Below are 56088 nucleotides of genomic sequence, written 5' to 3' on the forward strand. Positions count from 1 at the left end.
CGCCCCGCCCAAGCCCAGCGCAGCGGCCCCGCGGGGAACTGCGCGACCAGCCCCCACCGGCCCGCACCCGCCCGACAACCGAACCCGGCACCCCCCGTACCCTCGCGACCAGAACCCCGTCCCCCAGGGAGCCCCGTGACCCCCCACCCCCTGCTCACCGAGCTCACTCTCAGGGCAAGAACCGAGGCTCACTCACGTAGCTCCTCCGCGTGCCCCTGCGGCGCAGCCACCCTCGCCGATCGCCCCGACGCCACCGTGGTCCGGCATGCCGACACTGTCGCGAAGGCCCACGCCCCCGGCACCACCACTGCCGACCTGGCCCCCCGCCTCGCCGCGGCCGACCGCCTCCCCGGCATCCTCCTGAACCCACTGAACAGGACGCCCGTAGAGCTGCACGGCAGGCTCGTCACCTTCTGGCCGTACGGTGACCCCGTGGACCCGGAGCACCCCGACGCCGCCCCCTGGGAACCCGCCGCCACCCTCCTCGCCCACCTCCACCGCACCCCCGCCCCACCGGACATGCCCCCCATGCGAGGCCCGGTCAAAGCCGCACTCGCCGTCGCCCGTCTCCTCAAGGCAACCCGGCAGCAACAGCAATCCGCCGCCGCCTCCGTCCTGCGCGCCTGGCTCACCCTCCCGCCCTGGGCCCGCGCCGAGACCCCCATGTCCGACACCACGACCCTCTGTCACGGCGACCTCCACCTCGGCCAACTGGTCCGTTACCCCGCCCCGGACGGCCCGTGGCGGCTCATCGACGTCGACGACCTCGGCGTGGGGGAGCCCGCCTGGGACCTCGCTCGCCCCGCCGCCTGGTACGCCTGCGGTCTGCTGCCGCCCGAGGACTGGTCCCGCTTTCTCGGTGCGTACCGCGCGGCCGACGGCCCCGCGGTCCCCGCCGACGGCGACCCCTGGCCGGCGCTGGACGTCCCCGCCCGCGCCCTCACCGTGCAGACCGCCGCCCGGGCGATCGCCAAGGCGATCGAGGCGGGCCGGGCGCTGGACGACGTGGAGCGGGCCGTCGTCGACGCCTGTGACCGAATGGGTTCCACCCCGCCGGAGTTGGCGGACGGTTTCGCGAAGTAGGGTGCAACCGACCAGAGCCGGACAGAGTCTGTCCTGGCGTAACGCTAAGCAGGACCGACCGGCGAGGAGTTGAGCCGACGATGCAGTGTCCGAAGTGTCATGCACCGATGCACACGTACAACCGCAACGGTGTCCAGATCGAGCAGTGCAGCGGCTGCCGCGGGATCTTTCTCGACTACGGCGAGCTGGAGGCGCTGACCCGGCTGGAAGGCCAGTACGGTGGCGGCCCCGTTGTTCCCCCGCCCCCGGCCGCGCCGCAGTACCCAGCCGCGCCCGGCGCACCGGCCTGGGGCGCACCGCAGCACGGCGGCGGCCACTACGGCGGCCACGGTGGTCATCACGGCGGGCACCACCGCAACCGCGGCTTCGGCCACATGCTGTTCTCCAGCTGACCGAGCAACGAGGAAGCCCCCGGCCGCAGGGCCGGGGGCTTCGGTGTGTGCGCGATACTGGGATTGAACCAGTGACCTCTTCCGTGTCAGGGAAGCGCTCTCCCGCTGAGCTAATCGCGCGGGACGTCACGATCAAGATCGTGCCTTACTGCGTGCGCGATACTGGGATTGAACCAGTGACCTCTTCCGTGTCAGGGAAGCGCTCTCCCGCTGAGCTAATCGCGCGGAGGATCATGAGATCCAGTGGACGATACTGGGATTGAACCAGTGACCTCTTCCGTGTCAGGGAAGCGCTCTCCCGCTGAGCTAATCGTCCTTGGAGGTGGAGACGGGATTTGAACCCGTGTAGACGGCTTTGCAGGCCGTTGCCTCGCCTCTCGGCCACTCCACCAGGAGTGAGGGGTTCGGGAAGATCCCCTTGTTCCTTCGAGCGGACGACGAGGCTCGAACTCGCGACCTCAACCTTGGCAAGGTTGCGCTCTACCAACTGAGCTACGTCCGCTTGTCGTTTCGTTCCGCTCTCGCGGCCCGGCGACGAGTTGAACTCTAGCGGATTCCGGGGCCAGTACAAAAACGCGTTTGCGCAGCGTGCTGCGGTGCGCATGTCTACGTACGTGGTCAGGGCGGCCGAAAGGACATGGCCAGGTCACCCGCGGGACACCCGCCATAGACTCGACACCGTGCCCGACCTCCCTCCTCTCGCCCGTTTCGGCGACCGCGTCGCCACCGGTCTCCTCGACGTCACCAGTGACCCCGCGGCGCTGGACTCCGCCGGCTTCTGGGCCGTCGCCGCGGACTTCGAGGGCGGTCTGACCTGCGCCCGGTTCGCCGACGTACGCCATGAGGCGGTGCCCGCGCCGATGCCGGGGGCATGGCGGGGTCCGGCCGCCGGTGACTGGACGTCCTCGCTCGATCGCGTCGCGTACATGGAGGGCGTACGGCGGATCCGGGCGCACATCGCCACCGGCGAGGTCTACCAGGCCAACCTCTGCCGTGTCCTGAGCGCCCCCCTCGCTCCCGGCGCCGACGTGGACGCGCTGACCGCCCTGCTGGCGCGCGGCAACCCGGCGCCGTACGCAGGAACGATTCGGCTGCCCGCGCACGGGGTGGAGATCGCCACCGCGTCGCCCGAGCTGTTCCTGCGCAGGGACGGGCGCGTCGTGGAGTCGGGGCCGATCAAGGGGACCGGGCGGACCGAGGACGACCTGCTGGCCAAGGACTACGCCGAGAACGTGATGATCGTGGACCTGGTCCGCAACGACCTGGGGCGGGTGTGCGCCACGGGCAGCGTCACCGTTCCCGACCTGTGTGCCGTCGAGAAGCATCCGGGGCTGGTCCACCTCGTGTCGACCGTGCGGGGCGAGTTGCGGGACGGGGCCGGCTGGGCCGAACTGCTCGGCGCCGCCTTTCCGCCGGGCTCGGTCACCGGCGCGCCCAAGTCCAGCGCCCTGCGGATCATCGACGCGCTGGAGACCGCGCCCCGGGGGCCGTACTGCGGAGGCGTCGGCTGGGTCGACACCGACCGGGGCACCGGGGAGCTGGCCGTCGGCATCCGCACCTTCTGGACCGACCGCGCCGGGGGAGTGCTGCGCTTCGGCACCGGTGCCGGGATCACCTGGGGGTCCGACCCCGAGGGGGAGTGGCGGGAGACCGAGCTGAAGGCGGCCCGGCTGCTCGCGGTAGCGTCGGGGACGTACGAGGTGAGTGGAGGGACCCTTACGTGAAGATCTGGCTCGACGGCGGGCTGCAGGACATCGAGACCGCCCGCGTCTCCGTCTTCGACCACGGACTGACCGTGGGCGACGGCATCTTCGAGACCGTGAAGGCGGTGGACGGCCGCCCCTTCGCCCTCACCCGGCATCTCGACCGGCTGACGTTGTCCGCCCGGGGCCTCGGGCTGCCCGACCCCGATCACGACGAGGTCCGCCGCGCCTGCGCCGCCGTACTGGAGGCGAACCCGATGCCGCTCGGGCGGCTGCGGATCACCTACACCGGTGGCCATGGCCCGCTGGGCTCCGACCGGGGCGAGCACGGGCCGACCCTGGTGGTCGCCCTCGGCGAGTCCGCTCCGCGCCCCGACTCCACGGCCGTGATCACGGTGCCGTGGACGCGGAACGAGCGCGGCGCCCTCACCGGCCTCAAGACCACCTCGTACGCCGAGAACGTCGTCGCGCTCGCCCGCGCGCGTGAGAACGGCGCCTCGGAGGCGCTGTTCGCCAACACGGTCGGGCAGTTGTGCGAGGGCACCGGGTCGAACGTGTTCGTCGTGCTCGACGGCGAGATCCACACTCCGCCGCTCGCCTCCGGCTGCCTCGCGGGCATCACGCGAGCGTTGACCGTCGAATGGACCGGGGCCAAGGAGACCGACCTGCCGCTGGACGTCCTGGAGCGGGCGGACGAGATCTTCCTCACTTCGACCCTGCGGGACGTCCAGGCCGTCCATCGCGTCGACGCGCGCGAACTGCCGGGCGCGCCCGGCCCGGTGACCGCCAAGGCCATGCGGATCTTCGAGGAGCGGGCCGGGGACGACCTCGATCCGTAAAGGCCGTCGATATTGAGCTGCTCCGGCGCACGGCAGCGGGTAGAACTCCGGTGATGACCACCACCCTGCGGCCGACCGAGCCGCTCCAGCGCGGCGCCGACGGGGCGCTGTCCCGCCACTACACCGTGTGCGTGAACAGCCGTCCCGTCGGGGCGATACACCTCGCGACCCACCCGTCCTTCGGCACGGCCGTCGCCCAGATCCGGGACCTGCGGATCGACGAGCCCGACCGCAGGCGTGGCCGGGGCACGGTCGCCGCGCTCGCCGCCGAGGAGGTGGCGCGGGGCTGGGGCTGCGGGCAGCTGGAGATCAGGGTCCCCGCCGACGCCGGGCCCGCGCTGCGGCTCGCCACCATGCTCGGCTACGTCCACCGCAACCGCGGCATGGAGAAGCACCTCGGCGCCGACGCGCCCCACCTGCCCCCGGGCAGCCGGGGCAGACCCATGACGGAGGCCGAGTTCTGGCCGTGGGCGGAGCGAGGCATCACCGAGTACGCCGGTGACTGGTCCTCCCGAGGAGTACCCGAGGCCGAGGCCACGGCGAGGTCGCGCAAGGATCACCAACAGCTCGTGCAGCGAGGCTTGGCGACGCCGGAGGCGCTGTTCAGCGTCCTGGAGCACGACGGAGTCCGGGTCGGCGTCCTGTGGGTGGAGTTCATCGACGACGACACGGCGTTCGTCTACGACGTCGAGACCGAGGAGGCCTACCGCGGCCGTGGCCACGGCCGTTCGCTGATGCTGCTGGCCGAGGCCCAGACGATCGCCTCCGGCAGACGGGTCCTGGGCCTCAACGTCTTCGCGGGAAACACGCCGGCGGAGCGGCTGTACGAGTCGATGGGGTACGCGACGGTGGGTTACTCGATGTACAAGAGCCTGCTCTGAGGCCGGCTCACTCCTGCCCGGCGAGCAGCCGGTCCGCGATCTGTTCGATCCGCTCGCGCAGCCCGTCCTGGCTCTTGCCGCCGTCGAGGCGCTCGCCGTCGATGACGTACGTCGGTGTCCCGGTCACGCCGATCGCCTTGCCCTCGGCCTGGTCGGCGTCCACGATCAGGATGTGCCGGCCGTCGATCAGCGCGGTGTCGAACTCCTCGGCGTCGAGCCCCAGTTCACGGGCCACCTCGACCAGGAAGGATTCCCCGCCGCGGTCCAGCTCCGCCACCCGCCCGAGCACGGCCTCGACGAACTCCCAGCCCCTGCCCTGCTCCAGCGCCTCCTCGGCGGCCTGCGCGGCGGCGAAGGAGTGCTTGTGCTTCTCCAGCGGGAAGTGCCGCAGCCGCAGTTCCAGACGGTCGCCGTAACGGGCGCGCAGGGCCCGGACATCGTCCAGCGCGTCACGGCAGTCCGGGCACTGCAGCTCGCACCACACATCGAGGACGGGCGCGGCGGGACGGACGGGGGAGGGGTCGCTCATGGGCCCAGTCTCCCAGCTCCGGCTCACTGTGCCGAATCGCCTCCGGCCTCCACGAAGGCGCCCTCTGCCCGCCGGTACGACCCCGACCGGCACCTGCGGAGGAGCTGACCCGGAGATGTCCCTGATGTCCTGCCGGGGCATGGCCCGGTGGGGGTCGGGAGGTGCAGGATGGATAGGGACGAAGCGGCACGTTGCCGATCGAGCCCTGCCTGGAGGACCGGATGATTGCCGAGACCGTCTGTTCCGCCGTCGCCGCGGCCGGCCTGGGCATCGCGGCGGTCACCGCGTACCGCAAGCGGTTCCTCGCGGCGACCCGTATCGCCGCCTACTCCCTCGTCCCGCTCGGCCTGGTGATGACCGGCGTCGTCGACTGGCTCGCGGACACCGCCTTCAGCCCGACGGCCTGGGCGGGCTTCGGCGTGCTCGGCCTGTCGTGGGTGCTGTTCTCGACCACGCGCGCGGTGGAGCGCCGCCGCGGGGGCACCCGCAAGGAGCGCAGGGCGGCCCGTGGCGCCCAGCAGGAGGCGGTGGCTCCCACGGCCTCGGCGCCCTCCCTCGGCCCGGCCGTACGCACCCCGGCGGCCCGCCCCGCGGGCAAGCCCAGGGGCACCGAATCGGCGGGGGACGACTTCAGCGACATCGAGGCCATCCTCAAGAAGCACGGCATATGACGGTCGCGCGCTGAACTGAAACGTTCGCAGTGCGGCACATGCAGGTCCGCAAGCGATCACGATCCGAAACGGACATCACGGAATCCGGCGAACTACCGCTCATTCCGGGCGTGTTGATCGCGTCCGGGGTGCCGGCTGCGCCATCATCGCCGCGAGATGCTGGACACGAAACAGAGCGATACCGCGCCGCCGCAGGACGAGCCGCGTGGATGCCTCTTCGCCCTTTCCCAGCCACCGCTGATGATCTTCCTTGCGGTGATCGGGTCTCTCCTGCTCATGGCTGCGCTGCACGACCTGCTGCTGCTCTGAGCCGTAACCCGTGGTCCCCGGCGTCACCCGTCGGGGACCACGTCGACAATCAGCGTGCGGGTGTCGGTCCGACGCCTGGCTCTCCGTCCGGCTGCCCGGGTCTCAGCCCACCCCGGCTCTCACTCCGCCCGGACCTCAGCCCGCGGCCTCCTTGCGCCGGGCCCGGTAGGCCGCCACATGCAGGCGGTTTCCGCAGGTCCGGCTGTCGCAGTAGCGCCGGGAGCGGTTGCGGGACAGGTCGACGAAGGCCCGCCGGCAGTCGGGTGCCTCGCAGCGCCGCAGCCGCTCCTGCTCCCCGGCCACCACGAAGAACGCCAGCGCCATCCCGCAGTCGGCCGCCAGGTGGTCGGCGACGGAGGCGCCCGGCGCGAAGTAGTGCACATGCCAGTCGTAGCCGTCGTGATCCGTGAGCTGTGGAGTCGTGCCCGCGGCGGCGACCAGCTCGTTGATCAGGGCGGCGGCGGCCCGGGCGTCCGGGGCCGCGAAGACCGAGGCGAACCGGCCCCGGATCTTGCGCACGGCCGAGAGGTCGAACTCCGAGAGCACCCCGACGCCACTGATCTCGTGGTTTCGTACGAAATCCGCGAGCGCCGCGACATCCGGCAGCGCGTCCGGCGACGCGTCGTCCTCCGGTGCGGTGTTCACCAGATCGACCACGGTGTCGAGGGCGCACCGGGTGTCGTGGGTGATCAGCACGATTTGCTCCCTGGCCTGGGGGTCGGGCGGACGCCCGCCGATGCTGGCCGATGGTAATGGCTCGGCGGGTCGCGGTGCCCGGACGCACGACAGGTGCCGTGGGGGGGGGGGCGGGCCCCCCCCCCCCCCCCGGCCCCGGGGCGGCGCCCCCCCCCCCCCCCACGGCACCTGTCGTTCCCTATGCGGTTGTACCAGCCCGAGCCGTCTCCCCGAGTGGACGGCGCCGGGCGGCTCTGTGCGGTCTCGCCTCCTAGCTTTCCGCCAGGATGTGCGAGAGCTCCTGATCCAGATCGAAGTGGCGGTGCTCCGTGCCCGGGGGCACGGCGGCGTCCGTCCGCTTCAGGAACGACTCCAGGGCCCGCGCCGGGGCCTCGAGCAGTGCCTCGCCCTCCGGGGAGCTCAGGGCGATGCACACGACGCCCTGACCGTGACTGCGCGACGGCCAGACTCGGACGTCGCCGGTTCCGGTGGGCCGGTGGAGGCCCTCCGCGAGAAGGTCGCGGGCGAACACCCACTCGACGGTCTCCTCGGCTCCGGTGTGGAAGGTGGCGTGCACGGCGTAGGGGTCGGCCGTGTCGTACCGCAGGCCTGCGGGGACAGGCAGGGAGGACTCGCTCGACACAACGAGGCGCAGGTGCAGCTCGCAGCTGACCGTGGTGTTCATAAGCGCCAGGGCCTTTCGCTCAGTGTGCGCTCGGGGATTCGCACGTCGGCGAAATCGACATGCCACCTACGGTGCCGTTGTAAACCCCTCTGAGTGTTTTGCGTGCCTTTACGTAACTCTTCCGGCCGAGGGCCCCTTGCGGAGGTACGACCATTCCGGTGACTGGTTTCTCTCCGGTAGGGTTCGGCTGTATGAATACGGGGAGTGACGGGCCGCGCGAGGTCGCCGTGGCGTCTGACGGGCAGGCCGGCAAGGAGTCGGACGAGGTGAAGGGCGAGCAGGGGCTCGGTTCCAGGGCGCCGGAATTCATCAGGTCGCGGCGGGTCCTGCACCTGAGCTGGCAGGTCCTGGTCTTCGTCATCGGCCTCGCGGTCGTGGTGGCCGGCATCATCATGCTGCCGTTGCCCGGGCCGGGCTGGGTCGTGATCTTCGGCGGTATGGCGATCTGGGCGACCGAGTTCGTCTGGGCCCAGCTCGTGCTCCGCTGGACCAAACGCAAGGTGACCGAGGCGGCCCAGCGGGCCCTCGATCCCAAGGTGCGACGGCGCAACATCATCCTGACCTCGATCGGCCTCGTGGTCATCGGCGCGATCCTCGGGGTCTATGTCTGGAAGTTCGGCTTCGAGATGCCCTGGAACATCAAGGACCAGTGAGCCCGCGGGGGGCGCCGGGACTGTCACCGCTGGTCACAGGCACCCCCTGACATGGGGTAATCTTCTTCCTGCGTCCGGGCGATTAGCTCAGTGGGAGAGCGCTTCGTTCACACCGAAGAGGTCACTGGTTCGAACCCAGTATCGCCCACCCGGACCGACGGCCCGTCTGCGAGATCGCGGACGGGCCGTCGGCGTATGCACGCACGGAGCGACGACGAGGACCGGCCGCCGACTCCGTCACGCCTGACGGTCCGTGGTGCGGCCCATTCACCGCCTGTCCTTTTTCGGTCGCCCGTCGATCGCGTACGGCGGCCTGTGTCACGTTCGACCGGTCGATCCCGCGGCTCTCACCTGGGGGATCGTCACTTCCCGCGGGCCATCCGGTGGTTGGAGGCGCTCCGACCTCTCACCACGCTCTCAAGAAATTCCTGTCCGAATCATTGACGCACTCCCGGGCCCTCCGTAACTTGTGCCAGCAAGCGCTTACTTGAAACGATTCATGCAGGCGGCGACGCTGCGGGGAGGGACCCGACTGTGGGAACCAACAGGAATGTTGAGAGGCGAACGATCCTGAAGGCGGCCGGGGCTACAGCGGCGACGCTGGGGCTGGCCGCGACGACGGGTTGCGGGGGTGACAGTGACAGTTCCGCCGACGGGACGGTGACACTGCGTTACGCGTGGTGGGGCGGCGAGCCGCGCGCCATCGCCATCAAGAAGACGATCGCGCTCTTCGAGAAGAAGTATCCGAAGATCAAGATCAAGCCTGAATTCACCGACTATCAGGCGTTCTGGGAGAAGTTCCAGACCCAGGCCTCGGGCGGGAATCCGCCGGACGTTTTCCAGAATGCGGTCGGTTTCCTGCGCAAGTACGACAAGCGCGGTGTTCTGCTGGATCTCAAGTCGCAGGCGGACGCCGGGAATCTGAGCCTGGACAACTTCCGCAACGGCGTTCTGGCGAACGGTCAGGTCGACGGCAAGCAGCTCGGCATTCCCGTCGGCGCCAACACCATGGCGCTCGTCATCGACCTCAAGGCCTTCAAGAAGGCGGGCGTCGAGGCGAAGTTCGGCTGGACCTGGGACGAGTACTTCGCCGCGCTCCAGACGATCCAGGACAAGCTGAAGATCGCCGGTGACACCGGCTACCACGGCATCATGTACCTGTACGACCTGTATCTGCGTCAGAACGGCAAGGCCTTCTTCACCGACTCCGCTCTCGGTTTCACCGAGGACGATCTGACGCAGTGGTGGACGGACGCGTACAAGCGAGTGAAGTCCGGGCTCGTCGCCGACCCCAAGAAGATCGAGCAGGTCCAGCCCAAGTCCGGCCTTTCGGCGGGGCTCGCCGCGTCCGAGTTCACCTGGGACAACTTCTCCATCCGCTACGAGGGTGAGGGCGAGTCGGACTACGGGCTCGCGCCGATCCCCACCACGGACGGCAAGCACACCGGCCAGTACCTCGGCTCGCTGATGCTCAGCGGCTTCTCCGGGACCAAGCACCCGAAGGAGGTCGCCCAGTTCATCTCCTTCATGGTCCACGACCCCGAGGTCGGCAAGATCATGGGCTATGACCGCGGCATCCTCGCCACGACCGAGCAGTACGACGCGTTCAAGCCGACCGATGCCCAGAACAAGGGTGTCGCGGCCTACGAGGAAGAGGTCGCCAAGGCCGGTGTGCTCGGGAAGATCACCCCGCACCCGTCGGGCGCCGACGTCGTCGAGGCGGCGTTCCTGCGGATCGGCGCCGAGGTCTCCCAGGGCAAGACCAAGCCGGCCGACGCCGCCAAGGCGCTGTTCAGCGAGGCCAAGGCCGCGTTCGCGGGCTGAGGGGACGTACCACCATGACGCTCGTCAAGGAAGCGCCCGTGCGCCCGGCGAAGAAGCGGTCCGCCGCTCCTGTCGCCGGGCGGCGCGGGCGGCGCCGCGAGAACCTCGCCGGCTACCTCTTCATGTCGCCGTGGATCGCCGGGTTCCTGGTGCTCACGGCGGGGCCGATGATCGCGTCGCTGTACTACGCGTTCACCCGGTACAACCTGTTCACGCCCCCCGAGTGGGTGGGCTTCGACAACTTCACGACGATGTTCCAGGACCCGCGCTGGCAGAAGTCGGTGGAGGTCACGCTCAAGTACGTCGTCGTGGCCACCCCGTTGAAACTGCTGCTCGCGCTCGGTGTCGCGCTGCTGCTGGCGCAGAAGCGGCGCGGGCAGGGTCTGTACCGTGCCGCGTTCTACATGCCCTCCCTCATCGGTGCCAGCGTCTCCGTCGGCTTCGTGTGGCGGGCGCTGTTCTCGGACGACGCGATCGTGGACCGTACCCAGAAGATCTTCGGCGTCGACGTGGGCGGCTGGATCGGCAACCCCGACTACGTCCTGTACTCCCTGGTCGCCCTGAGCATCTGGCAGTTCGGCGCGCCGATGGTCATCTTCCTGGCCGGACTCAAACAGGTCCCGCAGGAGCTGTACGAGGCCGCGGAGATGGACGGAGCCGGCCCCCTCCGCAGGTTCTGGAACATCACGCTGCCGATGATCTCGCCGGTGCTGTTCTTCAACGTGCTGCTGGAGTCCATCCACGCGTTCCAGGTGTTCGGCTCCGCGTACGTGGTCTCCAACACCCAGTGCGGGCCCGCCGACGCCACCCTCGTCTACACCTGTTACCTCTACCAGAAGGGCTTCAAGGAGGCCCAGATGGGCTTCGCCTCCGCGATGGCCTGGTCGCTGGTGGTCGCGGTGGCGCTGGTCACGGCGGTCCTGTTCTGGTCGCAGAAGAAGTGGGTGCACTACGAGGAGGCCGCCAAGTGACCACTGTCAGCACCCCTGTGGTGCGCACCGCGAACGAGCGGCGCCGCACCGGATCGATCGCCTGGCACGTGGGCGCGCTCGCCGTCCTCGCGGTCGTCCTGTATCCGGTGATCTGGGTCTTCGGGGCCTCGTTCAAGCCGAGCAAGGACATCATCGCCAGCGTCGACCTGCTGCCGGCCAAGCCGGTCTGGGCGAACTTCTCGGGACTCGCCGACGGCATCTCCGGCATCTCCATCAGCAGCTTCTTCGTGAACTCACTGATGTACGCGGGCCTCGCCGTGGCCGGTGTGGTGATCTCCAGCTCGCTGACCGCCTATGCCTTCGCCAAGATCCGGTTCGCCGGGCGGAATCTGCTGTTCACGCTGATGATCGGCACGCTGCTGCTGCCGTATCACGTCCTGCTGATCCCGCAGTACGTGATGTTCCGCAAGCTGGAGCTCGTCGACACGCTGGTGCCGCTCGTGGCCGGCAAGTTCCTGGCGACGGAGGCGTTCTTCGTCTTCCTGATGGTGCAGTTCATGCGCGGGCTGCCGCGGGAGCTGGACGAGGCCGCCAAGCTCGACGGCTGCGGGCACCTGAGGACGTACTGGTCGATCGTGCTGCCGCTGTGCCGGCCCGCCCTCATCACCAGCGCGATCTTCACCTTCATCAACGCCTGGAACGACTTCATGGGGCCGTTGATCTACCTCAACACCCCCGAGAAGTACACCGTCTCGCTCGGCCTGATGATGTTCCGCGACCAGGAGGGCATCTCCAACTACGGCAGCATGATCGCGATGTCGCTGGTGGCGCTGGTGCCGGTCATCGCCTTCTTCATGGCCTTCCAGCGCTACCTCATCGACGGCATGGCGACGTCCGGACTGAAGTGAGGCGGTCAGCATGGCGCAAGCGCGTGTGAAGGCCCGGCGCAGGGCGCCGGTGTTCGGCGGTGAGCGCTTCGCCCTCTTCGCCGAGACACTGCTCACCGGCGTATGGATCGCGGTGGCCTGTCTCGGACTCGTCACCTATCCGGCGGCCTTCGCCGCCGGGGCACGGCATCTGCGCCGCCGCATGTCCCATGAGGGCGGCGGCCGGCGGGAGTTCGTCGCGGACTTCCGCACGGCCGCGCGGCGCGGGTGGCTCGTCGGGGTCGCCGGGTGGGTCGCGGCGGCCGCGGTCTGGGTGGACGTACAGGCCGCCCGGGCCGGGATCCCCGGAGGGCCGCTGGTCGGGGCCGTCGGACTGTTCGCCCTGATCGCCCTCGCCGTGGCCGGGCTGCGGGCGGCGGCGGTCTGGGCTCCGGGTGCCTCCTGGCGCGCGCTGCTCGCGGATGCCGTACGCCGGACCCTGCGGGACCCCGCCGGATCCTTCCTGATCGTCGCGGGACTGGCCGTCGTGGCCCTGTCGGCGGGGTTCATCGCGCCGCTGGCGGTCCCGGTCCTCGGAGCCGTCGCGGCGGCCGCCGTCGCCGTGGAGGAGCGCTACCGGCGCCGCTGACGGGCGGTGCCCTCGTCCCCAGGTCGGCGCCCCGGCGCCGCACCTCTCCCTGTCATGCCCCTGACCAGCCTGTTCCATGGAAAGGAATGGCCATGTCCCCCATCCCCCGCAGGTCCATCCTCAAAGCCGCCGCCGTCGCCGGTGCCGCCGCGCAGTTCAGCTGGGCGCTAGGGGCCAAGGACGCACAGGCCGCGCCGAGAGCCGCCGAGGCCGACGACTCTCCCGTGACCCTGGACTGGCTGGAGGACGGCGGTCTCGGTGCCGCGCCCGGCTCCACCGTCGGTGTGCCCTGGCCCAAGGGCGTCTACCAGGAGGGCCAGAAGTTCGCGGTCCAGGACGCCGACGGCAAGGCCGTGCCGGTCCAGTCCTGGCCGATCGCCTACTGGCCCGACGGCTCGCTCAAGTGGACCGCCCACGCGGTCAGTTCGGGCAACGGCAAGCTGTCGCTGAGCGCCGGCGACGCCGCCGTGCCCGACAAGAACGTCACCGTCGACCAGAGCGGCGGCACGATCACGGTCTCCACCGGCGTCATCACCGCGAAGATCGGCAAGTCGGGCGCCACCCTCATCAAGTCGGTCACCCGCGGGTCCACCGAGATCGCCAGGAACGGGCGGCTCGTGCTGATCCGCCAGCCCGAGATCGAGGACGAGGACCAGGGCACCGTCAAGACCGAGCGCTTCGAGGGCGCCATCTCCGAGGTCACCGTCGAGCAGTCGGGGCCGGTCCGCGCGGTCGTCAAGATCGACGGCAAGCACCGCAAGGGCAACCGGAGCTGGCTGCCGTTCTCGATCCGCCTCTACTTCTACGCGGGCGCCGACTCCTTCCGCATGGTGCACACGATCACCTACGACGGCACCCAGGAGCCCGGCAAGGCGAGCGGCGACTTCATCCGCGGCCTCGGTGTCCGCTTCAGCGTGCCGATGCGCGACCAGTCCTACGACCGTCACATCCGCATCGGCGGCGAGGGCACCGGTCTGCTGCGCGAGGCCGTCAAGGGCATCACCGGACTGCGCCGCGACCCCGGTATCGCCGTGCAGGAGGCCCAGTACGCGGGCAAGAAGCTGCCCGATCCGTCCACCTGGGACCAGCGGGTCACCACCCGGCTCCAGTACATCCCCGAGTGGGGCGACTACACGCTCTCCCAGCTCTCCGCCGACGGCTTCACCGTGCGCAAGCGCACCAAGAAGGGGCACGGCTGGATCGGCGCCGGCGGCGGCAGGCGGGCCTCCGGTTTCGGGTACGTCGGCGGCGCGAGCGGCGGATTCTCCTTCGGACTGCGGGACTTCTGGGAACGGCACCCCTCCCAGCTCGACATCCGCGACGCCCAGACCGACGAGGCCGAGGTCACCCTCTGGCTCTGGTCGCCCGAGGCGCAGCCCATGGACCTGCGCTTCTACCACGACGGCATGGGCCAGGACACCTTCGCCGAACAGCTCGAAGGCCTCAACATCACCTACGAGGACTACGAGCCCGAGTTCGGCACCCCCTACGGCATCGCCCGCACCTCTGAACTGCTGTTCTGGGCGAACGAGTCCACGCCGACACCGGAGGCCCTCGCCGAACAGGTCGAGGCCGTACGGGTGTTGCCGCAGCTCGCCGCCCCGCCCAAGCAGCTCATCAAGGCGAAGGTCTTCGGCCCGGGCCTCTACTCCGAGCCCGACCGCTCGACCCCCGCCAAGGCGAAGATCGAGGACCACCTCGACTTCCTCTTCACCTACTACAAGGACCAGGTGGAGCAGCGCCGTTGGTACGGCTTCTGGGACCACGGCGACATCATGCACACCTATGACACCGTCCGGCACCAGTGGCGGTACGACATCGGCGGCTACGCCTGGGACAACTCCGAGCTCTCGCCGGACATCTGGCTGTGGATGGCGTACCTCCGCAGCGGCCGCGCGGACATCTTCCGGTTCGCCGAGTCCATGACCCGGCACACCGGCGAGGTGGACGTCTACCACCTGGGCAAGTGGGCGGGCCTCGGCACCCGGCACGGTGTGCAGCATTACGCCGACAGCGCCAAGCAGCAGCGCATCGCCAACACGACGTACCGCCGCTACTACTACTTCCTCACCGCCGACGAGCGCGTGGGCGATCTCATGCACGCCAATGTCGACTCGGACGAGACGTTCCTGGTCCTGGACCCGCTGCGCAAGGTCCGCACCGACCCGTACACGCCCGACCGGCACGCCCTGTCGATCGGCTTCGGCACGGACTGGAGCGGGCTGGTCTCGGCCTGGCTGACCGAGTGGGAGCGCAAGGGCCCCAAGTGGGAGAAGGCCAAGGCGCGCGTGCTGTCGACGATGGAGGGCATCGCCGCCCAGCCCAACGGGTTCGTGCAGGGCAGTGGGCTGTACGACCTCGACACGGGCAAGTTCGCGGTGGCCTCGGCGCCGGTGGTGGGCGTATCCCACCTGTCCGCCGTCTTCGGCCTCAACGAGCTGTGCGCCGAGCTCATCGACCTCGTCGACATGCCGAAGTTCAACGAGGCGTACTTCGACTACTGCCGGTACTTCAACGCGACCAAGGCCGAGCAGGCGGCCCGGTACGGGTCCAACTTCGGGACGCTGCTGCTGTTCCAGGGGCACTCGCGGCTCGACGCGTACGCGGCCGTGAAGACCGGGGACGCGAAGCTGGCCGCTCGGGCCTGGGACAAGTTCTACAACTCCGACGGGTACAAGGAGTCCGCGCCCTGGAAGACGGAGAAGCTGAGCGGGCCGGTCGCGTTGGTGGCGGGCAGTGAGGCGGCCTGGGTGTCGTCGAACGACACCGCGCTGTACGGGCTGGCGGCTATCGAGAACCTGGCGCTTCTCGGGGACAGGATGCCGTGACGGTTCGTGGGGAACTGCGCGGCCGTTGTAGCCGGTCGCGCAGTTCCCCACGCCCCTGTGTCAGTTCATCCTGCCCAGGTTTTCCCGTATCCGTCGGACATCCCTGAGGCGTTGCTCGTACGTCGCTCCCAGCGCGAGCAGCAGCAGGCCCGCCAGTGCCGGCGGAACCCAGCGGGGGAGGGCGTCCGTCACCTGGACGAGGTACGGGGCCAGTTCGTGCAGGGCGTCCAGGAGCAGGACCGCGCCGCCCAGCAGGAGCGGGGACTGGAGGTGGTGGCGGGCGCCCGCGAGGGTGACCACCAGCGCTGCCAGGCCGAGGAGCAGGGGGCGCGTCCAGTGGGGGTCGCCCCAGGCCGCGAAGAGGCTCGGCACGAGAGTGGCGGCCAGACCGGGGGCGTACGTCGTCCAGGACGAGGCCTGCGGGTCGCGGCGGTGACGCAGGGCGCCGACCAACAGCGCCGGGATCGTGACCGGGAGGGTGTAGGCCTCCGGTGGGGCCACGTCCCAGGCCGCCAGGCGCACCCATGTGGCCAGGACGAACAGGGCGGCGGCCGCGTAGCCGACGGGGCGGCGGTCCGCGCGGACCGCCGTACCCGCCGCGATCACCCCGCACAGCGCCAGGACCGTGGCGAGCAGGGGGAGGTCTGCCGCGGCCAGCGCGATGGCGAGCACGGCGGCCGCCGCTCCGGCCGCCTCGACCGGCACGGTGGCCTTCGAGTCGCCGAGCCGATGGGCGAGGAGAGCCGCGGCCGCGGGGATCGCCAGGACCAGCAGGGCGATGTGCGCGGGGGACCAGTGCGCGGCGGCGCCGGTCGCCACGGCGAGTGCGGCACCGTGGACGAGGGCGGCCGGGGCCGTGAAGGGGGCGAGGCGCCAGGAGGCCGCCGCGAACAGCGCGACCAGGCCGCCGAGGACGACGAGGGTCGCCGTCTGGGAGGCGAGCGCCAGGAAGGCGAGGCTCGCGGAGGTGATCAGGGCGAGGAGGAGGGCCGGGAGGCGCTGCCGTAGGAACAGCGCTGCCGTCAGGGCCGCCGCGGTTACGGCGCCCTGGACCGACAGGCCCGCGGAGTAGGGGAGTTCCAGCACGGCCGGAAGAGTGAGGACGGCGGCCCAGGCCAGGCCCAGTGCCCCTGCCAGGGCCCGTGGACGCCGGGCCGCGTCCCGTGCGGCCAGGACCAGCACGGCCGCTACGGCGGCCAGGACGACCGGTGCCGCCTCCGCGTGCGGCGGCCAGGTCACGTCGACGGTCACCGCGGTGCGGGCGTCCGACGGGGCGCCGGTCCACGCCCGCGAGGCCCAGGCGAGCGGGCCCAGCACGACGACACCGACGACGGGCAGGGCCCACAGCAGGGACAGCGCCTGTACGGCCCCGGAGGCCCAGGCCAGACCCCGCCGTACCGCCTGAGGCAGCCGGTCGAGGCGGAGCGCCGCCAACAGGGCGACGCCGAACGCCAGATGGGCCGGAACCGTCCACAGCTCGGGGAGCACCGACCGTGCCGCTCCGCCGAGGGAGGCCACCGCGAGCAGCCCGGAGGCGACGGCGAGACCGGCGGACCGGCCGTCGGCGGGCGTGGCACGGCCGGTGCCGTCGCTCTGCCACGCGGCGGTCAGCGCGATCGCGCTCGCGAGGAGAAGGAGCGCCGCCGCACGGGCGGCGGCGCTCGGACCGGAGGCTGTCCAGGTCAGCCAGCCGGCCGCCAGTACGCCCCAGGCGCCCACGCCGTACGCGCCGATCGCGGCGACCACACGCAGGGTCCTGGACGTCATCCGGAGTGCCACGGCCGTGTCGAACCCGGCCGTCACCAGGAGCGCGGCCGTGAGGCCGTACGAGCCCGCGTCGGCCGCGATCGCCCAGAAGAACAGCGGGAGTTGGGCGGCGACCAGGGCGGCCGGGTGGGGCAGGCGCAGCTCGGACGTGCGCGGCAGGAGGCCGTACGCCGTCCAGAGCCCCGCCAGCAGGGCCGAGGCGACCGCCGTGTACGGCGCCCCCGGGGTCCCGAGGAACACCGCACCGTGCAGCGCGACCGCGTCCAGGACCGTCAGAGCCAGCCCCAGGCCCGCCACCGACTCCGCCGTCGAGCGCAGCCCGCGCTTCAGCAGCGGCAGCGGCGCCGTGAGCGCGGCCACCGTGACCGCGCCGAGCACCAGCGACCGGCCGGTGATCCCGAGGTGACCCCAGCTGACCAGCGTGAACACCATCGCCGCGACGGTGAGCAGGACACCGCCGAGCACCAGGAGCACGTTCTGCACGCTCGGTGCGCTCGCCTCGGGGCGAGGGGAGGCGGCGGGCGTCGGCCCTGTCGGCTGCGGCGCCTGCCACTTCGGCTGGAGCGCGGCGACCAGCCAGGCCCGGCGGGCCAGCAACTGGCTGCGACGGGTGTCCAGTTGCCACAGCTCGGCATCGATGAGCCGCAGCTCCTCGGCCGGGGGCGGAATGTGCGTCATGCCTCGAAGTGTGGGCTGGGTCACGCCGCGGGACATGAGTACGGGTACTCAAAAGCTACTCGGATCCGATGCCAGACTCTTCTTATGGACTGGACCCGATACCGCTTCCGCAGTCTGTGGTCCCTGCCCGCGAAACCCGCCGACGTCTACGACGCGCTGGAACGCGCCGAGGAGTATCCCCGTTGGTGGCCCCAGGTGCGCGAGGTGCGACGGCTCGACGACACCAGCGGCGTGATCACCATCCGCGCCACACTGCCGTACGACCTGGTCTTCACCGCGCGGGAGGTGCGGCGCGACCCGGAGGCCGGGGTGCTGGAGATCGCCATGGAGGGAGACCTCGACGGCTGGGCGCGCTGGACGGTCACCGCGGACGGCGACGGCAGCCTCGCCCGCTACGAGCAGTTCACCGAGGTGAACAAACCACTGCTGCGGCGCTTCGCCGTACCCGGGCGGCCGGTCTTCCTGGCCAACCACCGGCTGATGATGCGCGCCGGGCGGCGGGGGCTCGTCGCCCACCTGGAAGCGGTTTGAAGGAAACCCGCGGGGACCTGTATTGTTCAGTGCGTTCCCGGGCGATTAGCTCAGTGGGAGAGCGCTTCGTTCACACCGAAGAGGTCACTGGTTCGAACCCAGTATCGCCCACCGGGAAAAGCCGGTCCGTCTCAGACGGGCCGGCTTTCTTCATGCTCGCCATGCTCGCTCACGCCGCCGCGGGCAGATCCGGGCGCAGCGGCCACGCCGGGTCCACCGACTCCTCCGAGCCGCTGCGCGCGAACCACGCCTGGAGGCCCCGGGCCTGGGCCGCGTGCCACACCGCCTGGAGGTTGTGCAGCTCCGGCGGTGCCAGCCGCTCAAGGCGGGTGGCGAAACGGCGCCCGACCGCCCGTACGACCTCCAGCGCGGCCTGTGCGTCCGCAGCCGCGTCGTGCGCGCCGTCGAGGTCGACGCCGTAGTGCTCGCACAGGTCGGTGAGGGTGCGGCGGCCCTTGCGGTAGCGGTCCAGGTGCTTGTCGAGGACCCGCGGATCCAGCACCAGCAGCGGTGCGGAATCCAGCCAGCGGTCCAGCGACGAGGCGCGGTGGCGGCGCAACTCCCGGTCCAGGATGGTCAGATCGAACGGCGCGTTCATCACCACCAGCGGACGGCCCGCCGCCGCCTGCTCCGCCAGCGCCTCGGCTATCTCCAGCATCACCGGCGCCGGCCAGCGGCCGTTGAGCTGGAGATGCTCGTCCGTCAGCCCGTGCACCGCCGTCGCCCCGGCGGGCACCGGCACACCCGGGTTGACCAGCCAACGGCTCACCCGTGGCCGGGTGCCCGCCGCGTCCTGGACGACGACGGCGGCCGACACGATCCGGTCGGTCTCGACGTCCACGCCCGTGGTCTCGGTGTCGAAAGCGGCCAGGGGCCCTTCGTACCAGCACGTCATACCTACACAACCCCTCGTTCACCCACGGCAGCTGACGCACCGTCTTCTGCCTGTTTGGTGATACCCGGGCTGTTTGCGCCGTACGCCGGAAGGACACAACAGGAGTGCGGGTCTTTGCAGTTCAGCGACCCGGAGCGGGATTCATGTGGCCCTTGTGAGGGCATGGCACTTGGCTTGGAAGGCTGTTGGTCATGGCGATAGCGCAGCCCGAGCGGGGCGGGCTGCTGCCCGAACGCACGGGCCCCCTTCGCGGCACGCTCGCCACCACCGCCTGCATGGAGACACTGCAGGTGGGCTATCTGCACGCCGTCGCGGCGGCGGCCGGCTGCTCGTTGTCGCAGCCCTTTCCGGACAACGGCATCGACTGGCACGTCAGTCACGGCTCGCCCGGACACACCGTCGACGACGAGGTCACCATCAAGGTGCAGCTCAAGTGCACCTACCAGGTGGCCCCCAGTCCGCCGGGCCGCTTCTTCTCCTTCACGCTCGACAACGACCACCTGCGCAAACTCGCCCGCACCCCGGTGTCCGTGCACAAGATCCTGGTGGTCATGCTCGTGCCGAGAGCCCAGGACGACTGGCTGCGCGCCAGCCACGACCGCCTGGACCTGCGGCACTGCTGCTACTGGGTCAACCTGGCCGGCCACCCCATCACCGGCCGGACCCGGACCACCGTGCGGATCCCCACCAACCGCATCTTCGACGACCGGGCGCTGTGCGAGATCATGACGCGGGTCGGGACGGGAGGCAGACCATGACCCACCGCCCGCTTCAGGAGCCACTGCGCGCGGTCCGCCCCCACCCGGAGGCCCACTGGGACCGCTCGCCGACCCCCGCCGAGGTCGACCCCGCCGTCCTGAGCGCCCTGCTGCACCGGCACGGCTGGCAGCGGCGTGGCGGCGCCCCCGGCCGCTACGGCCGCTGGACCCCGCCGGGGCCGGGCGGCGGCGGAACCAGCCTGCTCGTGCCCGAGAGCCGAGCCTTCCCCGACAGTGAGGACCTCCTCGGCGAGGCCCTCGTCGCCCTGGCCCGCAGCGGTACGCCCTCCGCGCGCGAGGTGCTGGTGGGCCTGGCCGTGCCCAGCGACGAGATCCGCTGGTGGCGGGACGTCCCGACCGGCCCCGCCGACGCCACGCCCTGGACCGTCGAGGAGCAACTGCGCTCCGCCGCCCGCCAGACCCTCCTCGCCGGGGCGCTCGCCACCCGCGCGCGGGCCGGCTACTACGGCGCCCGCCACCGTCGTACGGCGGCCGCGTCCCTGGACAACGTCCTGGTCGGCTCCGCCGCCGGGGGCCGCCGGCTCACCGCCTTCGTGCCCGTCGGCACCGGCCGCCCGCTCGCCGTCCGCCTCCACCAGGCCCTCTACGCCACGCGCGAGGCCATCGACTACCGGCGGGCCACCGGCGGCATGGACGCGTTCGACGGGGCCGTGGAGGCGGGCGTTAGCCGTGAGCTCACCGAGGCGCTGATCGCCCTCGTACGCGGCACGGAGGGCGCGCGCGTCGCCGTCGAGTGGGCACCCGCGGCCGGGGTCCCCGAAGGGTGCGCGGCGTCCTCCGAGACCGTCGAGTTCTCACCCGGCGACCTGCCCGTGCTGCGCGAGGCCGGCGCCCGCTACCTGCGCGAGGAGCCCTCCGTCGCGGTGCGGATCACCGGCACGGTGGTGCGGATGCGCAGGTCGGGGCCGCGCGGCGACGGGTCGGTACGGCTGCGGGTGATCGCAGGCGCCGAGATACCGCACGTCCGGCTGACCCTGGACGAGGAGGCGTACCGGATCGCCGGGCACGCCCACCTCGTCGGGCTTCCGGTGCGGGTCCACGGCAGGCTGGAGAGCCGCGGCGGCTTCCGCAGGCTCACCGGGGCCACGGGCATGGTGCCCGTGCAGGTGGACGAGGCCGAGCGGGACCGGCTGATGAAGTCCCTCCAGGAGAATCTCGACTTCTTCGAGGAGGCCTGCGAGGGGTCGTACGAGGAATCCCGCGAGGAGTCCTACGAGGAGTCCTGCGAAGGGGACTGATTTCGCGGAGGTGGGTGCCGGGTCGGTACGATCCCCTATTGCGCGCGCTCCCGGTATGGCGCCGCATCCACCTTCAGTCAGGAGAGACCGGTGTCAGACGTCCGTGTGATCATCCAACGCGATTCCGAGCGGGAAGAGCGCGTGGTGACGACGGGCACTACGGCCGCCGAGCTCTTCGCCGGCGAGCGCTCGATCGTCGCCGCGCGCGTGGGGGGCGAGCTCAAGGACCTCGCTTACCAGCTGAGCGACGGCGAGACCGTCGAAGCCGTCGAGATCTCCTCCGAGGACGGTCTCAACATCCTGCGCCACTCCACCGCGCACGTGATGGCCCAGGCCGTCCAGGAGCTGTTCCCCGAGGCCAAGCTGGGTATCGGCCCGCCGGTCAAGGACGGCTTCTACTACGACTTCGACGTCGAGAAGCCGTTCACGCCCGAGGATCTCAAGGCCATCGAGAAGAAGATGCAGGAGATCCAGAAGCGGGGGCAGAAGTTCTCCCGCCGTGTGGTGACCGACGAGGCGGCCCGTGAGGAACTCTCGGACGAGCCGTACAAGCTCGAACTGATCGGCCTCAAGGGCTCGGCCTCCTCCGACGACGGCGCCGACGTCGAGGTCGGCTCAGGTGAGCTGACGATCTACGACAACCTGGACGCCAAGACCGGCGAACTGTGCTGGAAGGACCTGTGCCGCGGTCCCCACCTGCCGTCGACCCGGAACATCCCGGCGTTCAAGCTGATGCGCAACGCGGCCGCCTACTGGCGCGGCAGCGAGAAGAACCCGATGCTCCAGCGCATCTACGGCACCGCGTGGCCCACCAAGGACGAGCTGAAGGCGCACCTGGACTTCCTCGCCGAGGCCGAGAAGCGCGACCACCGCAAGCTGGGCTCCGAGCTCGACCTGTTCTCCATCCCGGAGCAGATCGGCTCCGGCCTCGCCGTCTTCCACCCCAAGGGCGGCATCATCCGCCGGGTCATGGAGGACTACTCGCGCCGCCGCCACGAGGAGGAGGGCTACGAGTTCGTCTACACCCCGCACGCGACGAAGGGGAAGCTCTTCGAGCAGTCCGGGCACCTGGACTGGTACGCCGACGGCATGTACCCGCCCATGCAGCTCGACGAGGGCGTGGACTACTACCTCAAGCCCATGAACTGCCCGATGCACAACCTGATCTTCGACGCGCGCGGCCGCTCCTACCGCGAACTGCCGCTGCGCCTGTTCGAGTTCGGGACCGTGTACCGGTACGAGAAGTCGGGCGTGGTGCACGGCCTCACGCGTGCGCGTGGCTTCACGCAGGACGACGCGCACATCTACTGCACCCGTGAGCAGATGTCGGAGGAGCTCGACAAGACGCTCACCTTCGTCCTCGGGCTGCTGCGCGACTACGGTCTGACCGACTTCTACCTGGAGCTGTCCACCAAGGACCCGGAGAAGTTCGTCGGCTCCGACGAGGTCTGGGAGGAGGCGACCGAGACGCTGCGCCAGGTCGCCGAGAAGCAGGGCCTGCCCCTCGTGCCCGACCCGGGCGGCGCCGCCTTCTACGGCCCGAAGATCTCCGTCCAGACCAAGGACGCGATCGGCCGCACCTGGCAGATGTCGACGATCCAGCTCGACTTCAACCTGCCGGAGCGCTTCGAGCTGGAGTACACCTCGCCCGACGGCTCCAAGCAGCGTCCGGTCATGATCCACCGCGCGCTGTTCGGCTCCATCGAGCGGTTCTTCGCGGTGCTCCTGGAGCACTACGCGGGCGCGTTCCCGGCGTGGCTGGCCCCGGTCCAGGCGGTCGGCATCCCGATCGGTGACACGCACGTCGAGTACCTGGAGAAGTTCGCCGCGGCGGCCAGGAAGCAGGGGCTGCGCGTCGAGGTCGACTCCTCGTCCGACCGGATGCAGAAGAAGATCCGCAACGCCCAGAAGCAGAAGGTGCCCTTCATGGTCATCGCGGGCGACGAGGACATGGCGGGCGGCTCGGTCTCCTTCCGCTACCGCGACGGCTCGCAGGAGAACGGCATCCCGTTCGACGAGGCCATCGCGAAGATCGTGAAGGTCGTGGAGGAGCGGGCGCAGGTCTGATCTCCCGTACGGCGGGGCCCTCGGGGAGTTCAGCTCCCCGAGGGCCTCTCGTCGTCCTCCCGCGCGAACACCTGGAGCAGCCAGGACGCGAAGGTGCCGGTGACGGCGGCGAGCAACGCCATCCCGATCATCATCACGCCGACCGCGATCACGCGTCCCAGCGGGGTGACCGGGGTGACGTCGCCGTAGCCCACGGTGGTGAGGGTGGCGCAGGTCCACCAGACGGCGTCGCCGAAGGTGCGCATGGTCGTGCCGGGGGCGCCGCGTTCCTGCTGGTACACGGCGAGGGCACCGCTGAAGCCCAGCAGCAGCGTCGACAGACCGGAGTACGCGATCACACGCGCGTGCAGGGCGAGCCGGGGACGCCCGTGCCGGCGCTGCACGGCCTCGTACACCTTGACGACTCTGAGGGGCCGCAGCAGCGGCAGGAGCAGCACCACGGTGTCCAGTACGTGCGTCCGTACGAAGCGCAGCCGCTGCCTGCTGAGGCGCCAGCGCACCGCGTAGTCCACGGCGAACAGCGCCCACGCGGCCAGCGTCACCGCCAGACACAGGTCGAGCGCGGGTTGCGGCAGCCCACCGGCCAGGACGCGGAGCGCGTAGGCGGCGAGGAAGGCCAGGGAGGCGACGGCGAGGAGGACCTCGGTGCGTTGCTCCCAGCGGATCTGGCGACTGGCGGTGCCGTGGCCGTGGCCGTGGTCGTCGGTGGCGTCGGTCCGGGCGGCTGCGGTGTCGTGGCCCTTGGTCTCGTCGTCGCCGTGGGCCCGGCGCCCGGCCGTGCCCCGGCCCTCGTGATCGTCGTTGCCGCGGGCCTCGCGCGGGGCGCGCGCGTCGGCCTCGTGCCCCTCGCCGGCCCGGCCCTTGCCGCTGTCGTCGTCCACCCGCTCAGCTTGGCGCGGGCCCCTTTTCCCGCAACCCCGCCGACACGGCGCGAACGGGCGAAGTCATATGCTGCACTGCATGACGAGTGAGCCGGAGCAGCAGTTGGGAGTGGGGACGCAGGACGCGTTCCAGCGTCTGTGGACACCCCACCGGATGGCCTACATCCAGGGCGAGAACAAGCCGACCGGCCCGGGTGCCGACGACGGCTGCCCCTTCTGCGCGATTCCGGCCAAGTCCGACGAGGACGGCCTGATCGTCCGGCGCGGCCGGCTGGTGTACGCGGTGCTCAATCTGTACCCCTACACCGGCGGCCACCTGATGGTCGTGCCCTATCGCCATGTGGCCGACTACACCGACCTCACGGAGCCGGAGACGGCCGAGCTCGCCGCGCTGACCAAGCAGGCGATGACGGCTCTGCGGACGGCCTCCGGGGCGCACGGCTTCAACATCGGCATGAACCAGGGGACGGTCGCGGGCGCCGGTATCGCCGCCCACCTCCACCAGCACATCGTCCCGCGCTGGGGCGGCGACACGAACTTCATGCCGGTCGTCGGCCACACGAAGGTGCTGCCGCAGCTGCTGGGCGACACCCGCAAGATGGTGTCGGAGGCGTGGCCCAGCGAGTGATTCAGGGGGCCGGCGATCCGCGGCCCCCCTTCACACCTACGCGTCGTAGACGTCCGCCTTCCGCGGCGACACATCCTGCACCTGCGTGCTCAGGAAGCCCGCCCGCGTGCCGAACTTCTCGGTGTCCACGCCGTTCTCCGTCAGGACCCGGATCGCCGCGGAGTGCACCACCCGCAGCACCGGCGTCGCGGCGCGCAGCGCGTCGTCGGCCATGAAGCGGTGCCGCCACGGCTTGTCCGCCCAGGCGTGCCGCAGACCGAACGGCTCGGGCAGGGCGAGTGAGCCGCCGAGCCAGTTGAGCAGCGGGGGGTACCGGGTCAGGGGCGCCCGGGCGGCGAGGCGGACCACCTCGTCCGCGTCGACCAGCGGCAGCTTGATCTTCTTGGTCTCCCAGAACCTGATCTGCTTGGCGACCTCCTTCTCCTTGGCCGCCGGCTTCGAGGTGAACAGGCCGTGCACCGGCCCCAGCGCGTGCCCGGTGACCTCGATGCGCAGCGTCTCGTGCAGCACGGTCACCGTGATCAGCATGGTGAGGACCAGCTGCCCCTCCCACAGCGTCCACTGGACGCCCAGGTAGTGCCGGTCACCGCCGCCGAACTGCTGCTTGTTGCAGATGTCCTGTATCGCGTGGGACTTGACCTGGTACGCGTCCACGTCGGTGCCCCCGGGCCGGGACACCTCCTTGGCGCCCTCCGCGATCGGGGTGACGATCCAGTGCCGTACGGACGGCTTCGGGAAGCCGCCGGTGTTGATCGTGTTGCGTTCCAGCATGCGCAGCTGGTCGTGGATGGAGCGGATGACGTCCCAGCTGCGGAAGGGGTGGATCTCCCGGGTGGGATCGGCGGACACCAGGTCCTCGGCCAGCTGCCAGCTGCCCCACCGGGTGCCCATGCCGAGTATCCCCTTGGGACCGGCGTAGAAGACCGAGTTGGACTGCTGCTCGGCGCTGAGCGTGGCCAGGGACTGGCGCAACTGCTCGGCCGCGGTCTCGCCGGGGTTGCTCGGCACCGCCTCGGGCACCTTGGCGCCGACGCTGCTGCCCGCCAGCAGACTGGCCCAGCGCTCCCGCAGATCCCTCGCGGTGCGCTCGCAGATCTGCTTGGCCCAGAACCAGCCGACCACGGGGAGGACGACGCACGCGCGTGCGTACAGGCCCCAGAACCCGCTGAACGGCATCTTGAGGAGGAAGAGCACCGCGAGCCCGGCCATCGCGACGAGGAGGACCGTGGAGATCGCCCCGGCCTGCTTGTCCTCGCGCCTGGCCACGTTGGTGCGGAGTGTGAACACCAGCAGCCAGACCAGGAGTCCGGGCAGGAAGAGCACACCGCACAGCACCGTGACGGCGGTCAGCCAGTTGTCCCGGTCCCGGCGGATGTTGTTCGCCGCGAGGCAGTGCTCGACCACGACCTGCGGCTCCGCGCCGAAGGACTGGATGAGCGGCTTGCGGCCCTTGCCGAGCATGCGGGTGATCACGGCCGTGGAGAAGGCCTCACCCAGGTTCGGGCGGAAGATCTTCGCCCACTTGCGGCCGCCCTTGACGGCCGACTCGTGCCATTCGTTGTTGGCCTTGAGGATCTCCTCCACCGGATTGTCCCGATAGGCCGCCGAGGCCAGGGCGAACGTCGCCGTCTGCGCCTCGTCGCCCGTGCGCGGCACCTGCGGACCGAAGATGTCCGCGTAACCGCCGTCAACGGTCATTCCCGCCCCCGATCGCCGCCGGACTCACCCACTGCGGCCTTCCCGACTTCCTTGCTTCGCACACCTGTTGATCAGGTCATCAGCGTATCCGTACGCACTGACATTAATCGGCGGACGGCCGAAGCCGCCCGCCGATTCGGAGGGGAGCGTTCCCTAAACGTCACCCATGGGGCTCAGCACGTCACTTGTGCGGCGCCCGGTCCCAACTACGAGGCCTCGCGCGCCTCTTCACGGATCCTTTCGGCGATCTGCGGCGGCATGGGTTCGTGCCGGGCGTAGGACCGGCTGAAGCGCGCGGTGCCGTGCGACAGGGACCTGAGGTCCACCGCGTAGCGGCCGATCTCGATCTCGGGCACCTCGGCCTTGATCAGCGTGCGCCCGCCGCTGGTCTGCTCGGTGCCGAGCACCCGGCCGCGCCGTCCGGACAGGTCGCTCATCACGGCGCCCACGTAGTCGTCGCCGACCAGCACGGACACCTCGGCGACCGGCTCCAGCAGATGGATCCGCGCGTCCGCCGCGGCCTCCCTGAGGGCCAGCGCCCCGGCCGTCTGGAACGCGGCGTCCGAGGAGTCCACGGAGTGCGCCTTGCCGTCCAGCAGCGTCACCCGGACGTCGATGAGCTGGTGGCCGGTGGCGACCCCCTTGGCGGCCTGCGCGCGGACGCCCTTCTCGACGGACGGGATGAACTGCCGCGGCACCGCGCCGCCGACGACCTTGTCCACGAACTCGATGCCCGAGCCGCCGGGCAGCGGCTCCACCTCGATCTCGCAGATGGCGAACTGCCCGTGCCCGCCGGACTGCTTCACATGCCGTCCGCGCCCGCCCGCCTTGTCGGCGAAGGTCTCCCGCAGGGAGACCCGGTGCGGTACGAGGTCGACCTGGACGCCGTAGCGGTTGCGCAGCCGTTCCAGGGCCACGTCGGCGTGCGCCTCGCCCAGGCACCACAGGACGACCTGGTGGGTGTCCTGGTTCTGTTCGAGCCGCATGGTCGGGTCCTCGGCGACCAGCCGGGCCAGGCCCTGCGAGAGCTTGTCCTCGTCCGCCTTGCTGTGCGCCTGGATGGCGAGCGGCAGCAGCGGGTCGGGCATCTCCCAGGGCTCCATGAGCAGCGGGTCGTCCTTGGCCGACAGGGTGTCGCCGGTCTCCGCGCGGCTGAGCTTGGCCACGCACGCGAGGTCGCCCGCGATGCAGTGCGAGAGCTGGCGCTGCTGCTTGCCGAAGGGGGCGGACAGCGCGCCGACGCGTTCGTCGACGTCGTGGTCCTCGTGCCCGCGGTCGGCGAGCCCGTGCCCGGAGACATGGACCGTCTCGTCGGGGCGCAGGGTGCCGGAGAAGACCCGCACCAGCGAGATCCGGCCGACGTACGGGTCGGACGCCGTCTTGACGACCTCCGCGACCAGCGGCCCGTCCGTGTCGCACGCCTTGATCTCGCGCGGCTTGCCGTCGATGGTCGTCACGCCCGGCGTGGGGTGCTCGAACGGCGTCGGGAAGCCCCCGGTGATCAGCTCCAGCAGCTCGACCGTGCCGAGCCCCTGCCTGGCGCCGTCGGCCGCTGGGGCGGCGGCCAGGACCGGATGGAACACCCCGCGCGCGACCGCCCGCTCCAGGTCCTGCACGAGGGTCTTGAAGTCGATCTCCTCGCCGCCCAGATAGCGGTCCATGAGGGTCTCGTCCTCGCTCTCCGAGATGATCCCCTCGATCAGCCGGTTGCGGGCCTCCTCGATCTCCGGCAGCAGGTCCTCGCCCGGTTCGGACTCCTTGCGCTCCCCGCTCGAGTAGTCGAACAGCTTCTGCGACAGCAGGCCGGTCAGGCCGGTCACGGGCGCGTGCCCGTCGGGCCCCTGTGGGCCGTGCAGCGGCAGGTAGAGCGGGAGCACGGCGTCCGGGTCGTCGCCGCCGAAGGTCTCCGCGCAGATCCGCGTCATCTCCTCGAAGTCCGCCCGCGCGGCCTCCAGATGCGTGACGACGATCGCCCGGGGCATCCCGACGGCCGCGCACTCCTCCCACACCATGCGCGTGGAGCCGTCCACCCCGTCCGAGGCCGAGACGACGAAAAGGGCCGCGTCCGCCGCTCGCAGACCGGCCCTGAGTTCACCGACGAAGTCGGCGTATCCGGGAGTGTCCAGAAGGTTGATCTTGTACCCGTCCCATTCGACGGGCACCAGGGAGAGCTGTACGGAGCGTTGCTGCCGGTGCTCGATCTCGTCGTAGTCCGAGACGGTGCCGCCGTCCTCCACACGGCCCGCCCGGTTCACTGCTCCCGCGGTCAGCGCGAGAGCTTCCACCAAAGTCGTCTTGCCCGAACCGGAGTGGCCGACCAGCACCACATTCCGTACGGACGCGGGGTGGTCGGCCGCTGTTGCCCTGCCGGCGGCTCCGGGGTGTGCGTTCGCCTTGTCGCCCATGGCCTTGCCTCCCGTGCACGGTGAGGTCTCTGTGGGCGCGGACGTGCGGACCCGCGTGCGGTGCGGCTCCGGTGACGCCCGCGGTCCTTCGAGCTTTCCACTCCCGTCACGGCGCGTCCATACGAGTGACGCGATCGCGCCGTGACCCCGTTGCCGCGAGCCCGTGACACGGGCTCCGGGTGCCCGTCCGCCGCCCACGCGCGCGCGTGGCTACGATGGGCCAGCCGGTGGCCAGCAGGGGCCGAGCCGGCCACACCGACCGTCGGGAAGGCCATGCTGAACAAGTACGCGCGTGCATTCTTCACGCGTGTTCTCACACCGTTCGCCTCATTTCTGATCAGGAGGGGCGTCAGCCCCGACACGGTCACGCTTCTCGGCACCGCCGGAGTGGTCGCGGGCGCGCTGGTCTTCTACCCCATGGGCGAGTTCTTCTGGGGCACGGTCGTGATCACGCTGTTCGTGTTCTCCGACCTCGTCGACGGCAACATGGCCCGTCAGCTCGGCCGCTCCAGCCGCTGGGGCGCCTTCCTGGACTCCACGCTCGACCGGGTCGCCGACGGCGCGATCTTCGGCGGCTTCGCCCTCTGGTACGCCGGTGGCGGCGACGACATCGCCCTGTGCGCGGTCTCCATCTTCTGCCTGGCCAGCGGCCAGGTGGTCTCGTACACCAAGGCCCGTGGCGAGTCGATCGGGCTGCCGGTCGCCGTCAACGGCCTCGTCGAGCGCGCCGAACGCCTGGTGATCGCCCTGACCCTGGCGGGCCTCGCGGGCCTGCACAAGTTCGGCGTGCCCGGCATCCAGTACCTGCTGCCGGTCGCGCTGTGGATCGTGGCCGTCGGCAGCCTGATCACCCTGATCCAGCGGGTCGTCACGGTCCGCCGGGAGTCGGCCGAGGCGGAGGAGGCCGCCGCGGAGTCGAATGCCGCGGAGTCCAATGCCGTCGAGCCGGACGGCGCGAAGCCGGACGCCGCCGAGGGGAACTCGCAGGCGCAGGGGAGCGAGGCCGCGAAGTGAGCGCCCAGGAGCGGCTGACGGACTCGCTGTACGGCCTCGGCTGGGGCGTGGTCAAGAAGCTCCCCGAGCCGGTCGCCGTGCGCCTCGGCCGGACCATCGCCGACCTCGCGTGGAAGAAGCGCGGCAAGGGCGTCCTGCGCCTGGAGAGCAACTACGCGCGCGTGGTGCCCGACGCGAGCCCCGAGCGCCTCGCGGAGCTCTCGCGCGCGGGTATGCGGTCGTATCTGCGCTACTGGATGGAGTCCTTCCGGCTGCCCTCCTGGAGCAAGGAGCGCATAAGGACCGGCTTCGACCCCAAGGGCCTGCACCACCTCACCGACGGACTCGCCGCAGGCAAGGGCGTCATCCTCGCGCTGCCGCACATGGCCAACTGGGACCTCGCCGGCGCCTGGGTCACCACCAAGCTGGAGACGCCGTTCACCACGGTCGCCGAACGGCTGAAGCCGGAGACCCTGTACGACCGTTTCGTCGCCTACCGCGAGGGCCTCGGCATGGAGGTGCTCCCGCACAGCGGCGGCAGCGCCTTCGGCACGCTCGCCCGGCGGCTGCGCGACGGCGGCCTGGTCTGCCTGGTCGCCGAGCGCGACCTGTCCTCCTCCGGCGTCGAGGTGCAGTTCTTCGGCGAGGCCACCCGCATCCCGGCGGGCCCGGCCCTGCTGGCCCAGCAGACGGGCGCGCTGCTGCTGCCGGTGACACTCTGGTACGACGACTCGCCCGTCATGCAGGGAAGGGTGCATCCCCCGGTCCAGGTGCCAGAGACAGGTACGCGGGCCGAAAAGACGTCTGTCATGGCACAGGCGCTGGCCGATGCCTTCGCCGCAGGGATCGCCGACCACCCGGAGGACTGGCACATGCTGCAGCGTCTGTGGCTGAAGGACCTCGAGCCACGCCCGTCGGACGGGGCGCGCCCGTGAGGATCGGCATCGTCTGCCCGTACTCCTGGGACGTGCCGGGCGGCGTCCAGTTCCACATCCGCGATCTCGCCGAGTACTTCATCCGCCTCGGCCACGAGGTGTCCGTCCTCGCCCCGGCCGACGACGACACCCCACTGCCCCCGTACGTCGTCTCGGCAGGGCGCGCGGTACCGGTGCCGTACAACGGCTCGGTGGCCCGGCTGAGCTTCGGCTTCCTGTCGGCGGCACGGGTGCGCCGCTGGCTGCACGACGGAGAGTTCGACGTGGTCCACATCCACGAGCCGTCCTCGCCGTCACTCGGCCTGCTGACCTGCTGGGCCGCGCAGGGCCCGATCGTCGCCACCTTCCACACCTCGAACCCGCGCTCCCGGGTCATGCTCGCCGCGTACTCGATCCTCCAGGCCGCCCTGGAGAAGATCAGCGCCCGGATCGCCGTCAGCGAGTACGCCCGCCGCACGCTCGTCGAGCACCTCGGCGGCGACGCGGTGGTGATCCCGAACGGCGTGGACGTCGACTTCTTCGCCAAGGCCGAGCCGAAGCCGGAATGGCAGGGCGACACCATCGGCTTCATGGGCCGCATCGATGAGCCCCGCAAGGGCCTGCCGGTGCTGATGAAGGCCCTGCCCCGGATCCTCGCCGAGCGCCCGCAGACCCGGCTGCTGGTCGCCGGGCGCGGCGACGAGGAGGAGGCCGTGGAGTCGCTCCCCGAGGAGCTGCGCGCGCGCGTGGAGTTCCTCGGCATGGTCAGCGACCAGGACAAGGCCCGCTTCCTGCGCAGCGTCGACCTGTACGTCGCCCCCAACACCGGCGGCGAGAGCTTCGGGATCATCCTGGTCGAGGCCATGTCCGCGGGCGCCCCGGTGCTCGCCTCCGACCTCGACGCCTTCGCCCAGGTCCTCGACCACGGCGCGGCGGGCGAGCTCTTCGCCAACGAGGACGCGGACGCGCTGGCGGAAGCGGCGGTACGACTGCTCGGTGACCCGGCACGCCTGGCCGAACTCCGCGCGCGCGGCAGCGCCCATGTCCGGCGGTTCGACTGGTCCACCGTCGGCGCGGACATCCTGTCGGTCTACGAGACGGTGACCTCGGGCGCGGCGGCGGTGGCCGCGGCGGACGACGACCGGGGTCCGGGGCTGCGGGCACGCCTGAGGCTGGCACGGGACTGACAAGGCCGCACCGGCGGCTGGGACCGGCCGGGACTGATCGATGCCGGTGCGGCGGCGGTGCGTTGTTGCCGGGGCCGGCGGGCGAGGGAAGCGGTGTGCAGGCGCGCCGGGCGCGGGGCGGCGGCGAGTGCGGGGCAGAGTCGGCGAGGACTGGCCGTCGGGGTGGCCTTTGGCTTCGCCGGTGACAGGGCCGCCGCTGGTGTGCAGGCGCGCCGAGCGCGGACCTGGCGGGCGAGTGCGGGACAGAGCTGGCGAGGACTGGCCGGACGGTCGGCCCGCTTCGCCGACGGCGGGTCGGGCAGGCCGCTGACGCCGTCGGGGCCTGGTGGTGACAGGGCCTCCGCTGGTGTGCAGGCGCGCCGGGCGTGGAGCTGGGGCGTGAGTGCGGGACTGTGGCGGCGAGGATGCTTCGTCGGTGTGGCCAGGCGCCGGAGGGGCCGGGCCGGCCATTCGGGCGGGTCGTTTCGCGGACGGGGTTCGAGGGGGTCGCCTGACGTGTCGGTGCTGGTGCCGGTCGACGGCTGCGCTGGAGGCAAGGGCCGCCCGCCGGGCAGGCGCGCCGAGCGTGGACCTGGGGCGTGAGTGCGGGACTGTGGCGGCGAGGATGCTTCGTCGGTGTGGCCAGGCGCCGGAGGGGCCGCGCCGGCCATCCGGGCGGGGGCGTTTCGCGGACGGGGTTCGAGGGGGTCGCCTGACGTGTCGGTGCTGGTGCCGGTCGGTGGCTGCGCTGGAGACAGGTGCCGCCGCCCGAATCGCCGCCGACCCGGCGAGGCGCCGCGGGCCCGGCGCGCCGCCGACCCGGCGAGGCGCCGCGGGGCCGGCCCGGCCCCCCCAGGACGCACCGCGCCGTCGCCGCCGTAGTGCCGAGACCGCCCGCCTCCGCCCTGGCGCCAACGCTCCCGCACTCCAGCGGGCACCCCGTCCGCCGCACATCCAAGTCGACCACGCGCCCGTCCTCCCCGTCGCCCCACCCCGATAGCCTTGCTGCCCGTGACTCCCACCCTCATCTGGATCATCGTCGCGCTCGTCGCGATCGGCCTCTATCTGAGCTGGACCGCGGGCCGCCTCGACCGGCTGCACGCCAGGATCGACGCCACGCGCGCGGGGCTGGACGCGCAGTTGGTCCGCAGGGCCTCCGTGGCCCAGGAGCTGGCCACCTCGGGTGTGCTCGACCCGGCCGCGTCGATCGTGCTGTACGAGGCCGCGCACGCCGCCCGGCAGGCCGAGGAGGAGCAACGGGAGGTCGCCGAGAGCGAGCTGAGTCAGGCATTGAGGGCCGTGTTCGCGGAGCCGGCCCAGGTGGAGGCGGTCCGCGAGGCGCCCGGGGGAGAGGCGGCCGCCCACGAACTCACCGAGGCGGTGCGCCGGGTCCCCATGGCCCGCCGCTTCCACAACGACGCCGTCGGCGCCGCCCGCCGTCTGCGCCAGCACCGCAAGGTCCGCTGGTTCCGCCTGGCCGGCCACGCCCCCTTCCCGATGGCCTTCGAGATGGACGACGAGCCGCCCGCGGCCCTGGTGGACCGGGCCGCGTAGGACGATGACCGACGCGCGACGCCGGGTCTTCCTGGACCTGGAGGGCAACGGGAACGGCACGGTTTTCGTGATCGTGGCGGCGCCTACCGGTGTCGTCTACGAAGTGCAGGGCGGCGGCCACGGCTGCGTCCCGTACGAGCAGGAGGGCTATCTGCTCCCCGTGCCGGGCCGGGCCCTCGACGAGGAGCTCAAGGAGATCTTCGTCGGCGAGCTGAAGGGGTCCGGCTCCCGTGGCCTGACCTGGCCGCCCGAGCTGCTCGACCGGCTGAGAACCGCCGTCGCCCTGCACGTCCACGGCTCCGCGAACCGCGACGACCTGTGGCCCGCGCCCCTGGTCCTCGACGAATCCCGCCTGGCCGAGGCCGACGAGGCATGGGTGCCGGTGCTCACACCCGACGGCCCCGGCGTGCTGACCTGGGAGAACTCCGACTGACCGAGCACCTGGGGGAGCAAAACGAGCCACCGGCTCCCCATTGGCCCTTGCTGTGGCCTGCTCCGGTGACGTTTCCTCGGTGCTGCAGTAATCCCCTTTCACTTCAGCGAGGTCAACCCGTGTCCAGCACCGAGAACCAGGCTCCCGAGACCGGCACCGCGCGCGTGAAGCGCGGTATGGCGGAGCAGCTCAAGGGCGGCGTGATCATGGACGTCGTCACGCCGGAGCAGGCGAAGATCGCGGAGGACGCGGGCGCCGTCGCCGTCATGGCCCTGGAGCGGGTCCCGGCCGACATCCGCAAGGACGGCGGCGTGGCCCGGATGTCCGACCCGGACATGATCGAGGGCATCATCGAGGCCGTCTCCATCCCGGTCATGGCCAAGTCCCGCATCGGCCACTTCGTCGAGGCCCAGGTCCTGCAGTCCCTCGGCGTCGACTACATCGACGAGTCCGAGGTCCTCACCCCGGCCGACGAGGTCAACCACTCCGACAAGTGGTCCTTCACGACCCCCTTCGTCTGCGGCGCCACCAACCTCGGTGAGGCCCTGCGCCGCATCGCCGAGGGCGCGGCCATGATCCGCTCCAAGGGCGAGGCCGGCACCGGCAACGTCGTCGAGGCCGTCCGCCACCTGCGCCAGATCAAGAACGAGATCGCCCGCCTGCGCGGCTACGACAACCACGAGCTGTACGCCGCCGCCAAGGAGCTGCGCGCCCCGTACGAGCTGGTCAAGGAGGTCGCCGAGCTCGGCAAGCTCCCGGTCGTGCTGTTCTCCGCCGGTGGCGTCGCCACCCCCGCCGACGCCGCGCTGATGCGCCAGCTCGGCGCCGAGGGCGTCTTCGTCGGCTCCGGCATCTTCAAGTCCGGCGACCCGGCCAAGCGTGCCGCCGCCATCGTGAAGGCCACCACCTTCTACGACGACCCGAAGATCATCGCGGACGCGTCCCGCAACCTCGGCGAGGCCATGGTCGGCATCAACTGCGACACCCTCCCCGAGGCCGAGCGCTACGCCAACCGCGGCTGGTAACCACTCATGAGCACTCCTGTCATAGGCGTCCTGGCCCTCCAGGGCGACGTCCGGGAGCACCTCGTGGCCCTGGCCGCGGCCGACGCCGTGGCCAGGCCGGTGCGGCGCCCCGAGGAACTCGCCGAGGTGGACGGCCTCGTCATCCCCGGTGGTGAGTCCACCACCATCTCCAAGCTGGCCGTGCTGTTCGGCGTGATGGAGCCCCTCCGCGCGCGCGTGCGCGGCGGCATGCCCGTCTACGGCACCTGCGCGGGCCTGATCATGCTGGCCGACAAGATCCTCGACCCGCGCTCGGGCCAGGAGACCATCGGCGGCATCGACATGATCGTGCGCCGCAACGCCTTCGGACGTCAGAACGAGTCCTTCGAGGCGGCGGTCGACGTGAAGGGCGTTCCGGGCGACCCCGTGGAGGGCGTCTTCATCCGCGCCCCCTGGGTGGAGTCCGTCGGCGCCGAGGCCGAAGTGCTCGCCGAGCACGACGGTCACATCGTCGCGGTCCGCCAGGGCGACGCGCTGGCCACGTCGTTCCACCCGGAACTGACCGGCGACCACCGCGTGCACTCTCTCTTTGTCGACATGGTGCGCGCGTACCGGACGCGGGAGTCCTTGTAGGATCTCAGGCGTTGGTTGCAGAGATGGGTTACGCGAAGGAGACAGGCAGATGTCCGGCCACTCTAAATGGGCCACGACGAAGCACAAGAAGGCCGTGATCGACGCCAAGCGCGGCAAGCTCTTCGCGAAGCTGATCAAGAACATCGAGGTCGCGGCGCGCATGGGCGGCGTGGACCTCGACGGCAATCCGACGCTTTTCGACGCCGTGCAGAAGGCGAAGAAGTCGTCTGTTCCGAACAAGAACATCGACTCCGCGATCAAGCGTGGCGGCGGTCTCGAGGCCGGCGGCGCCGACTACGAGACGATCATGTACGAGGGCTACGGCCCGAACGGCGTCGCGGTGCTCATCGAGTGCCTGACCGACAACCGCAACCGCGCCGCCTCCGACGTGCGCGTCGCCATGACCCGCAACGGCGGCAACATGGCCGACCCCGGTTCGGTGTCCTACCTCTTCAACCGCAAGGGCGTCGTCATCGTCCCCAAGGGCGAGCTCACCGAGGACGACGTCCTCGCCGCCGTCCTGGACGCGGGCGCCGAGGAGGTCAACGACCTCGGCGAGTCCTTCGAGGTGCTCAGCGAGGCCACCGACCTGGTCGCGGTCCGCACCGCCCTCCAGGACGCCGGGATCGACTACGACTCCGCCGACGCCAACTTCGTCCCGACCATGCAGGTCGAACTGGACGAGGAGGGTGCCAGGAAGATCTTCAAGCTGATCGACGCGCTCGAGGACAGCGACGACGTGCAGAACGTCTTCGCCAACTTCGACGTGAGCGACGAGGTCATGGAGAAGGTCGACGCGTAGCGCTGCCGCGAACCGAGCGGATCCGGCGGGCCGGTGGGACACACCCCACCGGCCCGCCGCCGTTGTCGGTGGCAGCGGATAGCCTGCACAAACAGGAGATCGAAGGAGGGGGAGCGTGCGCGTACTCGGGGTGGACCCCGGTCTCACACGATGCGGTGTCGGCGTCGTCGAGGGGATCGCGGGCCGGCCGCTCACGATGCTCGGCGTCGGGGTCGTCCGCACGCCCGTGGACGCCGAGTTGGGGCAGCGGCTCGTCGCCGTCGAGCAGGGCATCGAGCAGTGGCTGGACGAGCACCGGCCCGAATACGTCGCCGTGGAGCGGGTGTTCAGCCAGCACAACGTCCGTACGGTGATGGGCACCGCCCAGGCCAGCGCCGTCGCGATGCTGTGCGCCGCCCGCCGCGGCATCCCCGTCGCCCTGCACACCCCGAGCGAGGTCAAGGCCGCCGTCACCGGCAGCGGGCGGGCGGACAAGGCCCAGGTCGGCGCCATGGTCACCCGCCTGCTGCGGCTCGACGCGCCACCCAAGCCGGCCGACGCCGCCGACGCCCTCGCCCTCGCCATCTGCCACATCTGGCGCGCGCCCGCCCAGAACCGGCTCCAGCAGGCCGTCGCCCTGCACGCGGCCACAGCACGGACCACAGCACGGAAAGGCCGTACGGCATGATCGCCTTCGTGAGCGGCACAGTCGCCGCACTCGCTCCCGACACCGCGGTGGTCGAGGTCGGCGGTGTCGGCATGGCAGTGCAATGCACGCCGAACACGCTGTCGACCCTCCGCCTCGGCCAGCCGGCCAAGCTCGCCACCTCCCTCGTCGTGCGCGAGGACTCCCTCACCCTCTACGGCTTCGTCGACGACGACGAGCGCCAGGTCTTCGAGCTGCTCCAGACCGCCAGCGGAGTCGGCCCGCGCCTCGCCCAGGCCATGCTGGCCGTGCACGCGCCGGACGCGCTGCGCCGAGCGGTGGCCACGGGCGACGAGAAGGCGCTCATCGCCGTGCCCGGTATCGGCAAGAAGGGCGCCCAGAAGCTGCTCCTGGAGCTCAGGGACCGGCTGGGCGAGCCGGTCGGCGCCCCCGCGATCGGCGCCCCGGTCACCCAGGGCTGGCGCGACCAGCTGCACGCCGCCCTGATCGGCCTCGGCTACGCCACGCGCGAGGCCGACGAGGCCGTCACCGCCGTGACCCCGCAGGCGGAGGCGGCCGAGGGCACGCCTCAGGTCGGCCAGCTGCTGAAGGCCGCTCTGCAAACCCTGAACCGCGCCCGCTAGGAGAACGTCAGTGAACTGGGACGACACCACCGACGAGACCGCCGCCGAGCGGCTCGTCGGTGCGTCCGCCGACCGCGAGGACCAGGCCGTCGAGGCCGCCCTGCGCCCCAAGGACCTGGACGAGTTCATCGGCCAGGAGAAGGTCCGCGAACAGCTCGACCTGGTCCTGCGGGCCGCCCGCGCGCGCGGTGCCACCGCCGACCACGTGCTGCTCTCCGGTGCCCCCGGCCTCGGCAAGACCACCCTCTCGATGATCATCGCGGCCGAGATGGGCGCCCCCATCCGCATCACCTCGGGGCCCGCCATCCAGCACGCCGGCGACCTCGCCGCGATCCTTTCCTCCCTCCAGGAGGGCGAGGTCCTCTTCCTCGACGAGATCCACCGCATGTCGCGGCCCGCCGAGGAGATGCTCTACATGGCGATGGAGGACTTCCGCGTCGACGTCATCGTCGGCAAGGGGCCCGGCGCCACCGCCATCCCGCTGGAGCTGCCCCCGTTCACCCTGGTCGGCGCCACCACGCGCGCGGGACTGCTGCCGCCCCCGCTGCGCGACCGCTTCGGCTTCACCGCGCACATGGAGTTCTACGAGCCCGCCGAGCTGGAGCGCGTCATCCACCGCTCGGCCAACCTGCTCGACGTCGAGATCGGCTCCGACGGCGCCGCCGAGATCGCGGGACGCTCCCGCGGCACGCCCCGTATCGCCAACCGTCTGCTGCGCCGGGTCCGCGACTACGCCCAGGTCAAGGCCGACGGGATCATCACCCGTGACATCGCCGCGGCGGCCCTCAAGGTCTACGAGGTCGACGCCCGCGGCCTCGACCGCCTCGACCGCGGAGTCCTGGAGGCCCTGCTCAAGCTCTTCGGCGGCGGCCCGGTCGGCCTGTCCACGCTCGCGGTCGCGGTGGGGGAGGAGCGCGAGACCGTCGAGGAAGTGGCCGAACCCTTCCTCGTACGGGAGGGGCTGCTCGCCCGCACCCCGCGCGGACGGGTCGCCACTCCCGCCGCATGGGCCCATCTGGGCCTCACCCCGCCCCGCTCGGCCGCCACGGGAAACGGACAACAGGACCTGTTCGGGACGTGATGTCTTTGTGACGGCCAAGCATTGGCCGGGTCCGGAACCCAGGTGCGATGCTGAGCGTTGTTCCCTGCGCGCGGACTCGCTTAGACTCCGCCGATGCCGCCTTTGTCGGCGGCAGACATACCCCCAACCATCAGGCCGCTCACATCGCGGTCGCGTGAAGGAAGTACCGACCCGTGAGTCTCGTGACCCTCCTCCCGTTCATCGTGCTCATCGGGGCCATGTTCCTGATGACCCGCTCGGCCAAGAAGAAGCAGCAGCAGGCCGCGAGCATGCGGAACGACATGCAGCCCGGCAGCGGCGTCCGCACCATCGGGGGCATGTACGCCACGGTCAAGGAGGTCAACGAGGACACGGTCCTCCTCGACGCCGGTCCCGGCGTCGATCTTCTCTTCGCGAAGAACGCCATCGGTGCCGTCCTGACGGACGACGAGTACAACCGCATCGTCCACGGCATCGAGCACGACCTGAAGTCCGACTCCGACGTCGTCCCGGACGACGCCTCCTCCCTCACCGACACCGAGACCGACGAGTCCGCCGACGAAGCTGCCGCCGCCTCCGACGAGAAGTCCGTCGACCTCGGTAAGAAGGACACGGCCGAGGAGCCCGTCGTCGACGCGCCCGCCAAGGCCGACGCCGAGAGCGAGGCCGCCGAGGCGAAGTCGGACGACGAGCCGAAGAAGACCGACGGCGACACCGGCGCAAAGTAGTCGCACTCCGGGGCGCGCGGACCAGCTCCGCGCGCCCCGGACCTGCGCGGCTCGCACGGGATCCCGACACCAGTCATGGCCGCCCGCCCGCCGATCCGGCGCGAGAGCGGCCCGAGAGGGAGTACGAGAAGGTGGCAGCACCCAAAAGGGGCCGGAGCGCGAGTGCCCAGAGCAAGCCAGGGCGCACGCTGGCCCTGATCCTGATCGCCATCGTGGCGCTCACCGGTGGAATGTTCCTCTCCGGACACACCACCCCGCGCCTCGGCATCGACCTTGCCGGAGGCACCAGCATCACGCTGGAGGCCAAGGCCGACCAGGGGTCGGCGATCAACAAGGCCAACATGGACACCGCGGTCGACATCATGAACCGCCGTGTCAACGGCCTGGGCGTCTCCGAGGCGGAGGTGCAGACCCAGGGTGATCGCAACATCATCGTGAACATCCCCAAGGGCACCAACTCCAAGGAGGCCCGCGAACAGGTCGGCACCACCGCCAAGCTGTACTTCCGTCCGGTCCTGGCCCAGGACGCCACCGGCAGCGCCGCGGCCACCTCGCCGAGCCCGTCCGCCAGCGGCTCCTCGAAAGCCTCGCCGAGCCCCTCCGCGAGCAAGTCCGGTTCCACGGGCGAGAAGGCGACCTCGTCGTCCTCCCCGTCGGCCTCCGCCACCTCGCAGGGCCGCGCCGTCACCGACGCGCTGAAGGCCGACTCCACGCCGTCGGCGTCCGCGAGCGCGTCGAGTTCCGCCTCCCCGTCGGCCCCCGCGAGCAGCGCTCCCTCCGCCGCCCAGGCCAAGCTCCAGGCCCAGTACGCCGCCCTGGACTGCTCCAAGAAGGCGCAGCGCACCAAGGCGGGCGAGGGCGCCAAGCCGGGCGAGACCACGCTCGGCTGCGGCGAGAGCTCCGGCGTCTGGTACAAGTACCTGCTCGGCCCGGCCGCCGTCGACGGCACCGAGGTCAAGAAGGCCCAGGCGGTCTTCGACACCCAGACCGCCGCCGGCTGGCAGGTCACCATGACCTTCAACGGCAAGGGCGCCAAGAAGTTCGCGGACGTCACGGGCCAGCTCGCGAAGAACCCGTCGCCGCAGAACGAGTTCGGCATCGTCCTCGACGGCGAGGTCGTCTCCAGCCCCTACGTCAGCTCCGCGATCACCGGCGGCAACGCCCAGATCTCCGGCAGCTTCACGCAGGACGAGGCCCAGAACCTCGCCAACATGCTGTCGTACGGCGCTCTCCCGCTCTCCTTCAAGGAGGCCACCGTCACCACGGTGACCGCCGCGCTCGGCGGTGACCAGCTGCACGCCGGCCTCCTCGCCGGTGCCATCGGCCTCCTGCTGGTCGTGATCTACCTGGTGGCCTACTACCGGGGCCTGTCGCTCGTCGCGATGGCCTCGCTGCTGGTCTCCGGCATCCTCACCTATGTGCTCATGGCGCTGCTCGGCCCGGCCATCGGCTTCGCGCTGAACCTGCCGGCCGTGTGCGGTGCCATCGTCGCGATCGGTATCACCGCGGACTCGTTCATCGTGTACTTCGAACGCATAAGGGACGAGATCCGCGAGGGCCGCTCGCTGCGCCCCGCCGTCGAGCGGGCCTGGCCGCGTGCCCGGCGCACCATCCTGGTCTCCGACTTCGTGTCGTTCCTCGCCGCCGCGGTGCTGTTCATCGTGACCGTCGGCAAGGTCCAGGGCTTCGCGTTCACGCTCGGTCTGACCACCGTGCTCGACGTGGTCGTGGTCTTCTTCTTCACCAAGCCGCTGATGACGCTGCTGGCCCGCCGGAAGTTCTTCGCGAGCGGCAGCAAGTGGTCCGGCCTCGACCCGAAGAGCCTGGGTGCCAAGCCGCCGCTGCGCCGCACCCGCCGCCCCGCTCCCGCCCCCGCCCACACGAAGGAGGCGTGAGCATGTCGAAACTCGGCAACCTCGGCGCCCGACTGCACCGTGGCGAGATCAGCTACGACTTCATCGGTCACCGCAAGCTCTGGTACGGCATCTCGATCCTGATCACCATCACGGCGATCCTCGGCCTCGCGGTACGCGGCCTCAACATGGGCATCGACTTCCAGGGCGGCGCGGTCTTCACCACCGAGAAGACCAGCGTCTCGGTCTCCCAGGCCGAGGACTACGCGAAGGAGGCCTCCGGCCACGACGCCGTCGTCCAGAAGCTCGGCAACGGCACGCTGCGCATCCAGATCGCCGGCATGGACACCGAGCAGTCCGACCAGATCAAGAACGACCTGGCCAAGGACTTCAAGGTCGACCCGGAGACCATCGCCGCCGACCTGGTCGGACCCAGCTGGGGCGACCAGATCGCCAACAAGGCCTGGCAGGGTCTGGCGATCTTCATGGTCCTCGTCGTGATCTATCTGGCGATCGCCTTCGAGTGGCGCATGGCCATCGCGGCGCTCGTCGCCCTGATCCACGACATCACCATCACCGTCGGCATCTACGCCCTCGTCGGCTTCGAGGTCACGCCGGGCACGGTGATCGGTCTGCTGACCATCCTCGGTTACTCGCTCTACGACACGGTGGTCGTCTTCGACTCCCTCAAGGAGCAGACGAAGGACATCACCAAGCAGAACCGCTGGACCTACAGCGACATCGCCAACCGCTCGATCAACGGCACGCTGGTCCGCTCGATCAACACCACGGTGGTCGCGCTGCTTCCGGTGGCGGGCCTGCTGTTCATCGGTGGCGGCTTCCTCGGCGCGGGCACGCTCAACGACATCTCCCTGTCGCTGTTCGTCGGTCTCGCCGCCGGTGCGTACTCCTCGATCTTCATCGCCACCCCGCTCGTCGCCGACCTCAAGGAGCGCGAGCCGGCGATGAAGGCCCTCAAGAAGCGGGTCCTGGCCAAGCGCGCGCAGGCCTCCGCCGAGGACGAAGTCGCCGAGAGCCGGGGCGAGTACCTGGACGACGGTGAGCCGGAGGACGACACCGCCCACGCGGTCGTCGGTCCGCGCACCCAGCCCGCGTCCCGCGGCCGCGGCCGTGGCCGTCCCTCGGGGAAGCGCCGATGACCGACGTCAAGGAGCTGCTGCTCAGCCGTATCCGCGATGTGGCCGACTACCCGGAGCCGGGTGTGATGTTCAAGGACATCACCCCGCTCCTGGCGGACCCGGCGGCGTTCACGGCGCTCACCGACGCGCTGGCCGCGGTCGCCGCGGACACCGGGGCCACCAAGGTCGTCGGTCTGGAGGCCCGGGGCTTCATCCTCGGCGCCCCGGTCGCCGTCCGCGCCGGCCTCGGCTTCATCCCCGTACGCAAGGCGGGCAAGCTCCCCGGGGCGACCCTCAGTCAGGCGTACGACCTGGAGTACGGCTCGGCGGAGATCGAGGTGCACGCGGAGGACCTGTCCGCCGGTGACCGCGTCCTGATCGTCGACGACGTCCTGGCCACGGGAGGCACGGCCGAGGCGTCCATCGAGCTGATCCGCCGCGCGGGCGCGGAGGTCGCGGGCCTCGCGGTCCTGATGGAACTGGGCTTCCTGAACGGCCGGACCCGCCTGGAGCCGGCGCTGGCGGGGGCTCCGCTGGAAGCGCTGCTGGTGGTCTGACCGCCGACGCCATCGCCCTTGAAACGGCCGTTCCGGAACACCGGGACGGCCGTTTCCCATGAGCGGGCAGGGCGCTCCCCCCGCCGGAATGCCGAGGGGCACCCCTTGTGCTCCAGAGGTAGACGTCCCTCACATCGGACTGGAGGCGATCCCGGGGCGCAGGATCGCTACCATGGGTTCTCCGGAGCCTGACCTGGGGACCCGGATCGCGCACGAGGAGTCCTCTTGCCAGACGAGGCCCAGCCACTGACCGCCGCCAAGCCCGAGCCCGCCTCGGCACCCGCGGCGAAGCCCGCGCCGGACGCGAAGAGCGTGACGAACGACGCCCGCGGGCCGGTCGAGCACGCCCAGTCCGCGCCCGTCGACAAGCCCGCCGAGTCGACCCGGCCCAAGCCGGCCCCGGCCGAGAACCCCGCGCAGCCGGCCCCCGCGGCCCGCTCGAACACGGGCCAGCCCGCCCGCACCGGCTCCTCCAACCGCGTCCGCGCCCGCCTGGCCCGCCTCGGCGTGCAGCGCTCCAACCCGTACAACCCGGTCCTGGAGCCCCTGCTGCGGATAGTGCGCAGCAACGACCCGAAGATCGAGACCGCGACGCTGCGGCAGATCGAGAAGGCCTACCAGGTCGCCGAACGCTGGCACCGCGGCCAGAAGCGCAAGAGCGGCGACCCGTACATCACCCACCCCCTCGCCGTGACCACGATCCTCGCCGAGCTCGGCATGGACCCGGCGACCCTGATGGCGGGCCTGCTGCACGACACCGTCGAGGACACCGAGTACGGCCTCGACCAGCTCCGCCGCGACTTCGGCGACTCGGTCGCCCTGCTCGTCGACGGCGTCACCAAGCTGGACAAGGTCAAGTTCGGCGAGGCCGCGCAGGCCGAGACCGTGCGCAAGATGGTCGTGGCGATGGCCAAGGACCCCCGCGTCCTTGTCATCAAGCTCGCCGACCGCCTGCACAACATGCGCACCATGCGCTACCTCAAGCGCGAGAAGCAGGAGAAGAAGGCGCGCGAGACGCTGGAGATCTACGCGCCGCTCGCCCACCGCCTCGGCATGAACACCATCAAGTGGGAGCTGGAGGACCTCGCCTTCGCGATCCTCTACCCCAAGATGTACGACGAGATCGTACGGCTGGTGGCCGAGCGGGCGCCCAAGCGTGACGAGTACCTGGCCATAGTGACCGACGAGGTGCAGTCCGACCTGCGCGCGGCCCGGATCAAGGCCACCGTCACCGGCCGCCCGAAGCACTACTACAGCGTCTACCAGAAGATGATCGTCCGCGGCCGCGACTTCGCGGAGATCTACGACCTGGTCGGCATCCGAGTCCTGGTCGACACCGTCCGCGACTGCTACGCCGCCCTCGGCACCGTGCACGCGCGATGGAACCCGGTCCCCGGCCGGTTCAAGGACTACATCGCGATGCCCAAGTTCAACATGTACCAGTCGCTGCACACCACGGTCATCGGGCCGAACGGCAAGCCGGTCGAGCTCCAGATCCGCACGTTCGACATGCACCGCCGCGCCGAGTACGGCATCGCCGCGCACTGGAAGTACAAGCAGGAGGCCGTCGCCGGCACCTCCAAGGTCCGCTCGGACCAGCCGAGGACCACCGGCAAGGACGACCACCTCAACGACATGGCGTGGCTGCGCCAGCTCCTGGACTGGCAGAAGGAGACCGAGGACCCCGGCGAGTTCCTGGAGTCCCTGCGCTTCGACCTCTCCCGCAACGAGGTCTTCGTCTTCACCCCCAAGGGCGACGTCATAGCGCTGCCGGCCGGCGCCACCCCGGTGGACTTCTCCTACGCGGTGCACACCGAGGTGGGCCACCGCACCATAGGAGCCCGCGTCAACGGCCGTCTCGTACCCCTGGAGTCGACCCTCGACAACGGCGACCTCGTCGAGGTCTTCACGTCCAAGGCGCCCGGGGCCGGCCCGTCCCGGGACTGGCTGAACTTCGTGAAGTCGCCGCGGGCCCGCAACAAGATCCGCGCCTGGTTCTCCAAGGAGCGCCGCGACGAGGCGATCGAGCAGGGCAAGGACGCCATCGTCCGCGCGATGCGCAAGCAGAACCTGCCGATCCAGCGCATCCTCACCGGCGACTCCCTCGTCACGCTGGCGCACGAAATGCGGTACTCCGACATCTCCGCCCTGTACGCGGCGATCGGCGAGGGACATGTCTCCGCGCAGAACATCGTGCAGAAACTCGTCTCCGCGCTCGGTGGCGAGGAGGCGGCCACCGAGGAGATCGACGAGTCGGTCCCGCCGAGCCGCGGCCGTGGCCGCAAGCGGCGCTCCAACGCCGACCCGGGCGTCGTCGTCAAGGGCGTCGACGACGTGTGGGTCAAGCTGGCCCGCTGCTGCACCCCCGTCCCGGGCGACCCGATCATCGGTTTCGTCACCCGGGGTAGTGGCGTATCGGTTCACCGCAGTGACTGCGTGAACGTGGAGTCACTGTCCCGCGAGCCCGAGCGGATCCTGGAAGTCGAGTGGGCGCCCACCCAGTCCTCGGTCTTCCTGGTCGCCATCCAGGTCGAGGCCCTGGACCGCTCCCGGCTCCTCTCCGACGTCACCCGCGTCCTGTCCGACCAGCACGTCAACATCCTCTCCGCGGCCGTCCAGACCTCCCGCGACCGCGTCGCCACCTCCCGCTTCACCTTCGAGATGGGCGACCCGAAGCACCTCGGTCACGTCCTGAAGGCGGTCAGGGGAGTCGAGGGCGTGTACGACGTGTACCGCGTGACCTCGGCGCGCAGCCGGTCGTAGAAGACACACGGACGACATGCGAAAGGGCCCCGGTTTCCCGGGGCCCTTTCGCATGTACGGCCTTCTAGCCGCCGAACTCCTGCAGGCCCTTGAGCGCCTGGTCCAGGAGCGCCTGGCGGCCCTCCAGCTCGCGCTCCAGCTTGTCGGCCCTGGCGTTGTTGCCCTGAGCGCGCGCCTGGTCGATCTGGCCCCTGAGCTTGTCGACGGCGGCCTGGAGCTGGCCGGTCAGACCCGCGGCACGCGCGCGTGCCTCCGGGTTCGTCCGGCGCCACTCGGTCTCCTCGGCCTCCTGCAGGGCCCGCTCGACGGCGTGCATCCGGCCCTCGACCTTCGGCCGGGCGTCCCGCGGGACGTGGCCGATGGCCTCCCAGCGCTCGTTGATCGCCCGGAAGGCGGCGCGGGCGCTCTTCAGGTCGCCGATCGGCAGGAGCTTCTCGGCCTCCTCGGCCAGCTCCTCCTTCAGCTTGAGGTTCTCCGTCTGCTCGGCGTCCCGCTCGGCGAAGACCGAGCTGCGGGCGGCGAAGAACACGTCCTGGGCGCCGCGGAAGCGGTTCCACAGGTCGTCCTCGTGCTCGCGCTGGGCGCGGCCCGCAGCCTTCCACTCGGCCATCAGCTCGCGGTAGCGCGCGGCCGTGGGACCCCAGTCCGTCGACCCGGACAGCGCCTCGGCCTCGCCGACCAGCCGCTCCTTGGTCCTGCGGGCCTCCTCGCGCTGCGCGTCCAGCGACGCGAAGTGGGCCTTGCGCCGCTTGGAGAACGCCGAGCGGGCGTGCGAGAAGCGGTGCCACAGCTCGTCGTCCGACTTGCGGTCCAGGCGCGGCAGACCCTTCCAGGTGTCCACCAGCGCGCGCAGCCGCTCACCGGCGGCCCGCCACTGGTCGGACTGGGCCAGCTCCTCCGCCTCGACGACCAGCGCCTCCTTGGCGTGCCGGGCCTCGTCGGACTGCTTCGCGCGCTGCTGCTTGCGCTCCTCGCGGCGCTTGTCGACGGTCTCCACGAGCTTGTCCAGCCGCACCTTGAGCGCGTCCAGGTCGCCGACCGCGTGATGCGCGTCGACCTGCTCGCGGATGTGGTCGATGGCCGCAGTGGCGTCCTTCGCCGACAGGTCGGTGGTCTTCACCCGCTTCTCGAGGAGGCCGATCTCGACAACCAGGCCCTCGTACTTGCGCTCGAAGTAGGCCAGGGCTTCGTCGGGGGAGCCGGCCTGCCAGGAACCGACGACCTGCTCGCCGTCGGCCGTACGCACGTACACGGTCCCCGTCTCGTCGACGCGGCCCCACGGGTCGCTGCTCACAGCGCCTCCTCCACATGATGCCTGCGGGAGGCTTCCTCGCCCCCGGGCATCGTCCACAGTTTCGTCACGGCCAACATAGGCGACCGGCGGGTGGCCTGTCCGCATCCCGCGCGACCGAAATTACGCAGTTGGCGGTCAGGATTTGGTGACGGTCGCCTTGTTGATCACGACGGTCGCGTTCGGCGCGCCGTCGCCCGCTCCGGTGCTCTCACCGGCCGCGGCGATCTTCTTCAGCACCTTCATACCGGATTCCGAGATGGTCCCGAACGGGGTGTAGCTCGGGGGCAGCTGGCTGTCCTGGTAGACCAGGAAGAACTGGCTGCCTCCAGTGTGCGCCTGCCCGGTGTTCGCCATCGCGACGGTGCCCGCCGGGTAGGTGTTGGACTTGAGGCTCTTGTCCTTCAGGTTCTCGTCCGGGATGGTGTAGCCCGGCCCGCCGCTGCCGGTGCCCGTCGGGTCGCCGCACTGCAGGACGTAGATGCCGTTGGTCGTGAGCCGGTGGCACTTGGTGTGGTCGAAGAAGCCCTTGTTCGCGAGGAAGTCGAACGAGTTCACGGTGTGCGGGGCCGCCGACGCCTTCAGCGCGATGTCGATCTTGCCGCAGGTCGTCGCCAGGTCAAGGGTGTACTTCGCCGACTTGTCGATGGACAGCGCCGGCTCCTTCTTCCAGGTCTCCTTCTCGACCTTGCCGGGCGCGGGCTTCTCGCACGGGTCCGGCGCCTTGCTGGTCGCCCCGGCGCTCGGGGTGGCCTCCGCGCTCGCGTTGGCCTTGTCGTCGTCCTTCATGACCCCGGACGTGTAGAGCGCCAGGCTGCCCACCAGGACCACGCCGAGCACCGACCCGATCACGGAGTTGCGCAGACGGGCCTTGCGTCGCGCCTCCGTGCGCCGCTGCTGCTGCCGCAAGAACTTCTCCCGCGCGAGCTGCCGCTTCCGCTGTTCCTGGGTGACCACGGGGTTCTCTCCTCATGCGTCTCGTACGCCGACCGGTACGCGTGCGTCCTATGAGCCGACCGCCTGCGTGTGCCCCGTACCGTATATGGGTTCGCTGAGGAATCGGCAGCGCCGGTAGGCTCTGACCACTGGGGCAGCCGCCCGGAAGACCGCCCGTACCCACACAAACCGAGGACGATCGTGCTCATTGCCGGGTTCCCCGCCGGGGCCTGGGGGACGAACTGTTATCTCGTCGCCCCCGCCGCCGGTGAGGAGTGCGTGATCATCGACCCGGGCCACCAGGCCGCCGAGGGAGTCGAAGAGGCGCTGAAGAAGCATCGGCTCAAGCCCGTCGCCGTCGTCCTCACCCACGGCCACATCGATCATGTGGCCTCGGTCGTCCCGGTGTGCGGCGCGCACGACGTGCCGGCCTGGATCCACCCCGAGGACCGGTACATGATGAACGACCCGTCGATGGGTCTCGGCCGGTCGATCGGCATGCCGCTGATGGGCGAGATCACCGTGGGCGAGCCGGACGACGTCCGGGTGCTGACCGACGGCGTGAAGCTGGAGCTGGCGGGCCTGGAACTGACCGTCGCGCACGCGCCCGGCCATACCAAGGGGTCGGTGACCTTCCAGATGCCCGAGACCGCGGAGATCCCTTCCGTGTTCTTCTCCGGGGATCTGCTCTTCGCCGGCTCCATCGGACGCACCGACCTGCCCGGCGGTGACATGGCCGAGATGCTCGACTCGCTGGCGCGCGTGTGCCTGCCGCTCGACGACTCGACCGTGGTGCTGTCCGGCCACGGCCCCCAGACGACCATCGGCCAGGAGCGCGCCACCAACCCGTACCTGCGGGAAGTGGCCGCCGGCCAGGGAGCTTCAGAGGCTCCCCGACGAGGAATGTGACGAGAGACTTCGTGAGCACCTTTCAGGCCCCCAAGGGCACGTACGACCTGATCCCGCCGGACAGCGCCAGGTACCTGGCCGTCCGCGAGGCGATCGCCGCACCGCTGCGCACCTCCGGCTACGGCTACATCGAGACGCCCGGCTTCGAGAGCGTCGAGCTGTTCGCGCGCGGCGTCGGTGAGTCCACCGACATCGTCACCAAGGAGATGTACGCCTTCGAGACCAAGGGCGGCGACAAGCTCGCCCTGCGCCCCGAGGGCACCGCCTCCGTGCTGCGCGCTGCGCTGGAGGCGAACCTGCACAAGGCGGGCAACCTGCCGGTCAAGCTCTGGTACTCCGGCTCGTACTACCGCTACGAGCGCCCCCAGAAGGGCCGGTACCGGCACTTCTCGCAGGTCGGCGCCGAGGCGATCGGCGCGGAGGACCCGGCGCTCGACGCCGAGCTGATCATCCTGGCCGACCAGGCGTACCGCTCGCTGGGCCTGAGGAACTTCCGCATCCTGCTCAACAGCCTGGGCGACAAGGAGTGCCGGCCGGTGTACCGGGAGGCGCTGCAGACCTTCCTGCGGGGCCTCGACCTCGACGAGGAGACCCTGCGCCGCGCGGAGATCAACCCGCTGCGCGTCCTCGACGACAAGCGCCCGGACGTCCAGAAGCAGCTCGGGGACGCCCCGCTGCTGCGCGACTACCTCTGCGACGCCTGCAAGGCGTACCACGAGGAGGTCCGTGAGCTGATCACCGCGGCGGGCGTGGCCTTCGAGGACGACCCGAAGCTGGTGCGCGGCCTCGACTACTACACGCGTACGACCTTCGAGTTCGTCCACGACGGCCTGGGCTCCCAGTCCGCGGTGGGCGGCGGCGGCCGCTACGACGGTCTCTCGGAGATGATCGGCGGCCCCGCGCTGCCGTCCGTGGGCTGGGCGCTCGGCGTCGACCGCACGGTCCTGGCCCTGGAGGCGGAGGGCGTCGAGCTCGAACTCCCTTCCACGACCAGTGTGTTCGCGGTCCCGCTGGGGGAGGAGGCCCGCCGGATCCTGTTCGCCAAGGTCACCGAGCTCCGCAAGGTGGGCATCGCGGCGGACTTCTCCTACGGCGCCAAGGGCCTCAAGGGCGCCATGAAGAGCGCCAACCGCAGCGGCGCCCGCTACACGATCGTCGCCGGTGAACGCGACCTCGCCGAAGGCGTCGTACAGCTCAAGGACATGGAGTCCGGGGAGCAGTCGGCGATCGGGGTCAACGAGATCGTGGCCGAGCTGGAGTCCAGGCTCGGTTAGCGAGACCGGGGGGGGCAGGTTCGTAGGCTCCGCGCATGAGAATCTTCCGGGCGCGGAGCCGAGACGACGTGAGCACACCGAGACCGACCTTGGCCCCCGTCGTCGCCCTCGTGCAGGCCGGGCGGTACGCCGAGGCGGAGGCGGTGGCCCGTGCCGTGGCCGCGGGCCACCCCGAGGACGCACCGCCGGCCCTGTCCCTCGCCGCACTGGCGGCGGGCGCCCAGGGCCGCCATGCGGAGGCCCTCGCCGAGTACGACACACTGCTGCCGCTCTTCGGCAGGCAGTTCGGCGCCGAGCACCCGCAGACGCTGATGCTGCGCTGCAACCGGGCCCAGACGCTGACCGTGCTCGGCCGGCACGCCGAGTGCGAGACGGAGTGCGCGGCCGTCGCCCGGGCCGCGGTCCGGGTCAGAGGACCGGAGCGGCAGCGCATGACGGCGGCCGCCCGCAACGGGCAGATCTATGCCCTCAACGCGCAGGGCCGCCACCCGGAGGCCGAACGCCTCGCCCGCGAGGCGCTCGCCGCCCATCGCACCGCCGACCGGTTCGCCCTGACACTGCGGCTCGGTCTGGCGCGCAGCCTCAACGGACAGGGCCGTCACGAGGAGGCGTTCACCGAGGCGCGGCGGGCCGACGAACTGAACCGGCGCCTGCCCGCACAGGCGCGCCGCACGGAGACCGGTGCCGTCGAACTGGCCCTGGCCGGTGCCCTCCTGGGACTGGGCCGCGCCGCCGAGGCCCGCAGCCGGGCCGCGGCCGCCCACGACGCGTGCGTGGCCACCTTCGGCCCCGGGCACTACCGCACCGCCGAGGCCCGGGAGTTGCTCGACCGCGTCGACGGCACCTGACGGGACCCGCCTCACTGGTCGAGGAGTCCGTACCGCATCGCACTCGTCACCGCGGCCGTCCGGTCGTCGACTCCCAGCTTGCCGAAGGCCCGCAGGAGATGGGTCTTCACCGTGGACTCGCCGATGTACAGCCTGCGGCCGATCTCCGCGTTCGTGCAGCCCTCCGCGACCAGCCGCAGGACCGCCGTCTCACGCTCGGAGAGCCGCGGCCGTTCCGGTCTGGTGCGCAGCTGGTCGACCAGCCGGGCCGCGACCGTCGGGGCCAGGACCGTCTCGCCGCGTGCGGCGGCCCGTACGGACTCGGCCAGTTCGGCCCGGGGCAGGTCCTTGAGGAGATAGCCCGCCGCGCCCGCCTCCACGGCCCGCAGGATGTCCCGGTCCGTCTCGTACGTCGTCAGGACGATCACCCGGCAGGCAAGCCCCGCCCGGGTCATCCGTTCGATCGACTCCACGCCCGAGCCGCCCGGCATCCGCAGGTCCATCAGCACGATGTCGGGCCGCAGTTCGGCCGCCAGCGCCTCCGCCTGCGGCCCGCTGGACGCGTCCGCGATCACCTCCAGGTCCGGTTCCGCGGTCAGCATGGCCCGCAGGCCCTCCCGTACGACGGGGTGGTCGTCGGCCAGGATGATCCGGATCATGAACTGCTCCTCCGGGGCGGTACGGGCAGGCGGACGGTGACCGTGGTGCCGCCGCCGGGCGCGCTGTCCACCCGGACCGTCCCGCCGACCTCGGCGGCGCGGGCACGCAGCCCCGCCAAGCCGTAGCCGTCGTGGACGGCCGCCGGGTCGAAGCCGTGACCGTCGTCCCGTACGGACAGCGTGAGGCTCGCGTCGGCGTAGGTGAGTCCGATCCCCACCACCGCCGAACCGCCCGCGTGCTTACGGCAGTTCGTGAGCGCCTCCTGGCACGAGCGCAGGGCGACGACCTCGGGCCCCGCGGGCAGCGGGCGGACGGCGCCGGTCACCTCGAGCCTCGCCGCGTGGCGGTCCGCCAGCCGGCCCAGCGCGTCCGGCAGCGAGGAGCCGTCCAGGTCGGCGGGGGTGCCGTCGGCCACCAGGGCCCGTGCCTCGGCAAGGTTCAGCCGGGCCGTCTCGTCCATCAGGGCCAGGTGGCGGCGGGCCTGCGGCACATCGTGGTCGAGCTCGGCCTCGACGGCCTGGATCAGCATCAGCACGCTGGTGAACCCCTGCGCGAGGGTGTCGTGGATCTCCCGGGCCATCCGCTCCCGCTCGGCCTGCGCCCCGTGCGCCGCCGACAGCCGGGACACCTCGTGCCGGCTCGCGTCCAACTCGGCGATCAGAGCCGCACGGTCCTGGCTCTGCTCGATGATCCGGATGATCCAACTGCCCAGGGCCACCGAGAAGATGAGGGTGACCACGGCGAACAGCCCGTTGAAGAAGACGTCCTGGTCGCTCGGCCACCACAGCAGCGCCCAGCCCACCACCGGCGCAAGGCTGATGACGGCCACCATGGTGGTCGCCCACCGCATCCGCAGCGTCATGAAGCACTGAGGAATGAGCGCGAAGGTCATCAGCCGGGTCTCGCCGACCAGGATCGCCGAGGGCAGGAACAGGGCGATCATCACCACGAGATAACCGAGGGCCTGGCGCTCCGGGGGCGGATCTCCCCTCAGCAGCGGGCGTCCCATCCACACGAACAGCGGGATCAGCGGCACCAGCAGCGCCGCCGCGGTGACGCGGACCGGCCACCCCGGGCGGTCCGCGCCGAGCACGAACGCCAGGGTGGCCAGCCAGATGAGGGCGAAGTAGGTGTCCCACAGGCGGAACGAGCGGTCCCAGCTGTAGGCGCCGGCCGCCCCTGCCGAGTCCTTCACCCGTCGCGCCGGTTCTTCCACCGAAAGGTCAGCAGACACAGCAGCAATCCTCCGACGCACCACGCCCCCAGCACCAGGGCGATACGGCCGAACTCCCAGTCGCCCGCCTGCTCCAGGACCTGAGCCGAGTCCGGCAGGAACACCCCGCGCAGCCCCTGGCACATCCACTTCAGCGGGAACAGCGCGCCGATGTTCAGCATCCAGTCGGGGATCGTGCCGATCGCGATGTACACGCCGGAGATGAACTGCAGGACCAGGAAGGGCAGGACGACCACGGAGCTCGCGCTCTTGCCGGACTTGGGCACCGAACTGATCGCGATGCCGAGCAGCGTGCACGCCGTGAGCCCGAGCGCGAAGATCCAGGCGAAGGCGAACCACCGGCCGGTGTCCGACGGCAGGTCGACGTCGTACAACGTGGTGCCGACGATCAGCAGGATCGCCGTCTCCAGCACGCCGGTGACCAGAACCAGCCATATCTTCCCGAGGAAGTACGCCGCCGGCGGCATCGGGGTCCCGCGCAGCCGGCGCAGCACCTTCTCGTCCCGCTCGACGGCGATCGACACGCCGAGCGACTGGAAGCTCGTCGACATGATGCCGGCGGCCATCATCGCCGGGACGTACAGCTGCGAGGCCTTGATGCCCGCCCCCTCCACGTCGTCGCTGAAGATCGACGCGAACAGGAACAGGAAGACCACCGGGAAGGCGAAGGTGAACACCACCTGGTCGCGCTGACGGAAGAACTGCCTGATCTCCAGGGCGCCCCGGCGCAACCCGAGCCCCCAGACGCCGGGGAGCCTCACCGCGCGGTCATCTGTGCGGGAGCGTACGGCGGTCGTGGTCATCGGGTGTCCTCCTGTCCGGTGAGCCGGAGGTAGACGTCCTCCAGCGTGGGGCGGCTGACCTGGAGCCCCGGGATCTCGCCGTCGAAGCGGCGCATCAGTGCGGCGACCGTCCCGGTCGGGGTGTCGGTGCGCTCCGCGCGCGGGGTGCCGTCCGGTTCGGTCCACTCGACGGTGGCGGCGGTGCCGTACCGCTCCCGCAGGGCGGCCGGTTCGTCCACGGCGACCACCCGGCCCCGCGAGATGACGGCCAGCCGGTCGGCGAGTGCCTCGGCCTCCTCCAGGTAGTGGGTGGTGAGCAGGATCGTCGTGCCCTCGACGGACAGCTTGCGGATCAGGTCCCAGAACTGGCGGCGGGCCGCCGGGTCGAACCCGGTCGTCGGCTCGTCCAGGAGCAGCAGCTCCGGGTCCCCGATCACGCCGAGCGCCACGTCGAGACGGCGGCGCTGACCGCCCGACAGGGCCTTGATCCGGCTGCCCGCCTTCGCCTCCAGACCCACCAGCCCGATGACCTCATCGGGGTCCCGGGGCCGCGGGTAGTAGCGGGCGAAATGCCGGACGGTCTCGGCGACCGTCAACTCGGCGGGCGCGGATTCGTCCTGCCAGACGATTCCCACACGGGATCGCCACGCGCGCGTGCCGTGAGCCGGGTCCGAGCCGAGCACGGACACCTCACCCGCGTCCCGGTCCCGGTTCCCCTGGAGGATCTCCACCGTGGTGCTCTTGCCCGCGCCATTGGGTCCGAGCAGGCCGAAGACCTCGCCCCGGCGGATGCCGAGATCGATCCCGTCGACCGCGGTCACGTCGCCGTACTGCTTGCGCAGCCCCCGAACGTCCACCGCGAGTTCGTTCGCGTGTGTGGTCATGCCTTCGAGCCTCGGCCGGAACCGAACGCTCAGGGACGACCGTGCGTACTTCCTTATGTCCACCGAACGGTGGACAAGCCCCCGCGTGCGGCACAATGGCCCCTGCCCGAAGAAGGTCCAACTCTCAAGCAGACGGATCGGCGTGATGAGCAAGACCACAGTGAAAGACGTCTCCACGGAGCCCGAGCCCTCGTCGGCGAGCGCCGGCGCCGCGCCCCGGACGCTGGGCGGCAGCCGTGCCTTCGCGCTGCTGCTGGTGATCACCGGTGCCGCCGGACTGCTCGCCGCGTGGGTCATCACGATCGACAAGTTCAAGATCCTCGAGGGCAAGGTCAGCGGCAAGACGTTCACGCCGAGCTGCTCCCTGAACCCGATCGTCTCCTGTGGCAGCGTGATGGAGAGCAAGCAGGCCGCCGCCTTCGGGTTCCCCAACCCGATGCTGGGCCTGGTCGCCTACGGCATCGTGATCTGCGTCGGCATGAGCCTGCTGGCCCGCGCCACCTTCCCGCGCTGGTACTGGCTCACCTTCAACTTCGGCACGCTCTTCGGCGTGGTCTTCGTCACCTGGCTGCAGTTCCAGTCGCTGTACCGGATCAACGCGCTGTGCCTTTGGTGCTCGCTGGCCTGGGTCGCGACGATCACGATGTTCTGGTACGTCACCTCGTTCAACGTCCGCAACGACCTGCTGCCGTCGCCGGGCTGGCTCAAGCGCTTCCTCTCCGAGTTCACCTGGGTCCTGCCGGTCACCCACTGCGGCGTCATCGTCATGCTGATCCTGACCCGCTGGGGCGACAAGCTCTGGGCCTGAGCCCCGGGCGTTGTCAGTGGCGTGACATAGGGTTTTGAACGTGGAGCCCGATCTGTTCACCGCCGCGGCGGAAGAGCGCCAGGAGAAGGACCCGGCCGGCAGTCCCCTGGCGGTCCGGATGCGCCCGCGCACCCTCGACGAGGTGGTGGGCCAGCAGCACCTGCTCAAGCCCGGCTCGCCACTGCGCCGACTGGTCGGCGAGGGCAGCGGCGGTCCCGCCGGACCCTCCTCGGTGATCCTCTGGGGCCCGCCCGGCACCGGCAAGACGACCCTGGCGTACGTCGTCTCCAAGGCCACCAACAAGCGCTTCGTGGAGCTCTCCGCGATCACCGCCGGCGTCAAGGAGGTCCGCGCGGTCATCGACGGTGCCCGCCGCGCCACCGGCGGCTTCGGCAAGGAGACCGTCCTCTTCCTCGACGAGATCCACCGCTTCAGCAAGGCCCAGCAGGACTCCCTGCTCCCCGCGGTCGAGAACCGCTGGGTGACCCTGATCGCGGCGACCACCGAGAACCCGTACTTCTCGATCATC

53 protein-coding genes and 7 tRNA genes (1 of these 60 only partly in view) are annotated in these 56088 nt (G+C 70.7%); 41 read left to right on the forward strand and 19 right to left on the reverse strand.

What is annotated here, in order from left to right; translation table 11 throughout:
- Positions 1-135 precede the first annotated feature (135 nt).
- Together ACFYZ8_RS38805 and ACFYZ8_RS38810 are read left to right on the forward strand one after the other, a co-directional pair.
- On the forward strand, positions 136-1083 hold the full coding sequence (locus tag ACFYZ8_RS38805) for a phosphotransferase family protein (protein WP_388540487.1): 948 nt from the start codon (positions 136-138) through the stop codon (positions 1081-1083).
- An 80-nt stretch (positions 1084-1163) separates the two neighbouring features.
- Entirely contained in the window at positions 1164-1475 is a 312-nt protein-coding gene (locus ACFYZ8_RS38810) for a zf-TFIIB domain-containing protein (RefSeq protein WP_031054045.1), read from the forward strand.
- A 48-nt stretch (positions 1476-1523) separates the two neighbouring features.
- On the opposite strand, the gene ACFYZ8_RS38815 is transcribed toward ACFYZ8_RS38810, so the two are convergent.
- From ACFYZ8_RS38815 to ACFYZ8_RS38835, 5 genes are all read right to left on the reverse strand, one after another.
- Positions 1524-1595 (reverse strand) — tRNA-Val (locus ACFYZ8_RS38815).
- 33 nt (positions 1596-1628) lie between these two features.
- Positions 1629-1700: transfer RNA gene (locus tag ACFYZ8_RS38820), tRNA-Val, on the reverse strand.
- 19 nt (positions 1701-1719) lie between these two features.
- A tRNA-Val gene (locus ACFYZ8_RS38825) sits at positions 1720-1791 on the reverse strand.
- Between the two features lies 1 nt (position 1792).
- Positions 1793-1866: transfer RNA gene (locus tag ACFYZ8_RS38830), tRNA-Cys, on the reverse strand.
- A gap of 38 nt (positions 1867-1904) precedes the next feature.
- Positions 1905-1977 (reverse strand) — tRNA-Gly (locus tag ACFYZ8_RS38835).
- Between the two features lie 178 nt (positions 1978-2155).
- Here ACFYZ8_RS38835 and ACFYZ8_RS38840 point away from each other — a divergent pair.
- From ACFYZ8_RS38840 to ACFYZ8_RS38850, 3 genes are read left to right on the forward strand one after another with little or no spacing between them, the layout of a single operon-like run.
- Positions 2156-3199, forward strand: a complete 1044-nt coding sequence (locus tag ACFYZ8_RS38840) for a chorismate-binding protein (protein ID WP_388540484.1) — start codon at positions 2156-2158, stop codon at positions 3197-3199.
- The gene (locus ACFYZ8_RS38845) at positions 3196-4017 is read left to right on the forward strand and encodes an aminodeoxychorismate lyase (RefSeq protein WP_359039239.1); all 822 of its coding nucleotides are present in this window, start codon (positions 3196-3198) and stop codon (positions 4015-4017) included. Before ACFYZ8_RS38840 ends, ACFYZ8_RS38845 begins: the two co-directional genes overlap by 4 nt.
- Positions 4018-4067: 50 nt before the next feature.
- Positions 4068-4898 carry a GNAT family N-acetyltransferase gene (locus ACFYZ8_RS38850; protein WP_359039241.1) on the forward strand — a complete coding sequence of 277 codons (831 nt, stop codon included), beginning with the start codon at positions 4068-4070 and terminating at the stop codon, positions 4896-4898.
- 7 nt (positions 4899-4905) lie between these two features.
- Here the strand turns inward: ACFYZ8_RS38850 and ACFYZ8_RS38855 are convergent, their stop codons facing one another.
- Positions 4906-5427 (reverse strand): DsbA family protein, encoded by a 522-nt coding sequence (locus tag ACFYZ8_RS38855; protein ID WP_359039243.1) that lies wholly within the window; start codon positions 5425-5427, stop codon positions 4906-4908.
- Between the two features lie 221 nt (positions 5428-5648).
- Between ACFYZ8_RS38855 and ACFYZ8_RS38860 the strand changes: the two genes are divergently transcribed.
- Both ACFYZ8_RS38860 and ACFYZ8_RS38865 read left to right on the forward strand, forming a co-directional pair.
- Positions 5649-6098 carry a hypothetical protein gene (locus tag ACFYZ8_RS38860; protein ID WP_388540481.1) on the forward strand — a complete coding sequence of 150 codons (450 nt, stop codon included), beginning with the start codon at positions 5649-5651 and terminating at the stop codon, positions 6096-6098.
- A gap of 156 nt (positions 6099-6254) precedes the next feature.
- Positions 6255-6407, forward strand: a complete 153-nt coding sequence (locus ACFYZ8_RS38865; RefSeq protein WP_020117509.1) for a hypothetical protein — start codon at positions 6255-6257, stop codon at positions 6405-6407.
- A 135-nt stretch (positions 6408-6542) separates the two neighbouring features.
- On the opposite strand, the gene ACFYZ8_RS38870 is transcribed toward ACFYZ8_RS38865, so the two are convergent.
- Both ACFYZ8_RS38870 and ACFYZ8_RS38875 read right to left on the reverse strand, forming a co-directional pair.
- A complete protein-coding gene (locus ACFYZ8_RS38870; protein WP_359039247.1) occupies positions 6543-7103 on the reverse strand; it encodes a CGNR zinc finger domain-containing protein in 561 nt (186 codons plus the stop codon).
- 250 nt (positions 7104-7353) lie between these two features.
- Positions 7354-7767, reverse strand: coding sequence for an SsgA family sporulation/cell division regulator (locus ACFYZ8_RS38875; protein ID WP_004002642.1), 414 nt, complete (start codon positions 7765-7767; stop codon positions 7354-7356).
- Between the two features lie 191 nt (positions 7768-7958).
- Here ACFYZ8_RS38875 and ACFYZ8_RS38880 point away from each other — a divergent pair, with 191 nt between their 5' ends.
- From ACFYZ8_RS38880 to ACFYZ8_RS38910, 7 genes are all read left to right on the forward strand, one after another.
- A complete protein-coding gene (locus ACFYZ8_RS38880; protein ID WP_388540478.1) occupies positions 7959-8420 on the forward strand; it encodes a TIGR02611 family protein in 462 nt (153 codons plus the stop codon).
- 76 nt (positions 8421-8496) lie between these two features.
- Positions 8497-8568 (forward strand) — tRNA-Val (locus tag ACFYZ8_RS38885).
- A gap of 386 nt (positions 8569-8954) precedes the next feature.
- Positions 8955-10244 (forward strand): ABC transporter substrate-binding protein, encoded by a 1290-nt coding sequence (locus ACFYZ8_RS38890; RefSeq protein ID WP_388540475.1) that lies wholly within the window; start codon positions 8955-8957, stop codon positions 10242-10244.
- A gap of 14 nt (positions 10245-10258) precedes the next feature.
- Positions 10259-11215, forward strand: a complete 957-nt coding sequence (locus tag ACFYZ8_RS38895) for a sugar ABC transporter permease (protein WP_355753820.1) — start codon at positions 10259-10261, stop codon at positions 11213-11215.
- A complete protein-coding gene (locus ACFYZ8_RS38900) occupies positions 11212-12084 on the forward strand; it encodes a carbohydrate ABC transporter permease (RefSeq protein WP_388540472.1) in 873 nt (290 codons plus the stop codon). Before ACFYZ8_RS38895 ends, ACFYZ8_RS38900 begins: the two co-directional genes overlap by 4 nt.
- Positions 12085-12094: 10 nt before the next feature.
- Positions 12095-12691, forward strand: coding sequence for a hypothetical protein (locus ACFYZ8_RS38905; RefSeq protein ID WP_388540469.1), 597 nt, complete (start codon positions 12095-12097; stop codon positions 12689-12691).
- 92 nt (positions 12692-12783) lie between these two features.
- On the forward strand, positions 12784-15519 hold the full coding sequence (locus tag ACFYZ8_RS38910; protein WP_388540467.1) for a Tat pathway signal sequence domain protein: 2736 nt from the start codon (positions 12784-12786) through the stop codon (positions 15517-15519).
- Between the two features lie 60 nt (positions 15520-15579).
- Here the strand turns inward: ACFYZ8_RS38910 and ACFYZ8_RS38915 are convergent, their stop codons facing one another.
- On the reverse strand, positions 15580-18000 hold the full coding sequence (locus ACFYZ8_RS38915) for an SCO7613 C-terminal domain-containing membrane protein (protein WP_388540464.1): 2421 nt from the start codon (positions 17998-18000) through the stop codon (positions 15580-15582).
- A 48-nt stretch (positions 18001-18048) separates the two neighbouring features.
- Between ACFYZ8_RS38915 and ACFYZ8_RS38920 the strand changes: the two genes are divergently transcribed.
- The gene (locus ACFYZ8_RS38920) at positions 18049-18495 is read left to right on the forward strand and encodes an SRPBCC family protein (RefSeq protein WP_359040122.1); all 447 of its coding nucleotides are present in this window, start codon (positions 18049-18051) and stop codon (positions 18493-18495) included.
- Positions 18496-18534: 39 nt separating this feature from the next.
- Positions 18535-18606 (forward strand) — tRNA-Val (locus ACFYZ8_RS38925).
- Between the two features lie 58 nt (positions 18607-18664).
- On the opposite strand, the gene ACFYZ8_RS38930 is transcribed toward ACFYZ8_RS38925, so the two are convergent.
- Positions 18665-19390, reverse strand: a complete 726-nt coding sequence (locus ACFYZ8_RS38930; protein ID WP_359040120.1) for an exonuclease domain-containing protein — start codon at positions 19388-19390, stop codon at positions 18665-18667.
- Positions 19391-19581: 191 nt separating this feature from the next.
- On the opposite strand from ACFYZ8_RS38930, the gene ACFYZ8_RS38935 reads away from it, so the two are divergent.
- The 3 genes from ACFYZ8_RS38935 to thrS all read left to right on the forward strand — a co-directional run bounded on the left by ACFYZ8_RS38935 (position 19582) and on the right by thrS (position 23474).
- Positions 19582-20148 carry a DUF4365 domain-containing protein gene (locus ACFYZ8_RS38935; RefSeq protein WP_359040118.1) on the forward strand — a complete coding sequence of 189 codons (567 nt, stop codon included), beginning with the start codon at positions 19582-19584 and terminating at the stop codon, positions 20146-20148.
- Positions 20145-21407 carry a hypothetical protein gene (locus tag ACFYZ8_RS38940; protein WP_388540460.1) on the forward strand — a complete coding sequence of 421 codons (1263 nt, stop codon included), beginning with the start codon at positions 20145-20147 and terminating at the stop codon, positions 21405-21407. Before ACFYZ8_RS38935 ends, ACFYZ8_RS38940 begins: the two co-directional genes overlap by 4 nt.
- 90 nt (positions 21408-21497) lie before the next feature.
- A complete protein-coding gene (thrS, locus tag ACFYZ8_RS38945; RefSeq protein WP_359040114.1) occupies positions 21498-23474 on the forward strand; it encodes a threonine--tRNA ligase in 1977 nt (658 codons plus the stop codon).
- 29 nt (positions 23475-23503) lie between these two features.
- On the opposite strand, the gene ACFYZ8_RS38950 is transcribed toward thrS, so the two are convergent.
- Complete coding sequence (locus tag ACFYZ8_RS38950; protein WP_388540498.1) at positions 23504-24139, reverse strand: potassium channel family protein; 636 nt, start codon at positions 24137-24139, stop codon at positions 23504-23506.
- A gap of 283 nt (positions 24140-24422) precedes the next feature.
- On the opposite strand from ACFYZ8_RS38950, the gene ACFYZ8_RS38955 reads away from it, so the two are divergent.
- Positions 24423-24983 (forward strand): HIT family protein, encoded by a 561-nt coding sequence (locus tag ACFYZ8_RS38955; RefSeq protein ID WP_388540458.1) that lies wholly within the window; start codon positions 24423-24425, stop codon positions 24981-24983.
- Between the two features lie 36 nt (positions 24984-25019).
- Here the strand turns inward: ACFYZ8_RS38955 and ACFYZ8_RS38960 are convergent, their stop codons facing one another.
- Positions 25020-26681, reverse strand: a complete 1662-nt coding sequence (locus tag ACFYZ8_RS38960; RefSeq protein WP_359040110.1) for a hypothetical protein — start codon at positions 26679-26681, stop codon at positions 25020-25022.
- A gap of 206 nt (positions 26682-26887) precedes the next feature.
- Positions 26888-29086: an elongation factor G-like protein EF-G2 gene (locus tag ACFYZ8_RS38965; RefSeq protein WP_359040108.1), complete on the reverse strand. Its 2199-nt coding sequence runs from the start codon at positions 29084-29086 to the stop codon at positions 26888-26890.
- 273 nt (positions 29087-29359) lie between these two features.
- Here ACFYZ8_RS38965 and pgsA point away from each other — a divergent pair, with 273 nt between their 5' ends.
- The 16 genes from pgsA to ACFYZ8_RS39045 all read left to right on the forward strand — a co-directional run bounded on the left by pgsA (position 29360) and on the right by ACFYZ8_RS39045 (position 45954).
- Complete coding sequence (pgsA, locus tag ACFYZ8_RS38970; RefSeq protein WP_359040106.1) at positions 29360-30100, forward strand: phosphatidylinositol phosphate synthase; 741 nt, start codon at positions 29360-29362, stop codon at positions 30098-30100.
- Positions 30097-31014, forward strand: a complete 918-nt coding sequence (locus tag ACFYZ8_RS38975; RefSeq protein ID WP_388540454.1) for a phosphatidylinositol mannoside acyltransferase — start codon at positions 30097-30099, stop codon at positions 31012-31014. Before pgsA ends, ACFYZ8_RS38975 begins: the two co-directional genes overlap by 4 nt.
- On the forward strand, positions 31011-32180 hold the full coding sequence (locus ACFYZ8_RS38980; RefSeq protein WP_388540452.1) for a glycosyltransferase family 4 protein: 1170 nt from the start codon (positions 31011-31013) through the stop codon (positions 32178-32180). The genes ACFYZ8_RS38975 and ACFYZ8_RS38980 overlap by 4 nt, the downstream gene beginning before the upstream one ends.
- Positions 32181-33170: 990 nt before the next feature.
- Complete coding sequence (locus tag ACFYZ8_RS38985; protein WP_359040100.1) at positions 33171-33713, forward strand: hypothetical protein; 543 nt, start codon at positions 33171-33173, stop codon at positions 33711-33713.
- A 4-nt stretch (positions 33714-33717) separates the two neighbouring features.
- Entirely contained in the window at positions 33718-34146 is a 429-nt protein-coding gene (locus tag ACFYZ8_RS38990) for a DUF6210 family protein (RefSeq protein ID WP_388540449.1), read from the forward strand.
- A 119-nt stretch (positions 34147-34265) separates the two neighbouring features.
- Positions 34266-35171 carry a pyridoxal 5'-phosphate synthase lyase subunit PdxS gene (gene pdxS / locus ACFYZ8_RS38995; RefSeq protein WP_388540446.1) on the forward strand — a complete coding sequence of 302 codons (906 nt, stop codon included), beginning with the start codon at positions 34266-34268 and terminating at the stop codon, positions 35169-35171.
- A 6-nt stretch (positions 35172-35177) separates the two neighbouring features.
- The gene (pdxT, locus tag ACFYZ8_RS39000; protein WP_359040096.1) at positions 35178-35783 is read left to right on the forward strand and encodes a pyridoxal 5'-phosphate synthase glutaminase subunit PdxT; all 606 of its coding nucleotides are present in this window, start codon (positions 35178-35180) and stop codon (positions 35781-35783) included.
- Between the two features lie 49 nt (positions 35784-35832).
- Positions 35833-36585: a YebC/PmpR family DNA-binding transcriptional regulator gene (locus tag ACFYZ8_RS39005; RefSeq protein WP_359040094.1), complete on the forward strand. Its 753-nt coding sequence runs from the start codon at positions 35833-35835 to the stop codon at positions 36583-36585.
- Positions 36586-36700: 115 nt separating this feature from the next.
- On the forward strand, positions 36701-37252 hold the full coding sequence (ruvC, locus tag ACFYZ8_RS39010) for a crossover junction endodeoxyribonuclease RuvC (RefSeq protein WP_388540442.1): 552 nt from the start codon (positions 36701-36703) through the stop codon (positions 37250-37252).
- Positions 37249-37854 carry a Holliday junction branch migration protein RuvA gene (gene ruvA / locus ACFYZ8_RS39015; protein ID WP_359039926.1) on the forward strand — a complete coding sequence of 202 codons (606 nt, stop codon included), beginning with the start codon at positions 37249-37251 and terminating at the stop codon, positions 37852-37854. Before ruvC ends, ruvA begins: the two co-directional genes overlap by 4 nt.
- A gap of 10 nt (positions 37855-37864) precedes the next feature.
- Entirely contained in the window at positions 37865-38935 is a 1071-nt protein-coding gene (gene ruvB, locus ACFYZ8_RS39020) for a Holliday junction branch migration DNA helicase RuvB (RefSeq protein ID WP_359039928.1), read from the forward strand.
- A gap of 173 nt (positions 38936-39108) precedes the next feature.
- Positions 39109-39642 (forward strand): preprotein translocase subunit YajC, encoded by a 534-nt coding sequence (gene yajC / locus ACFYZ8_RS39025; RefSeq protein WP_359039930.1) that lies wholly within the window; start codon positions 39109-39111, stop codon positions 39640-39642.
- Positions 39643-39773: 131 nt separating this feature from the next.
- Positions 39774-41537: a protein translocase subunit SecD gene (gene secD / locus ACFYZ8_RS39030; protein WP_359039932.1), complete on the forward strand. Its 1764-nt coding sequence runs from the start codon at positions 39774-39776 to the stop codon at positions 41535-41537.
- 2 nt (positions 41538-41539) lie between these two features.
- Entirely contained in the window at positions 41540-42655 is a 1116-nt protein-coding gene (gene secF, locus ACFYZ8_RS39035) for a protein translocase subunit SecF (RefSeq protein ID WP_388540439.1), read from the forward strand.
- Entirely contained in the window at positions 42652-43191 is a 540-nt protein-coding gene (locus tag ACFYZ8_RS39040; protein ID WP_359039936.1) for an adenine phosphoribosyltransferase, read from the forward strand. The genes secF and ACFYZ8_RS39040 overlap by 4 nt, the downstream gene beginning before the upstream one ends.
- 225 nt (positions 43192-43416) lie before the next feature.
- Positions 43417-45954, forward strand: a complete 2538-nt coding sequence (locus tag ACFYZ8_RS39045; RefSeq protein WP_359039938.1) for a bifunctional (p)ppGpp synthetase/guanosine-3',5'-bis(diphosphate) 3'-pyrophosphohydrolase — start codon at positions 43417-43419, stop codon at positions 45952-45954.
- A gap of 64 nt (positions 45955-46018) precedes the next feature.
- Here the strand turns inward: ACFYZ8_RS39045 and ACFYZ8_RS39050 are convergent, their stop codons facing one another.
- A complete protein-coding gene (locus tag ACFYZ8_RS39050; RefSeq protein ID WP_359039940.1) occupies positions 46019-47248 on the reverse strand; it encodes a DUF349 domain-containing protein in 1230 nt (409 codons plus the stop codon).
- A gap of 135 nt (positions 47249-47383) precedes the next feature.
- Complete coding sequence (locus ACFYZ8_RS39055) at positions 47384-48202, reverse strand: peptidylprolyl isomerase (protein WP_359039942.1); 819 nt, start codon at positions 48200-48202, stop codon at positions 47384-47386.
- A gap of 180 nt (positions 48203-48382) precedes the next feature.
- On the opposite strand from ACFYZ8_RS39055, the gene ACFYZ8_RS39060 reads away from it, so the two are divergent.
- The 3 genes from ACFYZ8_RS39060 to ACFYZ8_RS39070 all read left to right on the forward strand — a co-directional run bounded on the left by ACFYZ8_RS39060 (position 48383) and on the right by ACFYZ8_RS39070 (position 51212).
- On the forward strand, positions 48383-49090 hold the full coding sequence (locus tag ACFYZ8_RS39060; protein WP_388540435.1) for an MBL fold metallo-hydrolase: 708 nt from the start codon (positions 48383-48385) through the stop codon (positions 49088-49090).
- A gap of 11 nt (positions 49091-49101) precedes the next feature.
- Positions 49102-50364: a histidine--tRNA ligase gene (gene hisS / locus ACFYZ8_RS39065; protein ID WP_388540433.1), complete on the forward strand. Its 1263-nt coding sequence runs from the start codon at positions 49102-49104 to the stop codon at positions 50362-50364.
- Between the two features lie 68 nt (positions 50365-50432).
- Positions 50433-51212 carry a tetratricopeptide repeat protein gene (locus tag ACFYZ8_RS39070; protein ID WP_388540430.1) on the forward strand — a complete coding sequence of 260 codons (780 nt, stop codon included), beginning with the start codon at positions 50433-50435 and terminating at the stop codon, positions 51210-51212.
- Positions 51213-51223: 11 nt separating this feature from the next.
- Here ACFYZ8_RS39070 and ACFYZ8_RS39075 read toward each other — a convergent pair whose 3' ends face one another.
- Genes ACFYZ8_RS39075 through ACFYZ8_RS39090 form a run of 4 tightly spaced genes read right to left on the reverse strand, consistent with a single transcriptional unit; the run spans position 51224 to position 54751 of the window.
- Positions 51224-51850: a response regulator transcription factor gene (locus ACFYZ8_RS39075; protein ID WP_359039949.1), complete on the reverse strand. Its 627-nt coding sequence runs from the start codon at positions 51848-51850 to the stop codon at positions 51224-51226.
- Entirely contained in the window at positions 51847-53085 is a 1239-nt protein-coding gene (locus ACFYZ8_RS39080; RefSeq protein ID WP_359039951.1) for a sensor histidine kinase, read from the reverse strand. The genes ACFYZ8_RS39075 and ACFYZ8_RS39080 overlap by 4 nt, the downstream gene beginning before the upstream one ends.
- Positions 53043-53888: an ABC transporter permease gene (locus ACFYZ8_RS39085; RefSeq protein ID WP_388540427.1), complete on the reverse strand. Its 846-nt coding sequence runs from the start codon at positions 53886-53888 to the stop codon at positions 53043-53045. Before ACFYZ8_RS39085 ends, ACFYZ8_RS39080 begins: the two co-directional genes overlap by 43 nt.
- Positions 53885-54751 carry an ABC transporter ATP-binding protein gene (locus ACFYZ8_RS39090; RefSeq protein WP_388540425.1) on the reverse strand — a complete coding sequence of 289 codons (867 nt, stop codon included), beginning with the start codon at positions 54749-54751 and terminating at the stop codon, positions 53885-53887. The genes ACFYZ8_RS39085 and ACFYZ8_RS39090 overlap by 4 nt, the downstream gene beginning before the upstream one ends.
- 145 nt (positions 54752-54896) lie before the next feature.
- Here ACFYZ8_RS39090 and ACFYZ8_RS39095 point away from each other — a divergent pair, with 145 nt between their 5' ends.
- On the forward strand, positions 54897-55559 hold the full coding sequence (locus ACFYZ8_RS39095; protein WP_388540423.1) for a vitamin K epoxide reductase family protein: 663 nt from the start codon (positions 54897-54899) through the stop codon (positions 55557-55559).
- A 40-nt stretch (positions 55560-55599) separates the two neighbouring features.
- Positions 55600-56088 carry the 5' portion of a replication-associated recombination protein A gene (locus tag ACFYZ8_RS39100; RefSeq protein ID WP_359039959.1) on the forward strand. It continues 867 nt past the right edge of the window, so 489 of the gene's 1356 nt are visible here — the first part of the coding sequence; the start codon lies at positions 55600-55602; its stop codon lies off the right edge, out of view.

The sequence above is a fragment of the Streptomyces sp. NPDC001668 genome (genome assembly GCF_042893155.1).
Classification (GTDB): Bacteria; Actinomycetota; Actinomycetes; order Streptomycetales; family Streptomycetaceae; genus Streptomyces.

Bases quoted from the DNA above. Each gene is read 5' to 3' on its own strand.
- ACFYZ8_RS38990 (WP_388540449.1), top strand. From the start codon at position 33,718: ATGACCGACGCGCGACGCCGGGTCTTCCTGGACCTGGAGGGCAACGGG.
- ACFYZ8_RS38935 (WP_359040118.1), top strand. From the start codon at position 19,582: ATGGCGATAGCGCAGCCCGAGCGGGGCGGGCTGCTGCCCGAACGCACG.
- ACFYZ8_RS39040 (WP_359039936.1), top strand. From the start codon at position 42,652: ATGACCGACGTCAAGGAGCTGCTGCTCAGCCGTATCCGCGATGTGGCC.
- ACFYZ8_RS39005 (WP_359040094.1), top strand. From the start codon at position 35,833: ATGTCCGGCCACTCTAAATGGGCCACGACGAAGCACAAGAAGGCCGTG.
- ACFYZ8_RS38810 (WP_031054045.1), top strand. From the start codon at position 1,164: ATGCAGTGTCCGAAGTGTCATGCACCGATGCACACGTACAACCGCAAC.
- ACFYZ8_RS38865 (WP_020117509.1), top strand. From the start codon at position 6,255: ATGCTGGACACGAAACAGAGCGATACCGCGCCGCCGCAGGACGAGCCG.
- ACFYZ8_RS38905 (WP_388540469.1), top strand. From the start codon at position 12,095: ATGGCGCAAGCGCGTGTGAAGGCCCGGCGCAGGGCGCCGGTGTTCGGC.
- ACFYZ8_RS38920 (WP_359040122.1), top strand. From the start codon at position 18,049: ATGGACTGGACCCGATACCGCTTCCGCAGTCTGTGGTCCCTGCCCGCG.
- ACFYZ8_RS38930 (WP_359040120.1), bottom strand. From the start codon at position 19,390: ATGACGTGCTGGTACGAAGGGCCCCTGGCCGCTTTCGACACCGAGACC.
- ACFYZ8_RS39075 (WP_359039949.1), bottom strand. From the start codon at position 51,850: ATGATCCGGATCATCCTGGCCGACGACCACCCCGTCGTACGGGAGGGC.
- ACFYZ8_RS38910 (WP_388540467.1), top strand. From the start codon at position 12,784: ATGTCCCCCATCCCCCGCAGGTCCATCCTCAAAGCCGCCGCCGTCGCC.
- ACFYZ8_RS38940 (WP_388540460.1), top strand. From the start codon at position 20,145: ATGACCCACCGCCCGCTTCAGGAGCCACTGCGCGCGGTCCGCCCCCAC.
- ACFYZ8_RS38880 (WP_388540478.1), top strand. From the start codon at position 7,959: ATGAATACGGGGAGTGACGGGCCGCGCGAGGTCGCCGTGGCGTCTGAC.
- ACFYZ8_RS38875 (WP_004002642.1), bottom strand. From the start codon at position 7,767: ATGAACACCACGGTCAGCTGCGAGCTGCACCTGCGCCTCGTTGTGTCG.
- ACFYZ8_RS38955 (WP_388540458.1), top strand. From the start codon at position 24,423: ATGCTGCACTGCATGACGAGTGAGCCGGAGCAGCAGTTGGGAGTGGGG.
- ACFYZ8_RS38965 (WP_359040108.1), bottom strand. From the start codon at position 29,086: ATGGGCGACAAGGCGAACGCACACCCCGGAGCCGCCGGCAGGGCAACA.
- ACFYZ8_RS38915 (WP_388540464.1), bottom strand. From the start codon at position 18,000: ATGTCCCGCGGCGTGACCCAGCCCACACTTCGAGGCATGACGCACATT.
- secF (WP_388540439.1), top strand. From the start codon at position 41,540: ATGTCGAAACTCGGCAACCTCGGCGCCCGACTGCACCGTGGCGAGATC.
- ACFYZ8_RS39090 (WP_388540425.1), bottom strand. From the start codon at position 54,751: ATGACCACACACGCGAACGAACTCGCGGTGGACGTTCGGGGGCTGCGC.
- pgsA (WP_359040106.1), top strand. From the start codon at position 29,360: ATGCTGAACAAGTACGCGCGTGCATTCTTCACGCGTGTTCTCACACCG.
- ACFYZ8_RS38960 (WP_359040110.1), bottom strand. From the start codon at position 26,681: ATGACCGTTGACGGCGGTTACGCGGACATCTTCGGTCCGCAGGTGCCG.
- ACFYZ8_RS39085 (WP_388540427.1), bottom strand. From the start codon at position 53,888: ATGACCACGACCGCCGTACGCTCCCGCACAGATGACCGCGCGGTGAGG.
- ACFYZ8_RS38855 (WP_359039243.1), bottom strand. From the start codon at position 5,427: ATGAGCGACCCCTCCCCCGTCCGTCCCGCCGCGCCCGTCCTCGATGTG.
- ACFYZ8_RS39095 (WP_388540423.1), top strand. From the start codon at position 54,897: ATGAGCAAGACCACAGTGAAAGACGTCTCCACGGAGCCCGAGCCCTCG.
- ruvA (WP_359039926.1), top strand. From the start codon at position 37,249: ATGATCGCCTTCGTGAGCGGCACAGTCGCCGCACTCGCTCCCGACACC.
- ACFYZ8_RS38860 (WP_388540481.1), top strand. From the start codon at position 5,649: ATGATTGCCGAGACCGTCTGTTCCGCCGTCGCCGCGGCCGGCCTGGGC.
- pdxT (WP_359040096.1), top strand. From the start codon at position 35,178: ATGAGCACTCCTGTCATAGGCGTCCTGGCCCTCCAGGGCGACGTCCGG.
- ACFYZ8_RS38895 (WP_355753820.1), top strand. From the start codon at position 10,259: ATGACGCTCGTCAAGGAAGCGCCCGTGCGCCCGGCGAAGAAGCGGTCC.